Raw genomic sequence first — 57,106 nt, forward strand, 5'->3', positions numbered from 1 at the left:
GAATGGTGGCCGGCTTCAAATCGGAATGCCTGGCCGGATAACCTCGGAATCTGCATTGAACCCCCCATTCGTCGCCATACCGGCGAGGAACGCCATCGTCAGCGTCATTGCGAGCGGCATGGAAAGCGCGCCAAACAAGGCGATCAGGCAGGCCGCGATCATCATGGTGATCGTGGTCACACGCGGCAGGCCGTGCCGGCTCCCGAGCCAACCCACTATGAGCGTGCCGACGAAGCCGCCAAGGTTGAACAGCGCACCCGCATAGATCGCCCGATCCAGCGGCAGCCCGGCACGAACGGAAAGCTGCGTGATCCATGAGACGACGAAGTAAAAGGTCATGAAACCCATGAAGATCCCGAGCCAGAGGCAGAGCGTCCCGATCTTGCGACCGCCGCCGAACACTTCGCCCGCGTCATAGGTGCGCGTTGCGGCAGGCTTGGGAGGCAGGCGGTCCAGCACCTCCTCCCCCAGCCGGGCCCGGAGCCTGTTCAGCCGCGCAAGCGCATTGCGTGGCTGTTTTCGCATCAGATAGTCTTGGGATTCCGGCAGGATCAGGAAGATCACCGGGATGACGATGAGCGAGATGGTTCCCGCCCCCAACAGCATGAAGCGCCAGCCGTGCACGGGCAACAGATGCGCGCTGAGCAGACCTGTCGTCACGGCGCCCAGCGGGTAGCCGGCAATGGCCATGCTGACCACCAGCCCGCGACGTGCCGGTGGCGCGAAATCCGCAGCAATCGCTGTCACGCCCGCCAGAATGGCGCCGATGCCAATACCGATGACGAACCGGGCCGCCACAAGCTCTGACAACGTCTGTGCGAAACTGCTGATCAGCATGCAAAGGGTGATGATGCTCAACATGCCGAGGATCAGCGGCCGTCGTCCCCATTTGTCCGCCAGCGGCGCGACGAAGAGGCAGCCGATCGTCATGCCCGCGAGGCTCGCGCTGAAGACGATGCCGAGGTTTTCCGGTGTCAGGCCCCAATCCGCCGCCAATACAGGCGCGATATAGGACATGATGACGATATCCATCCCGTCCAGCGCGTTTAGCAGAAAGCTCAACGCCACCACGGCGATGCGAACGGGCGTCCAGCCGATATCGACAGCAGCCATCCCCGGGCGCGCGGCCGGCGACGAAAAGTCAGCGCTGCTCATGCCTTGAGCTCATGCGATATCGCGCGGGCCGCCAGGCCTGCGGTGCAACTCCTCCACAACACGGATTTCCTCCCTCAAGGACCGCAATATATGTTGCGATCCCTACTATACAGGTGTTGTGAAAGCAACATTGAACGCTGCGTCAATCCATACGCCCTGTTTCCTGCAAGCGGACATGCCAGGACAGCGCTTCTTCCAGCACATGCGGCGTATGACCGCTTCGCGTCAAAGCACGGGCATAATAGTCCTCGATCTGCGGGCGCCATGCGGGATGAACACAATTGGCGATGATTACGCGCGCCCGCTCCCGCGGGGCAAGACCGCGCAGATCGGCCAAGCCCTGTTCTGTCACCAGAATGTCCACGTCGTGCTCGGTATGATCGACATGGCTGACCATCGGCACAACGCAGGATATGCTGCCACCTTTCGCGACAGATTTCGTGACGAAAACCGAGAGGTAGGCGTTCCTGGCAAAGTCGCCCGAACCCCCTATGCCGTTCATCATCTGCGTCCCGGTCACATGGGTCGAGTTGACATTGCCGTAAATGTCGAACTCCAGCGCCGTGTTGATGGCGATGATCCCCAGACGCCGAACGACCTCCGGGTGGTTGGAGATTTCCTGCGGGCGAAGCAGAAGCTTCGGTTTGAACTCCGCAAAGCGCGGCAGCATCTGCGCATATTTCCGGGCGGAAAGGGTCACCGAGGAGCCGGAGGCAAAGGTCATCTTGCCGGCATCCATCAGATCGAAGGTCGAGTCCTGCAGGACCTCGGAATACATCTTCAGATCATGGAACGGCGTGTCCAGAAACCCGTGCAGCACAGCATTTGCGATAGTGCCGATCCCTGCCTGAAGCGGAGCGAGCCGCTCGTCAAGCCGCCCCTGCCGCACCTCATGCATCAGAAACTCGGTGAGGTGACCCGCAATGGCGCGCGTATCCTCATCGGGGTCGAGGATGGTGGATGAACTGTCCTGCTTCTCCGTCAGGACGATAGCCGCGATCTTTTCCGGCGGGATCGGGATATATGGCAAGCCCACGCGGCTTTCGGGCGTGACGACCGGGATGGGCATGCGGTTGGGGCGATAGCTTGGTATATAGATGTCGTGAAGCCCCTCCAGCCCGACCGGCTGGCTCAGGTTGATCTCCACAATCACTTTCGGCGCGAGAATGGCGAAGGAGGCGGAGTTCCCAACCGATGTCGTGGGCACCACCCCGCCATTCTCGGTGATGGCAACCGCTTCGATCACCGCTATGTCCACACCGGGGATCTGGCGATTTCTGAGCTGTTCGACGGTTTCGGAGAGGTGTTGATCTATGAACATCACCTCTCCCGCATTGATCTTTTTCCGCAGGAAGGGATCGGACTGGAAAGGTATGCGCCGGGAGATCGCATGAGCTTCGGCCAGGGTCTTGTCCAGATCGTTGCCAAGGCTCGCCCCCGTCATCAGCGTGATCTGCAAAGGCTCCTTGCGCGCGCGCTCGGCAAGCGCAAGCGGCACGGCCTTTGCCTCTCCAGCCCGCGTAAAACCCGACATGCCGAGCACCATGCCATCCCCGATAAGCCGCGCAGCCTCCTCAGCCGACATGATCCGATCACGAAGGCCAGCATGGCGTATCCGATCATCGAGGTTATGGGTCATGGGGCTCCTCCTGACATGGCTCATTTGAAAAGTGCTAAGTGGCGGGGGCTAGAAACTCAATCTTGAGGCAGCCATGCAAAGTTTGCATGACTACGCCGAAAAGCAAACGGCCCCGGCAGCAACCGGGGCCGAAAACAAGGTCATGCCGTCCTGTGATACGTCAGCGATAGACGCGAACCACGCTGAGCGAGAGGGCCAGTGCCCCGATAAGGCCAACCGCCGCGAAGATGAAGAACCCCCACGGATGGCCAAGGCCAAGGCCCACCAGCATACCGCCAAGGAGCGGCCCCATGATGGCGCCGAGACGACCGACGCCTGCCGAGAGACCGATGGCCGTCGCGCGGACTTCCGGGGGATGGTTCGCGGCGGTGAAGGCATATACCAGCACCTGCGCCGAAAACACGAAGCAGCCCGTGAGGAACACCGCCGGATAGAGCAACGAAAGCGGCATACGGATCGCCAGCAGCGCGAGCAGGACAGCACCGGCGAAGAACCACAGGCAGGCCGCGCGCTTCAGCCCGATCGCGTCACCGACGCGCCCCGCGACAATGAGCCCCACGATCGCCCCGACGTTCAGCAGGAGCAGGAACCACAGCCCGCGTTGCAGCCCATAGTCCGCCGCCACCATCAGAGCGGGAAGCCAGGTGTTCAGACCGTAAACCAGCAGCAGCCCCATGAAGGAGGTCACCCAGATCGCGAGGCTGTTGCGCAGAAAGCCGGGGCCGATCAGTTTGCCGGGCGAGACGCGCTCCGCCTTCGGCGGGGGTTCCGACAGGGTCAGACCATAGGCGTCGGCGATGCGCTCGGCCTCTGCCCGCCGTCCTTGCGACAGAAGGAATGCGGGGGACTCAGGCAGCCATTTCATCATGAGCGGGATGAGCACGAAACCCGGAATCGCCCCTGCCAGAAACATGGCGCGCCAGCCGAACGGCGCAAGCAGAATAAGACCAAGGATCGCCGTCGCCACCGCGCCCACGTGATACCCGGTCATCACAGTGGTGCTCGCCTTGCCCGCCTTGCCGCGGGAGAACTCCGTCACCAGTGCGATGGCCGTCGGTAGGCACCCGCCCAGACCAAAGCCCGCGAGGAAGCGGAACGCCCCGAGCTGGAATGGCGTCGCGGCGATGGCGCACCCCAGCGTCATCACCGAGAAAAATCCCACCGCCCAGAGCATCGCCTTGCGCCGGCCGATCCGGTCAGTCGCCCAGCCGATGGAAAGCGCCCCCAACGTCATGCCAACAAGGCTCGCCGTCGAGATCGCGGTAGCTTGAGCCGTACTCATCCAAGGCGCGGCGGGATCGGTCATCGTCGGGATAAGCGCACCCAGGACGACCAGATCGAACCCGTCCAGCACGACCGCTGCCCAGCAGAGTATCGCCACCATGCCCAGACCGCGCGAGGCGGTCGAATCTTTTGTCATAGTCATGTCTCCCCTCGATCCCCTGCCGCGCTCCTCAGAAACGCACGGTGGTCGGACCTGCGCCATGGCGCCGCATTCATCCGAAAGATGGAGGGTTCGGTAATGGATCACACGCTTCCGGGCAATTCTGGAACAGGAAGCGCCTGCATTTCAGGCGATAATTAAGAAGTTACCGGCATCCCGCATAACACCAAGGTAATAACTAGCTGTCGAACGGATTATTGATACCGCAACATACGGGAGGCATGAGCACGCAACCGCATCAGCCGCGAATCATCCGTTGCCGAGAATCGCGACAACATACGACTGGGTTTCCTGATATGGCGGCACGCCACCGTGCTGTTCCACCGCGCCCGGCCCGGCGTTGTACGCCGCCAGCGCCAGCCGCCAGTCCCCAAACCGCTCGAACATGCGGCGCAGGTAGCGGGCCCCCCCTTCGAGGTTCTGATGCGGGTCGTTGACGTCCACGCCCAGCAGCACCGCAGTATCCGGCATAAGCTGCGCCAGCCCCGTTGCACCCTTGTGGGAAACCGCCTGCGGATTCCAACCGGACTCACGCTGCACAAGGCGAAGGAACAGGTCCTCCGGCACATTGTGCTTGCGCGCCGCGCCGCGGGCGACCGCCAGATATTGGCCTTTGTAATTCCCCGCATACTTGGGAAGTGTAGGTGCCTTGCGATCCACGGTCTTTGGCTGAAGCCGCGTGGAGCTCTGGTATTGATCGGAGAGGCGCGTATCCAGAAGCCGGGTCTGGCTCTGGAAAAGCTGCATTCGGGATTTGGTTGACCGTGTTGCGGTCAGCCCTTCTGCCGCAACCGTACTTGCACCGCCCAGCATCACCGCAACCGCAGTGAGCGTCATGACTGTGTGACGCATATTCAGATGTCCCCCGCTCGGGTTCTTCTTATCGGTCGCAATCTTAGTAATAATCTTCGCCCTGACCAGCGGAAATCTGCAGGAGCGCAATAGTCGGTTGGCCTCCCCCCCTCGTCGCGGTTATGTGGAGCAAGCAATGAATCGGAGGCGAAATGGCGGGTTCGGTCAACAAGGTTATTCTGGTCGGCAATCTGGGCCGCGACCCGGAAGTCAGGAGCTTTCAGAACGGCGGCAAGGTCTGCAACCTGCGGATCGCCACCTCGGAGAATTGGCGCGACCGCCAGTCCGGCGAGCGCAAGGAGCGCACGGAATGGCACACCGTCGCAATCTTCTCCGAACCGCTGGTCAAGATTGCCGAGCAGTATCTCCGCAAAGGGTCCAAGGTCTATATCGAGGGCCAGCTTGAAACGCGGAAGTGGCAGGACCAGTCAGGTCAGGACCGCTACTCCACCGAGATCGTCCTGCGCCCGTTCCGCGGTGAGCTGACGCTTCTCGACGGTCGCAGCGAGGGCGGAAGTGGTGGAGGCGGCGGAAGCCAGGGCGGCGGCTACGATGGTGGCTACGACGAGGGTCCCTCGTACGGTGGTCAGGGCGGAGGGCGTTCGGGCGGTGGCTACGGCGGCGGACGGTCCAACGATCTTGACGACGAAATTCCTTTCTGAACAATTAGATATACCACCATTTTCATGTGGTATGTGAGAATTGTTGAGATTTTGAGAAGCGAATGCGGCGCATGCCTTGAGGGTCGGAGGGGATACCGCCGGCTCTCAAGGCGGCATTTCAGCCCTCCGCCACAAGCTCACCGCTCACATAAAATCCGCTATCCGCATCCGTCATAAGCACTACGAGGAAATCCGGCCCGACCGCCCTAAGCTGCGTATCCTGCACGGCACCTGTTAGGCGGCGCGTTCCCTGTCATCGTTGCTTGAAGTTTCGAAGAGGCGAAACCGCTTCCGCCATTATGGGGGCATAGACTCGGGGGCCGCGATCGCCAGCCGTGCCAAGCACCGGGGAGCCGGGGGGAGAAGGAATAGCCCGGACTGCAAGCGCACGCCGAACTCTGTCCCCTTGCGCAATCCCAACGCTCCATCACCGATGGCGGAGCAGGTCAGGCAAAACAAGGCCGGATGTGATGCCTCGCCCGACCGCAGTGCCGCGGGTCTCGCCTGACAGACGGTCCGATCACGGCCTGCATGACAGGCCACAGGAGGAGGCGCCATGATCGACAAACTCGAGATGTTCATCGCTTTGGCCAACGAGCGACACTTCGGTCGCGCAGCAGAGGCCGTGGGCGTAACGCAGCCGACGCTCTCCTCCGCCATCCGGCAGTTGGAGGATATCCTTGGCGTGCAACTGGTGCGTCGTGGTGCCCGATTCGAAGCGCTGACGCCGGAGGGGGAGCGCGTCTATGAACGGGCGCTCGTCATCGTCGGGGATGTGCGAGCCATGCGGGAGGAGATGCGCGCGGCCCGGATCGGCTTGTCAGGCGAGTTGCGGATCGGGGTCATCCCCACCGCGCTGCCCATGGTTCACCGGCTGATCGCGCCCTATAGCGAGCGTCACCCGGAGGTGACGTTCCGCATTCTCTCCCGCGCCGCAACGGAGATCATGGAGGAGATCGACCGGCTCGAACTGGATGCAGGCATCACTTATACCGGGGACAGCAAACGTCACCTCGAAATCCCGCTTTATGAAGAGGACTACTGTCTCCTCGTGGCCGCCGATGCCGAAGAGGCGGGCCGGGACAGCATAGCTGGGCGGAGGTGGGACGCCTGCCACTCTGCCTGCTGACCACCGACATGCAGAACCGCCGGATCATCGACCGTCTGCTGGACGCGGCAGGCACCCCGGCCCGCCCGATCGTCGAGTCGAATTCCACCATCGTTCTGGCGAGCCACGTTGCCACGGGTCGTTGGGCCTCCGTCATGCCGGTGCTGATTGCGGAAAGCCTTGGGACCGGGCGCGGGCTTGTCGCCATTCCCATCCGCCGGTCCCGGGCTGGCAATCCGGGGCGGATGGTGGGCCTGATCGTGGCGCGGCGGGATCCGCACAGCCCGACCGTGAACGCGCTTCTTACGGAAGCGAGAACGCTGGTTGATAGAAAACTCCTATAGCTCCACGGAAAGTCGGAATTGATCGGGCCCCCATGATGCCTAGAATGGCGCTTGAGGGAGGAGCCGATGCAAGCACTCAAGCCAGCCGCGCCCATTGCCGATCTGGAAGCCCAGATGGCCGCGATCATCGCAAATCATATTGGGCGGGAAGGCCCGTTGCTGCCGCTTCTGCATGAGGTTCAGGAAAGCTTCGGCTTTGTTCCTGATGGCGCCGTACCGCTGATCGCGGCGGCGCTCAATCTCAGCCGTGCCGAGGTTCATGGCGTTGTCAGTTTCTATCACGACTTCCGCAAGGCTCCTGCCGGGCGGCACGTCCTGCGACTGTGCCGGGCAGAAGCCTGTCAGGCGGTGGGCGCAGACGCTTTGGGCGATCATGTTCGCCGGGCGCTTGGCATCGACTGGCATGGCACGACGCCGGACGGGGCCGTGACGCTGGAGCCCGTGTTCTGCCTCGGCCTGTGCGCCTGCGGCCCGTCCGCGCAAATCGACGGGCGGCTTGTCGCGCGGGCAGATGAGGCGCTGATGGATGGCATCATCGCGGAGGCACGGGCATGAGGATTTATGTCCCGAGAGACGCTGCTGCGAAGGCGCTTGGTGCGGACAAGGTGGCTGCTGCGGTCCTCGCGGAAGCGGCGCGGCGCGGGTTGCAGGTGGACCTGATCCGTAACGGATCCCGCGGCATGATTTGGCTTGAGCCGCTGGTGGAGATTGTCACCGACCTTGGCCGCATGGCCTTCGGCCCCATGGAACCGGGCGATGTGGCCCGGCTGTTTGATGCGCCGGACAGCCATCCGAAGGCCCTTGGCCTGACGGAGGAACTGCCGTGGATGGTGCGCCAGACGCGGCTGACATTCGCGCGTGTCGGCGTCATCGACCCGCTGTCTCTCAAGGAGTACGAACTTCATCACGGGCTGAACGGGTTGAAGCGCGCCCTCTCCTTGACGCCCGCGGAGGTGGTGAAGGAGGTGACGGACTCCGGCCTTCGGGGCCGCGGCGGTGCAGGCTTTCCGACCGGCATCAAGTGGAAGACCGTTCATGACGCGCCCGGCTCCCGGAAATACATCGTCTGCAACGCCGATGAGGGGGATAGCGCCACATTCGCGGACCGGATGCTCATGGAGGGCGATCCCTTCTGTCTGATCGAAGGTATGACCATCGCGGGCATCGCCGTGGGTGCAACGCGCGGATATCTCTACACCCGCTCCGAATATCCTGACGCGATAGAGATGATGGAGTCCGCCATCCGCGTGGCGCGGGCCGAAGGTCTGCTTGGCCCGAACGTGCTGGGATCGGGTCATGCCTTCGACATGGAGGTCCGCACGGGTGCGGGCGCCTATGTCTGCGGCGAGGAAACCTCGCTCCTGAACAGTCTCGAGGGGAAGCGCGGGACGGTTCGGGCCAAGCCGCCACTCCCGGCGCTTGAGGGTTTTCTGGGCCGGCCGACCGTGGTCAACAACGTCATATCGCTCGCCTCCGTGCCTATCATCATGGATCGCGGCGCGGCGTTCTACCGGAACTTCGGCATCGGACGCTCGCATGGCACCATGCCTCTTCAGATCGCCGGTAATGTGCGGCATGGCGGGCTGTTCGAGACGGCCTTCGGCCTCACGCTGGGCGAAATCGTTGAGGATATCGGCGGAGGCACCCGCACCGGCAGGCCGGTCAAGGCCGTGCAGATCGGTGGGCCTCTCGGCGCTTATTTTCCGCGCGATCTCTTCGATACCCCATTCGGCTACGAAGAATTCACGGCGGCGGGTGGTCTCATCGGCCATGCGGGGCTGACCGTGTTCGACGACAGTGCCGACATGCTGAAACTCGCCCGCTTCGCGATGGAATTCTGCGCCATCGAGTCCTGCGGCAAATGTACCCCCTGCCGCATCGGAGCGGTTCGGGGCATGGAGACGCTGGACCGGATCGCCGCAGGAGATGCTGCGGCCATGCCGGTGCTGGCATCGCTCTGCGACACCATGAAGGCAGGCTCGCTCTGCGCGCTCGGCGGCTTCACGCCCTATCCCGTCATGTCCGCAGTCACCCATTTTCCCGATGACTTCGCACTTCAGAAGGAGGCTGCGGAATGATTGCCCTCATCGCGCGATGGCTCGGCCTCGTGGCCCCTGTTCCTGTGCGCATCCCCACCCGCAACCGCCGCATCGGAGACAGGTCATGAAGGATTTCATCATCCCCGACGATCGCGATTTCGGCACCCCCCGGTCAAAGTCGAAGACGATGGTCAGCCTGACCATCGACGGGTTCGAAGTGACGGTGCCGGAGGGCACCTCGATCATGCGGGCGGCTGCCGAAATCGGCATTACCGTGCCCAAGCTGTGCGCCTCCGACAATCTGGAGGCCTTTGGCTCGTGCCGGCTGTGTCTGGTGGAGATCGAGGGTCGGAACGGCACGCCTGCCTCCTGCACCACGCCGGTGGCACCGGGCATCAAGGTAAAGACCCAGACCGGACGCCTGAAGGACCTGCGGCGCGGGGTGATGGAGCTTTACATCTCCGACCACCCGCTGGACTGCCTGACCTGTGCTGCGAACGGAGATTGCGAGCTGCAGGACATGGCCGGTGCAGTCGGCCTGCGCGAAGTGCGCTATACCGCGCCCAAGGGCGGCATGGCCACGCATTTCGCCCGCAACACATCCGGCGAGGCCAATCCGCAGTGGCTCCCCAAGGACGAATCGAACCCGTATTTCACCTATGATCCCGCGAAATGTATCGTCTGCAACAGGTGCGTGCGCGCCTGCGAGGAGGTGCAGGGAACCTTCGCCCTGACCATCACCGGGCGCGGCTTCGACAGCCGGGTAGCGGCGGGTGCCGCAGGCGACAGCTTCCTGACTTCCGATTGCGTATCCTGCGGAGCCTGTGTGCAGGCCTGCCCGACGGCAACGTTGCAGGAGAAATCCGTCATCGAAATCGGCACGCCCGACCGCTCCATCGTGACGACCTGCGCCTATTGCGGTGTCGGCTGTCAGTTCAAGGCGGAGATGCGGGGCGACGAACTGGTCCGCATGGTGCCATGGAAGGAAGGCAAGGCGAACCACGGCCATTCCTGCGTGAAGGGCCGGTTCGCATGGGGCTACGCCACGCACCCGGACCGCGTCCTGTCACCCATGATCCGCGAAACCATCAACGACCCGTGGCGCGAAGTGTCGTGGGAGGAGGCGATGACCTTCGCGGCGGCTCGGCTGAAGGGCATCCAGCAGCGGTACGGCCGGAATTCCGTCGGCGTCATCACCTCCTCCCGCTGCACGAACGAGGAAACCTACCTCGTGCAGAAGCTGACCCGTGCCGTTTTCGGCAACAACAACACCGATACCTGCGCCCGTGTCTGCCATTCGCCCACTGGCTACGGGCTCGGCCAGACCTTTGGCACCTCTGCGGGGACGCAGGATTTCGACTCGGTCGAGGCTGCGGATGTGATGGTGGTGATCGGCGCCAATCCGGTTTCCGGCCATCCCGTGTTCGCCAGCCGGATGCGGAAGCGGCTGCGGCAGGGCGCGAAACTCATCGTGATCGACCCGCGCCGGACAGAGATGGTGGAGGGTCCGCATGTGAAGGCGGACCACCATCTCCCCCTCCGGCCCGGGACCAACGTGGCCGTCGTCACCGCCATCGCCCATGTGATCGTGACCGAAGGGCTGGTAAACGAGACTTTCGTCCGTGAGCGCTGCGACTGGGACGAATACGAGGACTATGCCGAATTCGTCTCCGACCCGCGCCACAGCCCCGAGGCGACGGAGGCGCTGACCGGCGTTCCGGCGGCAGAGCTGCGCGCGGCGGCCCGGCTCTATGCCACGGGCGGAAACGCGGCGATTTATTACGGACTGGGCGTGACGGAGCATAGCCAGGGCTCCACCACCGTCATCGGCATAGCGAACCTCGCCATGCTGACCGGAAACATCGGGCGTCAGGGCGTGGGCGTAAATCCACTCCGCGGTCAGAACAACGTTCAGGGCTCCTGCGACATGGGCTCGTTCCCGCATGAACTGCCGGGCTACCGCCATGTGAAGAACGCCGACGCGCGAGCGATCTATGAGACGGAATGGGGAGTGACCATCGACCCCGAGCCGGGCCTGCGCATCCCGAACATGCTGGACGCGGCGGTTGAGGGCGGTTTCAAGGGGCTTTACTGTCAGGGTGAGGATATCCTGCAGTCGGACCCGGACACGAAACACGTCTCGGCCGGGCTGGCGGCGATGGAATGCGTCATCGTCCACGACCTGTTCCTGAACGAGACGGCGAACTACGCGCATGTCTTCCTGCCGGGTTCCTCCTTCCTTGAAAAGGACGGCACCTTCACCAACGCTGAACGCCGGATCAACCGCGTGCGCAAGGTGATGGCACCGAAGGCGACCTATGCGGATTGGGAAGTCACCCAGATGCTGGCGAATGCCATGGGGGCGGATTGGCGCTACACCCACCCCTCCCAGATCATGGCGGAAATCGCCCGCACCACGCCGACCTTCACCGGCGTCAGCTATGACCGGCTGGACTGGATGGGGTCCGTGCAGTGGCCCTGCAACGATGAGGCCCCCGAGGGCACGCCGATCATGCATGTGGACCATTTCGTGCGCGGCAAGGGCAAGCTTATCCGCACCGAATACGTGGCAACGGATGAACGGACCGGACCGCGTTTCCCCCTGCTCCTGACCACGGGGCGGATCCTCAGCCAGTATAACGTCGGTGCACAGACCCGGCGGACGGCCAACACCGTCTGGCACGCGGAGGATGTGCTGGAGATCCATCCCCACGACGCGGAGGTGCGCGGCATACGGGAGGGAGACTGGGTCCGGCTTGCGTCCCGCGCTGGAGACACGACGCTCCGGGCGGAGCTGACGGATCGGGTAAGCCCGGGTGTGGTCTATACCACCTTTCACCACCCCGAAACTCAGGCTAACGTGATCACGACCGACTATTCCGACTGGGCCACCAACTGTCCGGAATACAAGGTGACGGCTGTGCAGGTGGCGCCCTCCAACGGGCCGAGCGCCTGGCAGGAGGAATATGCCGCTCTGGCGGAACGCTCCCGCCGCGTTCTGCCAGCGGCGGAGTGAGTGAGGGGTCATGAGCAATACGGACGAACGGCTGGTCCGCATGGCGAACCAGATCGCGCTTTTCATGGAAACCAAGCCGCCGGAAGAAGCGGCCATCGGCTTGGCTTCACATATCAACGACTATTGGGAGCCGCGCATGCGATCACGGCTTCTGACCCTTGCCAAGGAACCCGAGGGTGATGCGTTGCGCGCCCTTGTCCGGGAAGCGCTGCCGGCGATCCGCAAGCCTGCAGCCGAGCGGGTCTGAATGGTCGGCACAGGGCTGCCTGCGGTCATCCTCGCCGGGGGTCTGTCGCGGCGGATGGGGGGGGGCGACAAGGCGCTCAGACGTCTAGGGGGCGGAACACTCCTTTCACATGTGATCACACGCATGGGAGCACAGGCGTTTCCATTGGCACTGAATGCCAACGGAGACGCCAAGCGTTTCGACGTTGACCTGCCGGTTCTCGCCGACAGCATTTCCGACCATCCGGGGCCGCTTGCGGGCATACTGGCCGGGATGGAATGGGCGGTCGCCAGAGAGGCCGACTGGATCGTCACAGCGGCCTGCGACACACCCTTCCTGCCGGCCGATCTGGTTGCGCGACTTCGGGCGCGGCAGGAGGAAACCCGCGCCGCCGTGGTCCTTGCGGCCAGCGGATACGACGGCAGGCCCGTTGCCCATCCCACCTTCGGCCTGTGGTCCACCGCGCTCGCCCCTGCCCTGCACCGGGATATCACGGAGGGCACCCGCCGTATCCGTGATGTGGCAGAACGCGCCGGGATGGTGCTTGCCATGTTCGACCGCGATCCATTCTTCAACGTCAACACTCCCGAAGATCTGGATGAAGCCCGCCAACGGCTCGCGGAGTGCCCGGTATGAGGGTGTTCGGCATCACCGGCTGGAAGAACAGCGGCAAGACCGGGTTGATGGAACGGCTCGTCACGGAATTCACCCGCGTCGGCTACCGCGTCTCGACGCTGAAGCATGCCCATCACGACGCCGACGTCGATGAGCCGGGCCGGGACAGCTATCGCCACCGGGCAGCCGGGGCGGAGGAGGTGCTGCTTTCCACCTCGCAACGCTGGGCGTTGATGCATGAGCTGCGGGGTGCGGCGGAGCCGTCCCTCGCGGATCACCTTGCCCGCTTGGCGCCTGTTGACATCGTGCTGGTGGAGGGCTGGAAGCGTGATGCGCACCCCAAGATCGAATGCCACCGGGCGGAGACGGGAAACCCCCTGATCCAGCCCGGCGATTCAACGATCCGCGCCGTGGCGAGCGACAGCCTCCCTCCCGGCAGCCTTGCGGTTCCCGTGCTTGATCTGGACGACACCGCCGCCATCGCCGCCCTCATCCTCAGGGAGACGGAACCGCAAACGACACCCGCCCTATCGCCGCCCTTCCCCAGTCAGCGCAGCATCCGCCGCCTGCGGTTCGGAGACGATCAGGTCAGCGAGGGAGAGCGTGTTCTGCCCGCGGAAACGGCGGTCGCCCTGTCCTATAACGGGTCGACGCAGGCGGTGATGATGGCAACGCCGGAGGACCTGCACGACTTCGCCCTGGGCTATTCCCTGACCGAAGGCATCGCCCGTCCCGCTGAAATCGAGCGGATCGAGGCTGTCGCAACCTCCCGTGGGATCGACCTTCAGATCTGGCTGGCCCCGGGGGCCGAGGCCCGGCAGGTGGCCCGGCGGCGGCAGAGCTTCGGTCCGATGGGATGCGGTCTTTGCGGGATCGAGAGCCTTGAGGAGGTGCTGCGGGACGTGCCCCGCGTCGCGACCCCGCCGTGGACCGTGAGGGCGGAAGACATCGCCCCTGCGGTGGCGGGAATCGGGGCGCAGCAGCGGCTCCGCGCGCAGAGCGGTGCTCTCCATGCGGCCGCCTTCTGGCAACCTGCGCGGGGGATCGTCATGGTGCGGGAGGATGTTGGACGCCACAATGCACTCGACAAGCTCTGCGGGGCGTTGAAGACCGCCGATATGGATCCGGCCTCGGGGGGCGTGGTGATGACAAGCCGCCTCTCCATCGACCTCGTGCAGAAATGCGCAATGCTGGGTGCCCCCCTGCTCATTGCCGTCTCCGCCCCTACCGCAGAAGCGGTGGCACTTGCGGAGCGGTCCGGCATCACGCTCATCACCCTCGCGGGAGCGGCGGGATGGGATGTCTGGAGCCATCCGGGGCGGGTGACGGAACCTGCCTTGCCGGATCCGCTCCGATGACGATGCCCGCGTGCATCGGCCCGGTCTCCCTCTCCGTGGCGGAGGCGGCGGCAAGGGCACTCGCCCAACCCGTGACCGGAGTGGAACGGGTTCCTCTGGCTGCGGCCAAGGGCCGAGTTCTGGCGGAGCCGCTTCTCTCCCCGCTGGACCTGCCGCGTTTCGACCTTGCCGCGATGGATGGTTATGCGCTCGCCGGGGATGCGGCGGCGGGGGCCATAGTGGAGAATGCGCTGCCCATCCGAACCGGTGCCCCGCTCCCGCCCGGAACGGACCGGGTGGTTATGCTGGAAGACGTGGAGCATCGAACCCCCGGCATCCGCTGTCGCCGCCCCCCCGCGATGTGGGAGAATGTGCGCCGCGCGGGGTCCGAGCTTCGCTTGGGCGACGCCGTGTTGAGCGCGGGGATCCGCATCACACCCGCCGCAGCCCTCGCGGCGGCCATGGTCGGCGCCGACACGCTTTCCCTTCGGCGGCGGGTCCGCGTGGGGTTCTTCTGCACCGGAAACGAAATCGCACCTCCCGGCGCTTCCCTCGCTCCCGGGCAGGTCTGGAACGCAAACCGCCCCTTTCTTCTGTCCACACTTTCCCGCACGGAGGTCGATCTTCAGGATGCCGGCGATCTCCCCGACGATCCGGCTGCGATCACGGCCGCTCTCACCGATCTGGCGGGATGCGACTTGATCGTCACCACGGGCGGGTCTTCTGTCGGAGAGGCCGACTATATGGCGGAGGCTTTCCGGCGGGCGGGCGGGCGGTTCGCGGTGCGGGGTGTAGCCCTCAAGCCCGGAAAGCCGGTCATGATCGGACAGATCGGCGCAGCTCTCTGGCTCGGTCTGCCGGGGACGCCGGTTGCTGCCTTCACCTGCTGGCATCTGTTCGGCGAGCCGTTGCTGCGCACGCTGGCGAGCCTGCCGATGGTCGAGCGTCGCACCGAAACCGCCGCCTTCGCCGCCTTCCCCCGCTGCGGTCGGTCGGAGGTCGTGCTGGTGCGGCTGATGCAGGGCGTGGCACAGGCGCTCCCACTCCTGCCCACCGCGATCGCGGATGGCCTCGCGATTCTGCCCGACACGGGTTCAGAGCTGCATCCGGGCGATGCCGTCACCGTCCTGCCCGTCTAGCCGAGCCGCCGCGCCTTCAACTGCCGTGCGCCCTCTGTCTCAGCACGTGGCGGAAGCTCCGCGATCAGCAATGCTTCCCCCGCCCCGGCAGAGGCCAGGATCATCCCATCGGGCGCCACGATCACCGAGCCGCCGCCATAAGTCAGCCCTGCTTCCGTTCCCGCATAATTGGCATAGGCAATGGCCACACCCGACTCCGCCGCCCGCGCGCGCACGAGAATTTCCGGCACATGGGAGAAACCTGCTGGATTGGCGGTGGGGACGAGCAACATCTCCACACCCTGCACCGCCAAGGCCCGTGCATGTTCGGGAAATTCGATGTCATAGCAGATCAGCAGCCCGGCAGACCGATCCTCCAGCGAAAACGTCTCGTAGTCGTCTCCCGGAGCGAATGTCCGCGTCTCATCCGGCCCATAGGGCTGGATTTTGCGGTAATGCGCGCGCACCGCGCCATCCGCATCAAAGAACGTCGCCGCGTTCCACAACCGGCCTTCCGCCCGCTCGGCCCAGCCGACCACCAGCCCCGCCCCCGCTGCACGTGCCAGAGCGGAGAGCCGCGCCCGCCAACCGGCGCCATCCGCCTCGCTCACTTGCGAATGCAAGTCGAAACGGTTGTACCCCGGCAGGTAAAGCTCCGGCGCTACCAGAACATCTGCCCCAGCAAGCGCTGCGGCACGGAGTTGGGCTTCGAGACGGCGAAAGGCGGCCTCCACATCTCCGTCGGTCGGCGGCGCCTGATAGACGGCGAGTTTCATGGGCTTTCCTCCCGAGCGAAATTTTGAGCATAGTTCTGCCACGAGACAGGCGCTCTGGCCAGCAGCGGCGCGCAGGACAGCACAAGGCAAGACCGATGACCCTCCTCGACACCGACACCCAGCCGGGCGTAAGCGCCTTCGGCCCGGACTTCCCCTTCGCCTATGATGACTGGCTGGATCATTCCTCCGGCCTCGGGGCGATACCGGAGGAGCGGTATGGAACGCAGGTCGCGGTGATCGGCGCGGGGGCTGCGGGAATCGTCGCGGCCTATGAGCTGATGAAGCTCGGCCTGCGGCCTGTGGTCTACGAAGCCGCGCGCTTCGGGGGCAGGCTCAGGTCCGAGCCTTTTGAGGGTGCGGACGGCATCGTCGCGGAACTGGGCGGCATGCGGTTTCCCGTCTCGTCCCGCGGTTTTTATCATTATATCGACCTTCTGGGGCTGGAAAGCCACCCGTTCCCCAACCCCTTGACCCCGGCCGCAGGGTCCACGGTCATCGATCTGGAAGGGGAGACGCATTATGCCCGGACACTCGCCGATCTGCCCCCGCTCTACCATGAGGTCGCCGCCGCCTATCGCGACGCGCTGGAGGAGCATGCCCGCTTTTCCGACCTGCAGGCCGCCATGCGCGACCGCGACGCGGCACGGCTGAAAGAGCTTTGGGATCCGCTGGTGCGGGACTGGGACGAACGGACCTTCTACGATTTCGTCGCCTCCTCCTCCGCCTTCTCCCGCCTCGGCTTCCGGCACCGGGAGGTCTTCGGGCAGGTTGGCTTCGGCACAGGGGGCTGGGACAGCGATTTCCCGAATTCGATGCTCGAAATCCTGCGCGTCAATCTGGCCGAACTGGATGACAACCAGCGGTTCATCGTGGGCGGGGTGGAGCAGATGCCGCAGCAGCTCTGGCGTCACCCGCCGGAGCGGCTGGCACATTGGCCCCGTGGCACGACGCTCGCCTCCCTGAACGGGGGCGCGGCGCGGGGCCGCGTCATGGCGATTTCCCGATCGCCCGCGGGCGATCTTCGCATCCGGGATCGCTGGGGGCGGGAGGATGATTACCCGGCCGTGATCGTCACCTGTCAGAGCCACCTTCTCACCACTTCCATCAGCGTGGACGAGACGATCTTCGACCAGAAGCTGTGGATGGCGCTGGACCGCACGCGCTACATGCAGGCCGCCAAGACCTTTGTCATGGTGGATCGTCCGTTCTGGCGCGATATCGACCCCGACACCGGGCGAGAGCCACTGTCGATGACCCTGACCGACCGTATCACCCGCGGAACCTATCTTTTCGACAACGGCCCCGATCAGCCGGCGGTGATCTGTCTCAGCTATTCATGGATGACAGACGCGCTGAAGGTGCTGCCGCTGTCCTGCGAACGGCGGGTGGAGCTTGCGCTTGCCGCACTGAAACAGATCTATCCGACGACCGATATCGCCAGCCATATCGTCGGCCAGCCGATCTGCGTGAGCTGGGAGGCCGACGAAAACTTCCTCGGCGCGTTCAAGGGCGCGCTTCCGGGCCACTATCGCTACAATCACCGGATGTATGGACATTTCATGCAAGCCGGCCTGCCTGCCGCCCAACGCGGCATCTTCCTTGCGGGTGACGGGATAAGCTGGACGCCGGCCTGGGTCGAAGGTGCGGTGCAGACCGCCCTGAATGCTGTCTGGGGGGTCATGACGCATCTCGGAGGTCAATCTCCGGCGGATAACCCCGGCCCGGGAGATATGTATCCGCGTCTGGGGCCGCTCCGCCTTGACGACTGATCTGAGTGGGTCTTTCCGCGCGGATTAGTCTCTCTGCGACAAGCGGTTGGGGATGGAAGGAAGGGCCGCGAGCAATGTTGACCCTGATGCGAAACCAAACCCATCGGCGCGACGCACGGCGCTTGGGTGGATCCGCGCGTGGGCCCTCCAATCTGTCTGCCGCTTTTCATCGGGGCTGCGATCGGCCAAGGAAGCCTGCGACCGCTAGAGCGTCAGGCATCCGGCAAGAGCGCCGCGCAGGGCTGATGTCGAACCGCGCAGCGGCAGTGCCCCTTGCGATACGCCGTTGACAGACAGCCCAAGCGTCCCATCCCGGCCGGACAGTTGCCGCGCCAAGGTCCCTCCCGCGAGGCTGATGACATAAGCATCGGACGTTCCCCGCTGGCGGCTGGCGGGGCCGCCCAGCACGCCGTCCGCGAACGCGAAGTCGATCCGCACGGTGGTCTCGCGCGGGCGTTCCCTGAAGACCACGGCAAGCCATGGCTGATCCCCGAGGCAGAAGGCGGAAATGGAGAAGATGTTTCCCGGCCCCGGCGATATGGCGACGGGCGGCAGCCCCTGGGTTCGGCGCAATTGCCAGCCCTGAGTCGCGGCGGGGCGTGCTGCGGCGGGACGATTGACCCCCGCGAAGGATCGGCGGATCTCGCAGCTGCTGCGTTGTGGAGGGCTGCAAAGCTGCCCGTTGATCCGGCGGACGACGGTCGTACCCTCCAGCCGCCAGGCTTCGGCATGGCCCGCATCGGCAGCAAAGTACCCGCCGGGGCCGGACAGCCAGACGGTAACAGGACAGCCCGCGGTGCCACAGAAGAAACCGGCCACCCCCTCGCAGGACAGATGGGCAAGATCCGTGACATAGTCGGGACGCCCATCCCCATTCAGATCCGCCGCGACAAGATATCCCGCCTCAGCGACCGCCCGGCCGCCTGCCTTCTGACAAGCAGCCATATCCTCTGCCTGCACGCGGGCCACCTCGCGCGGGACCGTGCTGGCCACGGCGGTAAAGGGCAGGAGCAGGGCCGCGAGAAACAGGAGCACAATCTTCATTTCATTTTCCCTCGGGCCTGTGCGCAATCGGCGGGTTCGTCCGGGAAACTAGCCGCCCCGTCCCCATCGTCCAGCGAAGCATCGCCGAAACCCAGCAGCCGCGCGCCTGCAAGCCCGGCCACGCCAGCCCGCGCGATGTCGGGAGGAACGCCCGTCAGCTCCCCGTAAAGCGCCACAAGCCGTGAAATTCCGTCCCGCCACGCGGCGGCGAGCAGGGTGTCTGGCGCGTTCCGCACGTCTGCCGCAAAGGACAGGATCGGGCAGGTCCGCTCCGCAGGGCGGGGGCGGAGATAGAAGGCACGGAGCCGTTCCGTCACGTGACCCTCCCCCTCCGACGCTCCGCCTCGCCAGGCCTGTTCAGCCTCGGCAAAGGCCGCGGCGCAGGCCGCTGCGGCCAGCGCGTCCTTGCTGACAAAATGCCGGTAGAAACCGCCCTGCGTCATTCCCGCACGTTCCATGACCTCGGCAATACCCACCTCCGTCACCCCACGCGCGCGAAACAGCGCCATCGCCGCAGCGAGGATCTGCTCTCGGTTCGCGGCCATCTTGCTTCGGCTGGATCGGGTCATGTGCCACCGTCCCGGTTGACAGCTTTGCGCATTTGGCGTTCGCTCATACTCTAAACGTTGGAGGAGCCCGATGGAACCACTTTATCTGGAGGATATCACGCCGGGGTTGCAGTTCCGCAGCGGCGAGCATCGCATGGAGACTGCGGATATCCGAAGGTTTGCCGCCGATTACGATCCCCAACCCTTCCATCTTGACGAAGAAGCGGGTCGTGCCTCCTTTTTCGGCGGGCTGGCGGCGAGCGGATGGCATACCGCGGCTGTCACGATGCGGCTCCTCGTCGGCGGCGGGGCACCGCTCGCAGGGGGGATCATCGGCGCGGGCGGCGAGATACGCTGGCCGCAGGCGACCCGTCCCGGCGACGTGCTTCATGTGGAATCCGAAGTGCTTGACGTCGCACCGTCCCGGTCGCGACCGGATCTTGGAATGATCACCTTGAGAAGCCGGACGCTCAACCAGAAGGGTGAGGAGGTACAGGTGCTCACCGCCAAGCTGGTCGTGTTCCGCAAGCCCGCCGATTGAGATCTTCAGTCGTGAAAACCGGCCCTGATGCGACGAAGCATCAGGGCCACACCCAACATGATGACCGGCACCAGCCCTGCCGTCAGCAGGGATTTTGGCAGATGCCACATCTCGGCGAAGGGCAGCAGGAGATATGAGGCGAGGCTCACCGCGTAATAGCTGATGGCGGCGATGGACAGACCCTCCACGGTGTGCTGCAGGCGCAGTTGCTGATCCGAGCGGCGGTCCATGCTGGCAAGCAGGGCCTGGCTCTGCGCGGAACGGCCGACATCCACCCGCGTGCGCAGCAGGTCACCCGCCCGCTCCGCGCGATCCGCCATGGAGGTCAGCCGCCTTTCTGCCGAACGCGCCGTACGCATGGCCGGGTCATAACGACGCTGCATGAACTCCGCGAAAGTCTGGTAGCCGGGTATCCGCTCCTCGCGAAGCGCAGTCACCCGATGATGAACGATCGCCTCATAAGCGCCCGTCGCGCCGAAGCGGAAGCTTTCGCCCGCGATCAGCCCTTCCAGCTCGGACGACACGGAGAGTAGCTGCCCCAGCGTTTCCTCTGCGCTCGCCCCGCCCGTGGCAAGGCCGGAGACAATGGCGGTGAGCCGCGCGTCGATCTCCGCCATCGGGGCCGCGATCCGCTGCGCCGCCGCAAAACCCAGAAGCGAGAGGGTGGCATAGAGTTCGATCTCGCACAGGCGCTGCAGCAACCGCCCCACACGTCGCGGCCCGGTGCCATGCTCCACGAAAAGCGCAAAGCGTGTATGGCCTGCCTCATCCAGGCGGAAATCGCTGGCCGCCACGGCATGACGGTCGATCACCCGCGCGGCGGCAAGGCTCTCGGCCACAAACCAGTTCGAGAGCTTCTGGGAAAGCGCGGCCTCCGTCTCCGGCATCTCCTCCACCCGGAAGCAGGCGGAAACGAGACGCAGCCCTGGAGCCGACGCCAGCCACTCGACCGGTATCAAAGGGTCTGGGGAAAAGGGCACGGCCCCGAGCCGCGGCGTGATGACGGTATAACTGAATACCTCGGCATGGCTTTCCCACTTCAGCACCGCATCGCCGATCTGGCCGGTGAAATGGGTCGCACCGGGCGGCGGTGCGGGCAGGTCGTACCGGGCCAGCAATTCGGCAAGATGGGCCCGTTCGGCTGTCCGGTCACGCGGGCCGATGGGGCTTGCAGGCGTCAGCGCGATGTAGAATGCCTCCGCCGGCACCGGCACAGGGGGCGAGGGCCGCGCGTGCAGCTCATCGCTCAAAGTACGGCGAAGCGGATGGTCGGCCAGTTCCGGCATTGGTATGTCCCTCTCTCCTGCCCAGACACTGACGCAGCGGGCAGAAGACGGCAATCCGCCCTTTGGCCGGGTTTTACGCCGTCATGCCCCGGCGCGCACGGCGTCGATCAGCAGGCCCACATGCCGCCGCCCCGCCTCCTCCGCGGCTTCGCCATTTCCCGAGAGCACGGCCTCCCGTATCGCGCGGTAGGACGACACATGCGCCGCGCGCGGAATGGCGGTGTAGGCGCGAATGAGATGGAGTTGCAGCTTCGGCAGGCTACGCCCCAGTTCGACGCTGCCGCCCGCCCGAAGCAACGCGCGGTGGAAGCGCGTCCTGAGCCGCGCATAATCCACCCCCTCGCTGTCGGGAGCAGCATCCAGCATCGCGGCCGTCTCCTCGGCAAAAGCAAGACGGATGCCGGGATCGCTCATCCGCTCGGCCGCCAGGCGGGCGTTCAGGCCCACCAGCGCCTCCGTGACGCGGAGAAGGTCGATCATCTCCTCCTGACCGGGGCGGCGGATGGTCGCGCCCTTGTGCAGCACGATATCGACCACTCCTTCGGCGGCGAGGCGGCGAAACGCCTCCCGCACGGTGGAGCGGCTGACACCGTGGCGCGCCATCACCTGCGCCTCTACCAATCGCTGCCCCATGACAAGGTCGCCATCATAGATCGCACGGATGATGGCACGGACAAGCATGTCCGGCGCGCCCTTTGCTTCCTCGCTGGCCATGTCGTCCTCCACATCGCGCTTCCGGTCCTAACCGAGCGCGTGCGTCGTGAAAAGGCATCAGTCGATCAGGGGAACCTGCGGGGCGGCTTCGCGGGGCAGCAGGCCGGACAGGCGCGGATCGTCGAGCACCTCGACCCGCATCTCCACGGGCCGGAACCCCATCCGCTGATAGAAGGCCAGAGCGGAGGGATGGTCGAAATGGCAGGTGTGCAGCCACACCTTGCTCACCGGGCGCGACCAGGCGGCGGTGAGCGCCGCGCGCATCATCGGCTTGCCAAGACCGCGGCCGGTTTCCCCCTCCACCAGTCCGAAGAAGGCCAGTTCGCAAACACCCGGCGTGCGGAAGTTCAGCTCCACCAGCCCGATCGGCACACCGTCCCGCAGCAGGTGGAACAGCTCCACCTCCGGGTGGGAGAGCGTGGCTGCCAGCGTTTCGTCCGGCATCTTCAGCCGGGACACCCACAGCAGGTTCTCCCCGATCGCCCGGAACAGCGTGCGGTACTCGGCAGGAGCGGGCGGGGCGATCTTCTGGAACGTGACGCCCTGCGGCCAGTCCGGCGACGCGACGGGAGGAGGGGACGTCATCTCCAGCCAGGTCACCACTGTCGCCAGCTTGCCTTTCGGCACGGGGGTATAGCCATCCTCGAGTGTGCCGGTCATCACCTGCTCCGCTGCTCTCCATCACGCGGCCGGAGTGAGCCGGGGCGCCAGCGTTGTCAAGCGGAGGCGCCGCCTGTGTCATGCGCATTGCCTGCCCGTCACGCCGGGTCTAGGGTCGGCGTGACCTGATGGAGATCGAGATGCCCCTTCCCCCAGAGGCCGGCAGTCTTTTCACCCTGACGACCGGCCCTGTCACCTGCTACCCGGAGGTGCTTTCGGCTCTCGCCCGGCCCGTGCTTTCCGATGCCGACCCGGCCTTTCGTGCCCTTTACACTGCGACGCTGGAGAAACTGCGCCGCGCGCTGCCTGCCCCGACGGCCGTGATCCTGCAAGGTGAACCCGTGCTTGGGCTGGAAGCCGCGGCGCTGTCGCTGGTCGCCCCGGGAGACGCGGTGCTGAACCTAGCATCGGGCGTTTACGGGGCGGGTTACAGCCAGTGGCTATCGCGCAACGCCGGGGTGGTGAGAGAAGTCCGCACGGCCTTCGACGCCGTGATCGACCCGGAGACCGTCCGGCAGACCCTTCTCCGCCATCCCGAAACCGCCGTCGTCGCCGTCTGCCATCACGACACCCCTTCCGGGACGGTGAACCCGTTGCCAGAGATCGGCGCGGTGGTGCGGGAGCATGGCGCACTCCTTGTGGTGGATGCGGTGTCGTCCTGCGGCGGAATGGAAGTGGACATGGCAGGCTGGGGGATCGACCTGCTGGTTACCGGCTCGAACAAATGTCTGGGGTGTCCACCGGGGCTCACGTTGCTGGGTGTATCCCCGCGGGCATGGGAGAAGATGCGGGCCAATCCGGCGAGCCCTCGCGGATCCTTCCTCTCGATTCTCGACTGGGAGGGTATGGAGGACCCGGCGCGCGCCTTCCCGTTCTCTCCCTCGGTCGCGGAAGTTCACGGCCTCGCCGCGGGGCTGAACCGCTACCTTGCCGAAGGGCCCCGGGCGGTGTGGGCGCGTCATGCGCTCACCGGCGCTGCCATGCGGGCGGGGGTAAAGGCGATGGGCCTTGCCCTGTGGCCCGCACGGGAGGAAACCGCCGCCGCGACCTGCACCGCCATCCGCCTGCCGGACGGCGTGGAGGAAACGGCGCTGCGGAGCGCGATGCGGCAGCACTATGGGGTCGTCATCTCCGCCGGGCGCGCGGATACCTGGAACCGGCTTGTCCGGGTCGGCCATATGGGTCCGACGGCAGAGCCGATTTACGTACCGCTTGCCCTCACCGCACTCGCGGGGGCGCTCGGCCGGGTCACGGGGCGGAAGTGGGATCTGGGCAGCGCCGTGACCGCCGCACTCGATGTCATCGACAGCGCCACTTGACGCGGGGCCAAGGACGGGTCACCCCCTCCCTGTGCTGACGCTCGACAACATCATCTCAGACCGCGGCTCCCGCTACGCCGTCTCCGGCGCGCCCTGTCACTCGGCGGCGGAGGCGACCGCTTTGCTCACCGAGTTGAAGCGCCACCGGAAATTCGCCAAGGCCACCCACAACACATGGGGGCTTCTGACGGCGGAGGGCCCGCTCAAGAACGATGACGGCGAAAGCGGGGCGGGCATGGTCATCCTGCGGATGCTGGAGCGGGCAGAGCTCCGCGATCATCTGATCGTCGTGACGCGGTGGTATGGCGGCAAGCACCTGGGCGGTGACCGGTTCCGGCATGTTCAGGAGGCGGTGAGGCTTTACCTCGCCGCCCTCTCCGGCTGACATGGTGGGAAGTCAGCTCTCGACCGGCCCCTGCCCCCTGACGGCATTCACCAGCGCCTCCACCGTATATGGCTTGGCCAGCACGCTTTCCGCCGCACCCGGCGCCACGGCCGCTGCGTCTCCTGTGGCGAAGACCACCCTGATGGTCTTCTGAAGCTCAGCCGCCTGCCGCGCCAACGCCGCCCCGGACAGCCCTGGCAGGTGATAGTCGCTCACCAGCACATCGAACGATTGGGAGGAGAGGAGCCGCAACGCGGCTTCCGCGCTCCCCGCTTCTTCAACGGTCATGCCTTCTTCCCGCAGGATTTCCGCCGTGTCCATGCGGATCAACGGGTCGTCCTCCACGAGAAGCACCCGGAGAGCGGAGCGTACCGTTGCATGGGTGTCGGCCCTGCCGCTGCGCCCTCCACCCGCCTGCTGATCGCGGTTGGCAAGCACATGGCGGAGTTTCCGGGCCAAAGCCTCGCGGGTGTAGGGCTTGGAAAGCAGCTCCACGCCCGCGTCGAGCCGCCCCCCATGCACGATGGAGTTCTCCGTATAGCCGGAGGTGAACAGCACTGCGACGCCCGGTATGCGCTCCCGCGCCTTGCGGGCGAGATCGGGGCTTTTCAGCGGTCCCGGCATGACGACATCGGTAAAGATGAGGTCGATGGGCACACCACTTTCGACGACATTCAGCGCGGCAGAGGCGTCTGGCGCCTTCAGCACGCGATAGCCGAGGTCTTTCAGCATATCCACGACGATGGCGCGCACCTCGTCATCATCCTCGACCACCAGCACGGTCTCATGACCGCCGACGATCTGGCCCTCATCGCGCAGGACCGCGATATCCTCCGCCTCCAGCGAACGCGGCAGATAGAGCTTGATCGTGGTGCCATGCCCCTGCTCCGAATAGAGCTTCACATGGCCGCCGGACTGCTTGACGAATCCATAGACCATGGAAAGGCCAAGGCCGGAGCCCTTCCCCTCCCCCTTGGTCGTGAAGAACGGCTCGAACACCTTCTCCGCGATCTCGGGCGGAATGCCGCAGCCGGTGTCCGAGACGGCGATCATCACGTATTGACCCGGGGTCACTTCGTCATGCTGCCGGGCATAATCGTCATCCAGATGTGCGTTGGCCACCTCGATCGTCAGCCGCCCGCTTCCCTCCATCGCGTCCCGCGCGTTGATGGCAAGGTTGAGGAGAGCATTCTCCACCTGCGCCTGATCGATGAACGTGTTCCACAGCCCGCCGCCAAGGATCGTTTCCACCTCCACCCCTTCGCCAAGGGCACGACGGAGCAGCTCGTCCATTCCACTGATGAACCTGCCGACATTGACCACTTTCGGCTCCAGCGCCTGCCTCCGCCCGAAGGCAAGAAGCTGGGCGGCAAGCTTCGCCCCCCGCTGCAGCCCGGCCATGGCGCTTGCCACACGCGTTTCCGCGCGCGGAATGCCGCCGACATCGCGGGCAAGCAGCTGCAGATTGCCGGAAACCACCTGCAACAGGTTGTTGAAATCATGCGCGACCCCGCCGGTGAGCTTGCCCAGCGACTCCATTTTCTGCGCATGGGCGAGCTTCTTTTCCGCATCGCGCCGTTCGGAGATCTCGCTGATGACGCGTGCTTCCAACGCTTCGTTCAGCAGGCGAAGATCGGCCTCGGCGCGCTCGCGCTGACGGACCTCGGCGGCAAGCGTCTCGGCCTGCTCGCGCAATGCAGCCTCGGCAGCCCGCTGATGGGTGATGTCGGTATGGACGCCCACCCATTCGCGAATCTGCCCGTCCGAACCGATGACCGGCACAGCGCGGACCGCGAAGGTCCGCCAGACGTCATCGTGACGGCGGACGCGGTGCTCGTATTCGAACACACCCCTTGTCGCCACGGCCCGTTGCCATGCCGCGATGCTCGGCTCCACATCGTCGGGATGCAGCGCGTTGGCCCAGCCATAGCCCTGATACTCACCCTCGGACTGACCGGTCAGGCTGGCCCAGCCGGGTTGCTCCCCGACCATCCGCCCATCGGCGCTGTTGGTCCACAGCACTCCATGAATCGCATCGATGGCGCGCCTGAAGCGGTGGTTGGAATAGGTCAGCTCTTCCTGCCGGGCAACACGATCCGTTTCGTCAAAGGCGAGAATCATGATCCCCATGATCTCACCCGTCGTGGCATCCCGCTGAGGCAGATACCTCACGGCAAAGTAATGCAGTTCCCCCTTGAGATCGCGCAGGTGGAAATAGTCCTGCACGTCTTCGCCCTGCAAGGCTCTCCGCAGTCCGGGTTCCCGGTCCTCCATCAGCGCGGGCCCGATCATTTCGGGGATGGTCCGGCCGATCATCGCCGCCGGGTCATGGCCCAGAAGCTGTCGGTAGTAGTCGTTGGCGAAGCGGTAGGTCAGATCGGTATCCACGAGCGCGACAAGCGCAGGCATGGCATTGGTCAGCGAGGCGAGCTCCGCCTCGCGCCGCGCAAGCGCGGTTTCCGCGTTAATGCGGGCGGTATTTTCCACCACCTTGCACAATGCGCCCCTGATCTCGCCGCCGAAGTCCCGCACCGGCGCATAGAAAAGGTCGAACACATGCTCCGTCTCATGCTCTCCATCCCGCAGCCGAAGACGCTGGTTCCGGTAGGCGGGCGTCTCTCCCGCAAAGACCCGACGCAGAATGTCACCGTTCCAGTCGGCAACCTCCGGCAACACGGAGAGAGCAGAGCGCCCCATCGCCACAGGATGCCGCGAGCCGAGCAGCGGCGCATAGCTGTCGTTATAGAAAAGAGCGCCGGCCGTCCCCCACATCAGCGCCGTCGGGACGGGTGTCTCCAGCATGTTCGCCACAGTCATGCGCATCGCGGCGCCCCAGTCCGACACCGGACCCGCCAGCTCCATCGAGAAAGCCCCCCGGCGCAATATCTCACCGCAGGCGCCGCCGCCGAGAGGCCAGCCGGAATTCTCGCCCGCCTGCCGCATGGCTTCATTGGCTGCCGACAGTGTTGCACCGAGCCGCGCCTCGTCCTCGATCATCAGGAGATCAGACAGGAACGCTTCGATTTCACTGCGGAGGTGCGGGTTCTGGGTCTTGGGTTCCTGCATGCCGGAAAGAAGCTCCACGGAGGATCGCTGCCCGTGAGGGATATGGCATGGAGGGGGCAGATGGCAATGCCGACAATTCCTCTCTCTCCTCTGCCGTTGCGGCGCAACCATTACACCGCTAGCCTCCGCAGTGCATCATGCACGGGAGGGGCCTTATGCCGTTGATCGATCTTGAGAATGTAAAAACAGTAGCGGTGATCGGCGGCGGCACGATCGGCGCGTCCTGGTCCGCATGGTTTCTGGCCCAGGGTTTCACAGTTCGGTGCAGCGACCCCTCGCCCGCCGCGCGGGAGGCAGCACCCGGACTGGTGGCCGCCTGCTGGCCCCAGCTTGCGGCACTTGGCGCGAGCGGCAGTGCGCAGGAGGCTCTGGCCCGCTTCTCCATCTGGGAGAGCCATATTCAGGCCGTCGAGGGGGCCGACTACGTTCAGGAGAACGCGCCGGAGCGGTTGGAGCTGAAACAGAAACTGCTGTCCGAAATCGACGCCGCGCTGCCGGTCGATCGGGTCATCGGCTCCTCCACTTCGGGCCTGAAGGCGAGCGACATGCAGACCGGCATGGCGCATCCTCAACGGCTGGTCGTCGCGCATCCGTTCAACCCCCCGCATCTCATTCCACTGGTGGAGATCGTCGGAGGGCAGCAAACCTCCGAGGAGGCGGCGGATTGGGCGGTCGCCTTCTTCAATGCGCATGGCAAGCGCGCGATCCGCGTCCGCAAGGAGGTGCCGGGGCATATCGCCAACCGCCTACAGGCCGCGCTCTGGAAAGAGGCCGCCTATCTCGTGCAATCCGGTGTGGCGAGCGTTGAGGATGTGGACCTCGCGATCAGCGAGGGGCCGGGCCTCCGATGGGCAATCATGGGGCCGCATCTGACCTTTCATCTTGGCGGCGGCACGGGCGGCATGGCCCATTTCTACGACCACCTCGTGCCCGCGATGCAGACATGGTGGGCCGATCTGGGCACGCCGGTGATGGATGCCGCGCTCCGTGAGCAGCTTGTCGAAGGCGTGCAGGAGGAAGTGGGCGACCGCAGCATCGCCGATCTTGCGGCAGAGCGGGACCGGAAACTCATCGACATCCTCAACGTTCTCTCCCCGGATCCGCAAAGTTGAAGGACCGGCACCTGAAGAGCAGCACTTGAAGAACTGTCCAAAGACCCATCTTCCGGGAGAGGGGGAAGCACTGCATGAGCGATTTCATTTTCGGCCGGGAAGAGCGCGATGCCCGTCACGGGCGGTTCACCGCCAGTCTGGCAGACCATGATGGCGTGGCGGAGATCACCTATACCCGCCGGGGCAATGGGGTGATCTCGGCCGATCATACCGGCGCGCCAGACAGCCTCCGCGGGACCGGCGCGGCGGCGGCCCTCGTGGCACATATGGTTGACGATGCGCGGGCAAGCGGCACCCGGATCATCCCGCTCTGCCCCTATGTCCGTGCGCAATATGAGAAACATCCCGAATGGTCCGATGTCATGTCCGTGGCGCCGGGCGAAATGCCGCAAATCTGAGGTGCGACCATGCCGAAACTCGATCCCGAACCGATCCGCGACCCGAAGGCCGACAGCCTTCTGACGCCGGAGAACTGTGTGCTCGTCATCATCGATTACCAACCCGAGCAGGTGCGGACCGTGAAATCCGCCCCGCAGGAGGTAGTGATGATGAACGTCGTCGCGGCGGCGAAGCTGGCAAGGGCATTTGACGTTCCCGTCATCCTTTCGACCGTAGCGGTGGATATGGGCGTGAACGAGGGGACGGCGCAGGAAATCCTCGATGTCCTGCCGGGAGTGCCGGAGATTGATCGAACGGGCGTGAACGCGTGGGAGGACGCGGACTTCCGTGCCGCGGTGGAGGCGACGGGCCGAAAGAAGGTCGTGATCGCAGCCCTCTGGACTGAGGTCTGTCTTGCCTTCCCCACCCTCGACATGCTCAGGGAGGGATACGAGGTCTATCCGGTGGTCGATGCGGTCGGCGGGATTTCCCCCGTTTCGCATGAAAGCGCCCTTCGCAGGATCGAAGCTGCGGGTGCTCAGCCGACCACTGCCATCGCTTTCGGCTGCGAACTCATGCGGAACTGGGCACGGCCCAATTCGGATGAGCTGCGCAAGGTGATGCGCTGGTATTTCCCGAAGAAGCGAGAGCTTGACGCCGCGCGATGACTGTGGCCCCACAGGCTTACAGGGGACGCGTCTCCTTCACATAGACCTCGAAGAAGTCCGAGAACGTCGCGACCCGCACCGGCAACCGCTCATAGGGCGGGTAATAGAGAGTAAGCCAGACCGGGGGAGGCCGCCAATCCGGGAGGACCGGTCTCAACCGGCCCTCGGCCAGCGCCTGGGCGACAATGAAGCGGGGGAGGAGCGCGATCCCCTCTCCGCTCAACGCAAGATCGGCCAGCAGATCACCGTTGTTCGCGCTGAATATGCCCTTTGCGCGGTGGCTCCTGCGACGGGCGCCCGAAGACAAATCCCAGATTGGTTCGCGGGCATCCTCGGCATATCCAAGGCAGTCATGCTCCGTTAAGTCTTCCGGTTCCTGTGGCGTGCCCCGCGCGGCGAGATAACGGGGGGAGGCCACCAACAGCCGGGGGACATCGCAGAGCTTGCGCCAGACGGTGGATTTATCCGCCGGTGGCCCAGAGATGCGGATGGCGAGATCGAAATCCTCTCCGACAATATCGATGAAACGATCCGACAGAACGACGGAGACATGCGTGCCGCCGTGACGCGCTGCAAACTGTGACAGCACGGCAGGCAATACCCGCTGACCGAGCGACATCGGCGCGGCGATGCGCAACGTTCCGGCAGTCACCCCATGCTGGGAACGTGTCTCCTCCGTCGCGACTTCGATCTGCCTGACGAGTGGCGCCACGCGCTCAAGATAGCCTGCTCCCGCCGATGTCAGCGACACCTGCCGGGTCGTCCTCAGCAAAAGCTGGACGCCCAGCCGATCTTCCAGCGCGGCAATCGTCCGGGTGACGGAGGCGGGTGTGGTGCCAAGCAACCGCGCCGCGCCGGCAAAGCTCCGCGCCTCGGCTACGGTCAGGAAGGTGCGGAGGGATTCGAGTTCGCCCATATCTTCATTATTACGTCATACGCAATAATCAATGCAATATTATGAACGTTCTCTTATGGGGTGATCCGCCCCATCTTGTTCCCAAGACAGCAGGAGGTGCTCCATCGGCCCTCCGTTCTCGGAAAGGGATCGACCATGCTGAAACAGATCAAAGGGCTTCACCACGTCACCTCCATGGCCGCGGATGCCCAGCAAAACAACGATTTCTTCACCAAGACACTCGGCCTGCGTCGGGTGAAGAAAACGGTGAACTTCGACGCGCCCGATGTCTATCACCTCTACTATGGTGACGAAGTGGGCACGCCCGGTTCGGTTATGACCTATTTTCCCTTCCCCCATATCGTGCGCGGTCGTCCCGGCACGGGAGAAGTGGGCGAAACGGTCTTCTCCGTGCCCAAAGGATCGCTCCCCTACTGGAAGGAGCGGCTGTCGGGTTACAATATCGGCGGCATGAAGGAGGAAGAGGTCTTCGGTGAGAAACGCCTGCGCTTCCAGGGGCCTGATGGCGACGGATTCGTTCTGGTCGAAGTGGCAGACGACAGTCGCGCCCCTTGGGCGGGGGGCCCGGTCGCCGCGGATGAGGGCGTTCACGGCTTCCACAGCGTTTCCATGCGGCTCCGCGACGGAGGGGCGACGGGCGAGCTGCTCCGTTTCATGGGCTATGAGGAAATAGACCGGCAGGGCGACATCACGCGCTTTGGCGTGAAGGACGGCAACGGCGCCGATTTCATCGACCTTGAAGTGCTGCCCGGCGCACCGTCCGCCCGTCAGGGTGCCGGTTCCGTACACCACGTGGCCTTCGCCGTGCCGGACCGTGCCGCGCAGCTTGAGGTGCGCAAGGCGTTGATGGACACGGGCTATCACGTGACGCCGGTGATCGACCGGGACTACTTCTGGGCGATCTACTTCCGTACCCCGGGCGGCGTGCTGTTCGAGGTGGCGACCAACGAGCCGGGTTTTGACCGGGACGAGGATACCGCGCATCTCGGCGAAGCCCTGAAACTGCCGACGCAGCACGCACATCTCCGCCCGCAGATCGAGCGGCTCCTGACGCCTATCACGGATTGAGCCATCCCGTTTCCCGGCGCGCCGCAGGCCACAGGGCGGCGGCGCGCTCCACACGAAAGGAGCATTCCATGCCCCTCGACAGCTATCACCATATCGCCCGCGCTCCCGCCCCCGGCCAGCCGCTGGTGCTTGCCCTGCACGGCACCGGCGGGGACGAGCATCAGTTCGCCGAGCTGGTGGAGCAGATTCTGCCCGGCGCGGGCCTTGTCTCGCCCCGTGGCGATGTGTCCGAGCACGGGGCCGCGCGCTTCTTCCGCCGCACGGGAGAGGGCGTCTATGACATGGCCGACCTGGACCGGGCGACGGAAAAGATGGCGGCCTTCATCCGCCACCATCGCACAGCGCATCCAAATGCGGCGGTCTATGCCTTGGGCTATTCCAACGGGGCGAACATTCTTGCCTCCGTCTTGTTCCGGGCCCCGGAACTGCTGGACCGCACGGTACTCATGCATCCGTTGATCCCCTGGACACCCGAACCGAACGCCGGGCTCGCCGGACGCGAGGTACTGATCACCGCGGGCAGACGCGATCCGATCTGCCCCCTTGCCCAAACCGAACAGCTCGCCGGCTGGCTCAGGGGTCAAGGTGCGGATGTGGACCTTCAGTTGCATGATGGCGGCCACGAAGTGCGTCAGGAAGAAATATCGCGGCTAGCCGCGTTCCTGCGCTCCTGATCGGGACAGTCAGCAGGAAGGGGTCCGCCACAGCGGACCCTTTTGCCATGCGCCATGGCTTGCCTCCCGCGTGTAAAGCGCCTAACGCCCTCCGGAATAAAGTTGCGAGAGGGGGGAGACCTGATGAAAGCAATTGAACGTTTGTCCACCTTTGTGGGTAAGACATTCGCCCTCTGGGTGATCCTGTTTGCGGTGCTCGGCTTCCTGCTTCCCGATGTGTTCCGCCTTGTGACGCCGTGGATCGTCACGCTGCTCGCCATTATCATGTTCGGGATGGGGTTGACGATCTCGGCCGACGATTTTCGCGAAGTTGTCCGCCGCCCCTATGATGTCGGCGTAGGCGTGATCGGGCAGTTCCTCATCATGCCGCTGCTTGCGGTGCTGCTTACCAAGATCATCCCCATGCCGCCCGAGGTCGCGGCGGGTGTGATTCTCGTGGGGTGCTGCCCGGGCGGCACGTCCAGCAACGTGATGACCTATCTTTCCAAGGGCGATGTGGCGCTGTCGGTGGCCTGCACGAGCGTGACCACCCTGCTTGCGCCCGTAGTCACCCCTTTCCTCGTGTGGATGCTGGCAAGCGAATTCCTTCCCGTGGACGGCTGGGCGATGTTCTTGTCGATCGTGAAGGTCGTGCTGGTCCCCCTCGCCCTCGGCTTCGCGGCGCAGAAGATCATGCCCGGGCTCGTGCGCAAGGCCGTCCCCGCCCTGCCGCTTGTGAGCGTGATGGGCATCGTGCTCATCGTCGCGGCGGTCGTCGCGGCCTCCCGCGGCTCCATCCTCCAATCGGGCCTGATGATCTTTGCGGTCGTCGTCCTGCACAACGGGCTTGGCTACCTCATCGGCTTCTTCGCCGCCAAGGCGGCGGGTCTGTCGCTGGCCAAGCGCAAGGCGATCGCGATCGAAGTCGGGATGCAGAACTCCGGTCTTGGTGCTGCTCTGGCGACCGCCTACTTCTCGCCCCTCGCAGCCGTGCCGAGCGCGATCTTCAGCGTCTGGCACAATATCTCGGGCGCGCTGCTGGCGAATTATTTCGCCGGCAGAACCGACGAAGAAACCACCGCCAAAGCACGAAATGCCTGATCGGAGAACAGCGCCCCTCGCCGGGGGGCGCTTCTTCTGCTATCTTCCTATCCCTCATGCCGACCGATCCCTCGCTCCCCCGGCCTGCCACGCGCGGCCCAAGCCCTGCCAAGACCCAGCGGACCCAGACCGCAATTCTTGATGCAGCCATGGCGGAGTTTCTGGAATACGGCGTCGCGGGCGCACGTATGGACAGAATCGCGCGTCGCGCGGGAATGGCCAAGGGCACGCCCTACCGCTATTACCCCACGAAGGAGGCCCTGTTCGAGGGTGTTGTCGAGCGCGCGATGGACGAGCGGAACGCGCTCCGCGATACTCCGGTATTTCTGCCCGGAGAGACGCTGGGGCAACATTTTCGCCGTGTGATGCTGCCGGTTGCGGAACAGCTCGAGGCTTCCGGTCGCGCCTCGCTTGCGCGGCTGGTGGTCGCCGAAGGCGGCGCGTCGCGCTTTCTGGCCGAAACCTACTTTCGCAGCATCTACGAGCCCACCAACGCCTATATTTCCGCCGCGATCCGCATGGGCATTGCCCGTGGCGAAGTTTGTGACCCCCGGCTCGCGGAAAATCCCCAGCTGCTCGTCGCGCCTCTCTGGGTGGCGATGGTCGAAGGCGGGGTGCTGAATCCGGGCGGGGAAATCTCGGCGGTCCATCTGCTGGAGCTGCAGATCTCCCTGTTCTTTTCCTGACGCGGGCGGATCACGTTCAAGACGCGGGGTTGTGATAACCGCGACAACCTCATAAATGACCCATCAGTCATTTATGTTTGACGGAAGTCTCACCGCAGTCTCCCGATTGCGGTTCGAGCATTCGGAGGGTTGTCCCCGTGACACCGACAACAGAACGCCGCCATCGCGGCGCGGCGAGGGTCTTTGCGACCCTTTTCGTGCTGATCGGACTGGCCTACGTCTGGGGGGGCGCGCAGCTCGCGCTTCTGGGCGGATCACTCTATTTCCTTATCACCGGCCTTGCCGTGATCGTGTCCGGTATCCTTGTCTGGCGCGGCAACGCCTGGGCCGGATGGCTCTATGCCGTTATGCTCGCCTGGACCTATGTCTGGGCTGTCGGCGAGGTGGGGGTCGATTTCTGGACATTGCTGCCCCGCTTGTCAGGACCGTTCCTGTTCGGGCTGTTCTTCCTGACCCCTTGGTATCGCCGCGGCCTGATCTCGGGTCCGCGCCCCGCACTCCTGGGCCGCGCCGTAGTGGCTGGCTTTGCCCTCGCCCTGCTGGGTCTTTTCGGTTGGGGCTTCGCGCAAGGCGATATCCATGAGATCGCCGCGACGCGGCCCCTGCCGGAGGTAAAGGCCAACTATGTCCCGGACACACCCGAGGGCGAATGGCACCATTATGGAAACGACCAGCATGGCACGCGTTTTTCGCCTCTGGAGCAGATCACCCCGGAAAACGTCCGGGATCTGCAAGTCGCCTGGACCTATCGCACCGGAGATTACCCACCACCCGAAGGACCGGTGCGGCGTCTGCAGGCCACTCCGCTGAAGATCGGACGCTCGCTCTATCTCTGCACGGCGCGGAACGACATCGTCTCGCTCGACGAGGAAACCGGGCAGGAAAACTGGCGCTTCAACAGCCATACCGACCTGACGGGTGTGACCGGCTCGGCCGCCTGTCGGGGTGTGGCCTATTATCAGGCGCCCGAAAGCGAGGTTCCGGCCGGGGCCGCATGCGCGGCGCGCATCATTGGCGGAACGGTGGACGCGCGCCTTCTGGCGATCGATGCGGCGACCGGCGAGCCTTGTGCGGACTTCGGCCAGAACGGCCAGGTCGATCTCAAACAGGGTCTCGGCCATGTCATCCCCGGTTACTCCTATGTTTCCTCCGCCCCGCAGGTCGTGCGCGGACGGGTGGTGATCGGCGGCTGGATCTCTGACGGCCAGATGACGGATGAACCTTCGGGCGTGATCCGCGCCTTCGACGCGGTTACCGGCGCGTTCGACTGGGCATTCGACATGGGCCGCCCGGAAGACCACTCCATGCCCGCGGAGGGGGAGGAGTTCACGCGCGGCACGCCGAACTCATGGGCGCCGATCTCAGCCGATGATGAGCTGGGGCTGGTCTATATGCCGACCGGCAACGCGACGCCGGACTATTGGGGCGGCCACCGCCGCGACTTCGACAACCGCTACTCCGGCTCGATCCTCGCTCTCGACGCGGAAACCGGAGCGCTTCGCTGGCATTTCCAGACCATTCACTACGATGTCTGGGACATGGATGTCGGCTCTCAGCCAAGCCTCGTCGATCTTCAGATCGGAGGGGAAACCGTTCCAGCTCTTGTGCAGCTCACCAAGCGCGGGCAGAATTTCGTTCTCGACCGCCGCACAGGCGAGCCGATCTACGCGGTTCAGGAGCGCCCGGTTCCGCAAGGCGGCGCAGAGGCCGAGCGGATTTCCCCGACCCAGCCCTTCTCCGTTGAGATGCCGGAGTTTTCGGGCATCGATCCGAAAAAACCCCTCGGTGTTGACGAAACGGACATGTGGGGAGCGACACCCTTCGATCTGATGTGGTGCCGCATCCGCTTCCGCGAGGCCCGCTGGGACGGGCCGCTCACCCCTCCGGGCGAGGATCCCGTGTTCTTCTTCCCCGGCTCGCTCGGCGGTAACAACTGGGGTTCGGGCTCCTTCGACCCGGAGCGCAAGATCCTTGTCGCGAACTGGAACCGGGTGCCCATGTACCTGCGGCTGATGCCCCGGCCGGAAGCGGATGCGGCGGGTCTCAGGGCTGCCGATGGCCGTCCAGGTGTCAGCGTGGGCGGAGCGGTCCCGCAGGAGGGCACGCCCTATGCCGCGGACCTGAAACCCTTCATGTCGCCCTTGGGGGCCCCTTGCCTCGCACCGCCATACGGCCTTGTGACAGCGGTTGACCTCACGACGAAAGAGGTGCTCTGGCAGCGCCGCTCGGGCACGGCCGAGGACAGCGGTGTAACCATTGCGGGCAGCACCATCCGCTCGCGCCTGCCGATCAGCCTGGGCGTTCCGGGGCTTGGGGGATCCATCACCACGAAGTCGGGGCTCGTGTTCATCGCGGCCTCGGGGGAGCAGTCGCTCCGCGCGATGGACCTCGAGACGGGTGATATCCTGTGGAAAGGACGCCTGCCGGCGGGCGGTAATGCGACCCCGATGACCTATCTCTCGGAGGAGAGCGGGCGGCAGTTCGTGGTCATCGCGGCGGGGGGGCATAACCTCATGCAGACGCAACCGGGCGACTACCTCGTCGCCTATGCCCTGCCGAAGCAGTAACACGCTGCGACCGACGAAGCCGGCCCGGATCGCTTCGGGCCGGCTTTCTCATGGCGTCAGCGCCGGTTGCGGCCGTCGTCCAGCGTCTCGCGACCGTCCTCGAGTATCTCGAACCACATTGCATTCAGCACGGCAAAGGTAACGGCCAGCGGCAGGCCGAGTATCCAGGCGAAGTACCACATATTCCGATCCTTTCAGTAAGCGTGGCTGTCGCCGGTCACATCCTCTTTCTCCACCTTGCCCCAGAGCAGCTTGTAGGCCCAGGCGGTGTAGAGGGCGATGATCGGCAGGAAGACCACCGTGACCACCAGCATGATGAACAGCGTCAGGTGGCTTGAGGATGAATCCCATACGGTTATGCTCGCCCCCGGCATTTCGGAGGAGGGCAGGATGAACGGGAACATGGAAAGCCCGACGGAGGAGATCACTCCGAAGATCGAAAGCTTGCTCAGCAGAAGCACCCCGACCTCCCGCTTCGCCGCGATCATGCCCAGAACGCCGAGCGCGCCCACGACGCCCGCTACAGGGGCGATCAGCATCCACGGATGGGCGGCGTAGTTGGTGAACCAGGCGCCCGCATAGACCTCCACCGTCTTGGCCAGCGGGTTGGAAGGCCCGTTCTCGGGGAAGGTGCTCGTGACCACATAGCCGTCGATGAAGGCCCAGAGCAGCAGCCCGCCAAGGGCGTAGAGCAGCAGCGTCGCTATCGCCGCCCATGTGCCGAACCGCCGTGCCCGCGCCTGCACCGGCCCCGTAGTCTTCACGATGAGCCACGCTGCGCCGTGCATGGCGAGCATCGCGACTGACAGCACGCCGCAGAGCAGCGCATAGGGGTTCAGCAGGCCGATGAACCAGCCGTCGTAATAGATGCGCATGTCCGGGCCGAACCGGAAGGGCACCCCTTGAAGCACGTTGCCCACCGCTACGCCGAAGATGAGCGCAGGCACGAAACCCCCGATGAACAACGCCCAGTCCCAGTTGTAGCGCCAGGTCAGACTCTCCCGCTTCGAACGATATTTGAAGCCGACGGGCCTTAGGATGAGCGCGAACAGGATCGCAAACATCGCGAGGTAGAAGCCCGAGAACGAGACCGCGTAGAGCGGCGGCCAGGCAGCGAAGATCGCGCCGCCGCCCAGGATCAGCCACACCTGGTTACCCTCCCAGACCGGCCCGACCGTGTTGATGACGATGCGCCGCTCGACATCGTTCTGACCCGCGAAGGGCAGGAGCATCCCCACGCCCAGGTCGAACCCGTCCGAAAGCGCAAAGCCGATCAGAAGGACGCCCAGAAGAACCCACCAGATGAGGCGGAGCGCGTCGTAGCTTAGCAAATCATGCAGGATCATGGCATCACTCCGCTGGCGTCACGATGGGTTTCGGGATGAGCGGCGCCTCCGGCTCGTAATCCGGCTGCGGGCCCTTGCGGATGGCGGCCAGCATGAGTTTGACCTCGATCACGATCAGCGTGGCATAGATCAGAGTGAACCCGATGACCGTCATCAACACCGTTCCGGCCGACAGGTCGGAGACGCTGAGGAATACCGGCAATACCCCTTCGACTGCCCAGGGCTGACGGCCGTATTCGGCCAGGATCCAGCCGCATTCCGCCGCAATCCAAGGCAAAACCATCGCCCAGACCGCCACTTTCAGCAACCAGGGGTGCCGATCTAGCGATCGCCTCGTGCTCATCACGAAGAAGGTGCCCATCAGCAGGATGTTGAAGAACCCGACAGCCACCATGATCCTGAAGACCCAGAACAGCACCGGCACGTTGGGCACCGTGCTCCAGGCCGCGCGGTCGATCTCATCCTCCGTCGCCAGCCGCGGATCGTCGATATACTGCTTGAGCAGCAGCGCATATCCGAGATCGTCCTCCCTCTCGGCGAAGGAAACACGCGCCGCACCGGAAGCGGCCGCGTCAGGCTCTGCCCGGATGGTCTGGAGCGCGTCATAGGCGATCATGCCCGACCGGATCCGCTCCTTCGCATGTTCGACAAGATCGAGGATCCCCGGAATTTCGGTGGTGAGCGAGCGCGTGCCGATCAGCCCCATGACCCACGGGATACGGATCGCGTAACGGTTCTCCCTTGCCTCCATGTCGGGGATGGCGAACAGGGTGAAGGGAGCGGGCGCAGGTTCCGTTTCCCACATGCCTTCCAGCGCCGCCATCTTCATCTTCTGATGCTCGGAGGTGAGATAGCCCGACTCGTCGCCGAGCACCACGACCGACAGCGCAGCCGCAAGCCCGAAGGAGGCCGCGATGGTGATCGACCGTTTGGCGACGGCGACGTGCCAGCCGCGCAGCAGATACCAGGCCGACACTCCCAGCACGAAGACCGACGCCACGACATAGCCCGCAGAAACGGTATGCACGAACCGCGCCTGCGCGACGGGGTTCATCAGCACCTCGAAGAAGCTGCCGACCTCCATCCGCATCGTATCGGGGTTGAAATGCGCCCCCACCGGGTTCTGCATCCAGCCATTGGCGATAAGGATCCAAAGGGCCGAGAAGTTGGAGCCGATCGCGACGCAATAGGTTGCGATGAGGTGGCCCACCTTCGACATCTTGTCCCAGCCGAAGAAGAACAGACCGACAAAGGTCGCCTCCAGAAAGAACGCCATCAGCCCCTCGATGGCCAATGGCGCGCCGAAGATGTCGCCGACGTAATGGCTGTAATAACTCCAGTTCATGCCGAACTGGAATTCCATCACGATGCCGGTCGCCACGCCGAGCGCGAAGTTGATGCCGAAGAGCGTGCCCCAGAACTTGGTCATCTGGCGCCAGATCACTCGGCCCGTCATGACATAGACGGTCTCCATGGCGGCAAGCATGACGGACAGGCCAAGCGTGAGCGGCACGAACAGGAAGTGGTAGAGCGCCGTCAGGGCGAATTGCAGGCGCGAGAGGGTAACGACGTCAAAAAAATCCATGGCTGGCCTTTCCGGGCGAGCTCTTGCTCCGTTCCAAGGCGTCCGCGGCGCGCGGGCGTCGGTCTGGCAGGGGCGCGGCCGTCCTAATCGGGACGCAGCGCCGAAAGGGCGGCGGTATAGCCCGCCTCCCCTGGCCGATGGATGCGGGCGATCCGGCCCTCCTCCATCGCGATCAGCAGGTCGGCGCCGTCCGCCTCCCGCTGCACATGGGTCACGATCACCATTGTGTGACCGGACCGGTGCAATTCAAGCCGCTGGGCGATATCCCGTGCCGTTGTTGCATCTATGCCCTCCGTCGGCTCGTCGAGCAGCCAGAGCGGCGCGGGCCGGAGAAACAGCCGTGCGAGGGCCAGCCGGCGGGCCTCTCCGCCAGACAGGCCGATACCCCCCTCGCCCAGCGGAAAGGCAAGGCGAGCGGTGAAGCGGTGGAGCCCTGCGTCCTCCAGCCCGCGGACCAGCGCCGCGTCATCGGCGCAGGGGGCAGCAAGGCGGAGGTTATCGGCGAGGCTGTCCTGAAAAAGCTCGTTCCGCTGGGTCAGCAAGGTAGACGGCAGGGCGGCCACCTCTCCCCGCCTCGCCCGGATCTCCCCCGCGAGCAGCAGAAGAAGCGTCGATTTACCCGCCCCTGACGGGCCGATGACGGCGGCCTTCTCCCCCCTCCGCAGGGTCAGTGTGATGTCATGCAGCGTTTCCCCGCGCGTGACGGGACCAGCGGCAACATGCCGCAACACCACGGCCTGCCCATCAGGCGGGAGGGGAAGCGGCGCAGGCGAAGGCAGCATCCCCAACCGGGGGCCAAGCCGCCGCGCCGCCACCCGCGCGCGGGAAGCCTCAGCGCCCACCCGCCGCAACGCGGCCAGCGGATCACCTGCCGCCACGGCCAGCAGAATGCAGAAAGCCGCCACCGGCACACCGATACGGTTTTCCGCCACCATCCCTGCAACGGCGAGTGTCACAGCCGCGATCAGCACGGCGCTGAGGGCGGTCGCGCCAACGCCGGCAGCGACCTCGACGCGATTGGCACGGTCGTCCGCGCGCCCCAGTGCGTCATCCAAAACGGCAATACGTTCGCATTCTGCCGCAAGACGGCCGGTCATCGCGTAATCCGCCTGATTTCGCACAAGCGTGATCACATGGCCGCGCAAACCCTCCAGCCATCGGCTGCGCGCATATATCGCGGATGACCCCGCCCGGAGCGAGAGCAGCGGAATGATCGCCACCGCCGCCATGAGCACGATGAAGGCGCCAACACCCAGCACCGGCGAGACCAGCGACAATGCCAGCCCGACCGCCAGCCCCGCCAAGCCCGCCGCCGCCAGCGGGACGGCAACCCGCAGATAAAGGGAATCCAGCGCTTCGCTGTCGGCGCTGATCCGAAAAAGCAGGCGCGAGGGGCGGGTGGCAAGCGCGCCTGCAGCCTCGGCAGGGCTCCACCCCCGGAACAGGCGCACCCGCAGCTCCGCCAGCGCGCCCAGCGTCGCGCCGTGGGTCACCAGCCGCTCACCATAGCGGGCCACGGTGCGGAGAACGGCGAGCAGACGAATTCCCGCGGCAGGCATCAGGACACCGAAGCTCAGCGCCGTTGCCGTCGACAACCCCGCGAGCGCCGTCGCGGTGATGAACCATCCCGAAAGACCCAGCAGCGCGACACCCGCCAGAGCCGTAACCGCGGCAAGCCCTGCGCCGAGCAGAAGCCGCCGTTCCCGCCCTGCGGCAAGCGCGCGAACCACCGGGGCAAAGTCCTTGCGCATACGGGTCATGCCGCAGCCTCACTGCTTGCGGGAGCCATCGCGATGGTGCGGTCCAGCCGCGCGACAAGCCGGGGATCATGGGTGGCGACGATGAGCGTGCGGCCGCGGGCAAGCCTCAGTAATCCCTCCGTCACTGCATCCGCGGTCGCTCTGTCCAGATGGGCGGTTGGTTCGTCCGCGAGGATCAGGCCCGCAGGCGATGCGGCGGCGCGCGCCAGCGCCAGGCGCATCACCTCCCCGCCGGAGAGCCCTGCGCCGTCCTCACCAAGCGGCGTGCCACCGCGCAACGCGGCGAGGCGCGACAGCCCGGCCAATGACAGCGCCGCGGCGACGTCCTCATCGGAGATCTCCCGGCCTGCCCGCACATTCTCGGCGAGCGACAGCGGAAGAAGGTGCGGCTCCTGCCCCAGCCATGCCATCCCCGCGCGCAACGTCGCGGCGCCCTCCCCCGCCATGGGCACCCCGCCCAGGAGCACCCGGCCGGAGGCAAGCGGCACGAGACCCGCGATCAGGCCGATGGCAGTGGACTTGCCGGACCCGCTTGGCCCGGTCAGGGCGACGTGCTCACCCGCCGCCACGCTGAAGCTTACCGGGCGGCTGTCCTCCCGGGCGGGCTGTGCTGCTTCCAGCAGTACCGAGGGCGGTTTCACCTCCTCCCCCGACCGGATGGGCCGGGACAGAGCACCGGCGAACGTCATCCCGGAGTGGACAAGCCCGTCCAGCTTGTCGAGCGCCGCCTCCCCTGCCGCCCGATCGTGCCACACCGCCGCCAGGTCCCGCATCGGTTCGAAGAACGCGGGCGCAAGCAGCAGAATGAACATCCCTTCCGGCAGCGAAAGCCGTGCCCCCCAAGCCCCGAAGGGCAACGCTCCCAACAGGTGAAAGCCCACATAGACCGCCACCATCGCCACCCCGAGAGCCGAAAAAAGCTCCAGCACCGCGGAGGAAAGAAACGCGATCCGCAGCACTGCCATGGTCCGGTCCCGAAGATCGCCCGCCATCGCGGCCAGCCGGGCCTCCGCCCCACCCACGGCGCCCAACCCCCGGATCGTCGCCATGCCGCGCAGCCTGTCGAGCAGGAAACCGTTGAACGTGCCGACTGCGCCCAGTTGTGCCTCGCTCGCCGCCTTTGCCCGCCAGCCGATCAGCGCCATGAACAGCGGGATGACCGGGAGCGCGATGAGCAGCGCCAGCGCCGCCAGCCACGACAGCGGAAAGATCACCAGAAAGATCGCCACCGGCACCACCGTCGCCCGGAACCGCGCGGGGCGGAAGCGGCTTAGGTAGGGCACGATCAGTTCGGCCTGCTCGGCCAGCGCACTTGCCGCGAGCCCGGAGGAGGGGCGCGCCGCATCGAACGGGGCATGGCCGGCCAGCAAGGTGACCACCCGCGACCGGAGCCCGGACAGTTCCGCCCTGGCCGCGCGAAAGGCCAGCCGCTCCGACAGCGCCTGAACACCCGCCTGGACAAGGCGGAGAACCACAAAGCCCGCAACCGGCAGGAGAACGTCGCCGGAACCGGCCGCCATCCGCCCGATGCACACCGCAAGCAGCGCCGCCTGCGGCAACCACAGAAGTGACGCCAGCGTGGAGAGCGCCGAGGCCGCAGTGATCCTGTTCTTGTTCGGCAGAGTTTCCGTCATGGCGGACCGCCTCGTATGGACGTGTGTGATCTTCACACTAACCTTGAGGCGGAGGAAGGACTTATTCCGCCGACATAATGCCGCAGGCGGCGGAGAGGCTACTTTCAAAGTGGATTGCACTCGCCCGCAGCGGGTGAGAAGATGACTGGACCCAGCGGAAGCGAGGCGAAAATGATTGGGCGCGTGCTCGGTGGACTTGCGGCGATCGCTGTGGTGGGCGCGATCGGCTTCGGTATCTACGCCTGGCATCCAGCCATCGCGCCGGTGGCAAGGCCCGCGCCGGACAGCTTCGACCCGGCACTGGTTGAAAAAGGCCGAATTCTCGCTGCGGCCGGCTATTGCGCGACCTGCCACACCGCCTCCCGCGATGCGGCGCCCTATGCGGGCAACTACGCGATGAAGACGGATTTCGGCACGATCTACTCCAGCAACATCACGCCGGAGCCGGAGACCGGGATCGGCACATGGTCTGAAGCGGCCTTCGCCCGCGCCATGCGCCAAGGTATCGGGCAAAAGGGGGAGCATCTCTTTCCCGCCTTTCCCTACGACCATTTCTCCCGCATCACGGATGCTGATATCTCGGCGCTCTATGCCTATATCATGAGCAGTGTGCCGCCGGTGAAGGCCGTGAAGCAGACGAATGAGCTGCCCTTCCCGCTCGACCTGCGGTTCCTTCAGGCTGGCTGGAAGCTCCTCTTTGCGGATCTGCATCCCTTTGTGCCCGACCCCGGAAAACCCGTAGAATGGAACCGTGGCGCCTATCTGGCGGAAGGCATCGCCCATTGCGGCGCCTGCCACACGCCGCGCAACAGTCTTGGCGCGGAGCAGAAGGCCGCGCAGTATGAGGGCGCGCCCATCGACAACTGGTATGCACCGCCCCTGACCGCGCGGAACCCCGCGGGCGTTCCCTGGCGCGCGGCGGACTTTCACGACTACCTCGCAACCGGGGCGACCACCTATCACGGCGCGGCTGCGGGGCCGATGGCGCCCGTGGTGCATGCGGGGATCCGTGAGCTCCCCGACAGCGACCTCTGGGCCATCGGCATCTATCTGGGCGATATCGTCGGCGCCCCTCCCGCGGATGAAGGGCAGAGCCCCGCCGTTCTCGCCGCGTTGCAGGCAGAGGCGCCGCAGGCGGACTACCGGCTTCAGGAAGGGCAGCGTCTCTATGCGACGGCCTGCGCCTCCTGTCACTACAACAGCGGGGAGATCGTGAAGGGGCGGCCCGATCTGGGCATCAACTCCTCCACGCGGCTCTCCGATCCGGCCAACCTGATCCACGTGATCCTTGACGGGCTGCGCGCCGATCAGGGAATGACGGGCATCGTCATGCCCGCCTTCGGCCATGCGCTTGATGACGGTCAGGTGGCCGCCATCGCCGCCTATCTGCGCGCGACCCGCACGACGGAACGTCCTTGGCCCGATCTGGAAAAGGCCGTGGCGCGTATCCGTGCGGAGCCGCCGCTTGCACATTGAACGGGTCAGGAGGTGACCAGATGACCAAGTTCACCCTGAACGGACAGCCGGTGACAGTGGATGCCGAGGATGACACCCCGCTCCTCTGGGTGATCCGTGACATCGCCGGGCTTACCGGGACGAAGTTCGGCTGCGGGATCGGCATGTGCGGGGCCTGTACCGTGCATGTCGGCGGGCGCGCGACGCGATCCTGCATCACGCCGCTTTCGTCGGTGGAAGGCACGGAGATCACGACGATCGAGGGTTTGCACCCCGACGGCACCCATCCCGTGCAGAAGGCATGGCGGACAATCCGCGTGCCCCAGTGCGGCTACTGCCAGCCCGGCCAGATCATGCAGGCAGCGGCCTTTCTGAAAGACATCCCCGACCCGACCGATGCCGACATAGACGCGGTGATGACGGGCAATCTGTGCCGCTGCATGACCTATGTCCGCATCCGCAAGGCCATCCGCGCGGCTGCGGCCGAACTCCGGGAGACGACCAATGGGTAACCTTCGTCTTCCGCCGCGGGGAGAGGGCATCCGTGGCCTGACCCGGCGCGGTTTCCTCATCACCATGACAGCCGCGGGCGTCACTTTCGGCTATGCCCGCCACGCATTCGCCGCGATGGACCCGGCCCAGCCGGATGGGGTGCCGGTGCCGCCCGTGGGCGCCGTCTTCGAGCCGACGATCTGGTACACGATCGACAGTCAGGGAAAGGTGGAGGTCAACATCATCCGGGCGGAGATGGGCCAGCATGTCGGCACCGCCATCGCCCGGATCCTCGCGGACGAACTGGACGTTCCGTGGGCGGATGTGCGCATCACCCATGTGGACAGCGCCGCGAAATGGGGCATGATGGTGACGGGCGGAAGCTGGTCCGTCGCACAGAGCTGGGGAATATACCGGCAGGCGGGCGCCGCCGGGCGCACCGCCCTGACCGAAGCCGCCGCCGCCCGCTGGAACGTATCTCCGGCAGATTGCGTGGCGCGGGAGGGGCGCGTGACCTCCGGCGCTAATTCCCTTTCCTACGGGGAACTGATCTCGGACGGCATCACGCGCGCTTTCACGGAGGATGAGCTGAAGGCGCTGCCGCTGAAGCCCGTCGGCGATCTGCGGCTTGTCGGTCAGGATGTCGAGGCGCTGGACATTCCGAACAAGATCACCGGCAAGACGATCTTCGGCATCGACGCGAAGATCGACGGCGCGGTCTGGGCTGCACCCATCCTGCCGCCGACGCGCGTCGGCTCCAAGGTCAAGGCCGTTGACGACAGCGCCGCAAAGGCGGTGAAGGGCTATCAGCAGACCATCACGCTCGACGATGCCTCCGGGACCGTTCCGGGATGGGTCATGGTCATCGCCTCAAGCCACCTTGCCGCGCAAAGGGCGGCGGCACAGGTCAAGGTCACCTGGGACGCGGGGCCGACCGCCAAGGTGACGGAGGGCGATATTCTCGACCACGCGCGCAAGCTCATCGCGGACGGGAAAACCGGTGCGATCCTCGACACGGGTGACAGCGACACGGCCCCCGCCTTTGCCGCTGGGGCGGACAAACTGGAGGCGGAATATACCACGGCGACCGTGCTTCACTTCCAGCTGGAGCCCCTGAATGCCGCCGCCTTCCGCAACGCCGACGGCATCTGGGAGATCCATACCGGCAACCAGTGGCAGTCGTTGATCCTGCCAAGCCTCGCCGCCGCGCTCGGCGAGCCGGCGGACCGGATCGTGATGCGCACCTACATGCTGGGCGGCGGATTCGGACGGCGGCTGAACGGCGACTATGCCGTTCCGGTCGCGCTCGCCTCCAAGGCGCTGAACGGCAAACCGGTCAAGATGATCATGACGCGCGAACAGGACGTGCTGTTCGACAGCCCCCGCTCCGCCTCCGTGCAGCGTGTGGCCATGGCCTTCGACACGCAGGGGCAGGTCACCGCGATGGAGCATGACGCGGCCGCCGGCTGGCCGACACAGGTGATGGCACCCCCTGCCTTGCCCAAGGCCGCGAATGGGGAACCCTACGATCCCTTTGCGATTTCCGGCGCCGACCATTGGTACAGCGTGGGCAAGCAGAAGGTCCGCGCGATTTCCAACGATCTTGCCAATGCCACCTTCCGGCCTGGCTGGCTCCGGTCTGTCGGGCCGGGCTGGACGATCTGGGCGGTGGAGAGTTTCATGGATGAGGCGGCCCACAAGCTCGGCCGTGATCCGCTTGAGTTCCGCCTGTCGCTGCTCCGGCCGGAGGGAAGGAACGCGGGGAGCGCGCCGCTTGCGGTGGGCGGTGCCTCGCGGCAGGCAGCCGCGCTCCGCCGTGCGGCAGAGATGATCGGCTGGGGCAGCGAAATGCCGGCCGATACCGGCATCGGCCTTGCGACCAGCTTCGGGCAGGAGCGTGACATGCCGACATGGGTGGGCTGCGGCGCGCGTGTGCACGTGGACCGCAAAACCGGCTATGTCAGGGTAGAGAAGCTCGCAATCGCCACGGATGCCGGCATCATCGTAGACCCGGATGGCGCGATGGCCCAGACGGAGGGCGCAACTCTTTGGGGTCTGTCCATGGCGCTCTATGAGGGGACGGAGTTCGAGGGCGGAAATGTGCGCGATCACAACCTCGATACCTATACACCGCTCAGGATGATCGACACGCCGGAGATCGACATCGCCTTCCTGCCCAGTACGGAAGCCCCCGTGGGGCTGGGAGAGCCGGCAACCACGGTCGTGGCTCCGGCCATCGGCAATGCGATCTTCAACGCGGTCGGTATCCGAATGCGGCACCTGCCCATCATGCCGGACGCCATTCTGGCCGCTCTCGGCCAGACGGCACAGAAAACCTAATCGAGACGGAAGGCGGCGGCGACGCCGCTTTCCGCATTGGGCGCGATCCACAGATCGAACCAGCCCGGATCGGCGGTGGGCTGCATGTCCGGCCCGAGATAGGCCAGTTCACCCACCCCCAGATCAAAGCTCACCTCAACCGCGCCGCCTGCGGGTACGGTGACATTCCTGAAGGCCTTCAGCAGTCGCCGTGGTTGCACCACCTGGGCGGCCCTGTCGCGCAGGTAAAGCTGGGCCACCTCCTCCGCATCCCGGGCCCCGTCATTGACCAGCCGCGCCGTGGCCGTAAGCCGACCGCCTGCCATCAGCCGCTCCGCCGACAACCGGGGCGGCTCATAGCGGACCGACCCGTAGGTCAGACCATGTCCGAAGGGATAGAGCGCGCCATCGGGCAGGTTGCGATAATGCGCGGTATAGGCCTGATCCGCTGCCTGCGCGGGCCGGCCCGTGGACAGGCGCGCGTAGTAGAAGGGCTGCTGCCCCGTCCTGAGCGGAAAGCTCACCGGCAGGCGACCGGACGGGGCGGCCGAGCCGAACAGCAGGTCAGCCACGGCATTCCCCTCCTCCTGCCCCAGAAACCATGTGACCATGATGGCATCGGCCTCTGCCACACTGCCGGTCAGGGCCAGGGCGCGCCCGGTTTTGAGCAGGACCACAACGGGCCGACCGGCCTGCATGACGGCCTCGACCAGCGCAGCCTGCTGCGGCGGCAGGTCGATTTCGGTGCGGGAATGACCCTCGGCGGACATCCACTGGCTTTCCCCCACCGCCAGCAGGACGACATCCGCGGCGCCTGCCGCAGCAACCGCCGCGTCGATGCCGCCCGGCAGGTCGCTCTCGATCCCGGAGCCGGGGACCACGGTCAGCCGGCCGGGATCGGCGATGGCTGCGCGAATACCGGCCTCCAGCGTGACCGCATGCTCCCGCTCACCGAAGATCGACCACGGGCCGAGCACGTTGTCCGCATCTGTGCCGAAAGGGCCGATCAGCGCGAGCCGAAGATCGGGGCGAAGCGGCAGCAGCCCCCCCTCGTTCCTGAGCAGAACGACAGAGCGGCGCGCCGCCTCCCGCGCCAGCGCGACATGGGCGGGCGCGCGGACCACCCGCGCCTCCCGTTCCGAATCCATCCCCCGCCACGGATCGTCGAACAGTCCGAGCGCCTCCTTCACCCGCAGGACGCGGCGCACCGCATCATCCAGCCGGGCCATCGGCACCACGCCTTCCGCCACCAGCTCCGGCAGGTAACGCTGGTAGAGGCGGCTGTTCATCGACATGTCCACTCCCGCCAGAAAGGCCAGACGCACCGCATCGCGCGCGTCCTCTGCAAAACCATGCGAGACAAGCTCCGCATCGGCGGTGTAATCGGACACGACATAGCCGCGGAAACCCCATTCCCGCCGCAGCACCTGTTGCAGCAGCCAAGGGTCGGCAGTGGCTGGGATCCCGTTGACCGTATTGAACCCGCACATCACGGAGCACGCGCCCGCGTCGAACGCAGCCCGGAAGGGCGGCAGATACACCTCTCTCAGCACCCGCTCCGACAGCTCCGCCCCCGCATAATCCAGCCCGCCTTCCGCCGCGCCATAGGCCGCGAAGTGCTTCGGCGTGGCGACGAGGGAGGAGGCGTCCCGCAGATCGTCTCCCTGAAACCCGCGCACCCGGGCTGCAGCGAAAAGGCGACCGAGAAGGACGTCCTCTCCCGCCCCCTCCACCACGCGGCCCCAGCGTTGATCCCGCGCGATATCCACCATCGGGGCATAGGTCTGATGGATGCCGGAAGCGCCCGCTTCCGTTGCGGCGGCGCGGGCCGTGCGGGCGGCGAGATCGGGATCCCAGCTGGCCGTCTCCGCCAGCGGCACGGGAAAAATCGTCCGCAACCCGTGAATGACATCGGCGGCCAGCAGCAGCGGTATGCCCAGCCGGCTTTCCTGCACGGCCAGACGCTGGGCATACCGCGCCTGCGCCGCGCCGATTCCGTTGAAAAGCGCGCCGATCCGGCCCTCACGGATCTCCTGCGCCACGGCCTGCTGGCCGGGATCGAAGGCGTCGGGATTGACGTTTCCCGGCCGCCAGCGGAACGGGTCGTTGACGAGCGTCAGTTGCCCCGCCTTTTCCTCCAGGGTCATACGGTCCAGCAGTGTCTCGATCCGCTGCGCCTCGCCCCGTGCGGGAACAACCGAAAGCAGCACCGGCATCGCGGCCCCAGCCAGAAGAAGATCACGCCGGCTCATTCGGAGGCTCATGGTTTCGCTGTTCAGGGAGGTCCGTCGCGATTTAGACCTCACGCGCGCCGCTTGGCAAGCCTCGCCCCATGCTCGCCCCATGCTCGCCATGGGCCACGTCCATATGGGCCACGTCCCTGCTCTGCGGCGCTGACGCACGGCTGCACCCGCCACGTCGCACCTTGCCGAGAGGCAAAAATGCCGCATGTTGTCGCAGGGTGGATTGCCTCTCGCCGTCGTCAGGCTTAACCCGCCCCCAATATCTCCATAGCGGAAAAGCCGATGAGCGATACCACAGTCGCAGCTCCCTCCGATCTGCCCCCGGCGGCGCTGCTGCCGCATTCGCGCAAGATGACGATCTTTGCTCTCCTGATGCTCACGATCTTCATGGCGATGCTTGACGTGCAAGTGGTTTCCACGGCGCTGCCCGCGATCGTCAGTGACCTGCACGGGGCAGAGCGGATCGGCTGGATCACCGCCGCCTACATGCTTGCCCAATGTGCCACCATGCCGATCTACGGCAAGCTCGGCGACATGTTCGGCAGGAAGCCCGTGCTGTTGTTTGCCGTTGTGCTGTTCCTCGTCGGCTCCTTCGCCTGCGGCCTCGCGCCGGACATAAACTGGCTGATCGCGGCCCGCGTTCTCCAAGGGCTTGGCGGCGGTGGCGTCATGGTCAGCGTCTTTTCGGTGAACGCCGACCTTTTCGAGCCGCGGGAACGGGCGAAGTATCAAAGCTTCACCAGCCTCGTGCTCATGTGCGCGGCTTCCATCGGCCCGGCGCTTGGCGGAACGCTCACGCAGATATGGGGCTGGCGCAGCATCTTCCTCATCAACCTTCCGATCGGCGCGGTGGTGATGCTGGGTCTTACCATCCTGCTGCCGCGGCGGCGCAAATACATGCGACGCAAGATCGACGTGGCGGGGGCGGTGACGCTGACAATCGCCATCATCAGCATCGTCATGCTCGCGGACGTGCAGCAGGTGTTCGAGGGACACGCGGCCCTCGGCGCGGCGGGGCTTGCAACGCTTGCGATCGTGAGCATCCTGCTTTGGGTGCGGTTCGAGCGGCGGGCGGCGGAACCGATCATCCCGCTGTCTCTCTTTCAGAGCCGCAGCTTCCCGCTTCTCCTCCTCATCGGGGCGGCGAACGGGGCCATCGCCATCGGTCTCGTGAATTATCACGCGATCTATCTTCAGCTTTCGACAGGTCTCGCCCCCGCGAAAGCGGGCCTGTTCTTCATCGCGATCACCTGCGGCATGGCCATAGGCTCGCTCATCGCGGGGCAGGTCATCTCCCGGACGGGACGGCTGCGGGAACTGTTGTTGATCGGCATGGGCTTTGCCTCGCTCGGGCTGTGCGTATTGGCCTATCTCCCGGCGGGGCAAACTTCCTATGGGGTGGTGGGCGCCGTCATGATGGCAATCGGCTTTTCCAATGGGCTCGTCCAGCAGTCGCCGGTGATCGGCGTTCAGGCAGAGGCGCCGCGCAAGGATGTAGGCGCCGCGACAGGGGCCGTTACGCTCGTCCGCATCGCCGGGGCGGCCGTCGCGGTTTCCATCTACGGCGCGATCGTGTCGGCCCATCTGGAGAGCGCCGGTTCCCCCGGGCTGGAAGGCCTGCGGGCCGAGGTCGCGGGTGGAGGTCCGGGGGCGCTCGCGGCGGAGGCGCTCGTCTCGACGACCTATCACACGCTTTACCTCACCTCTGCCACCATTGCTCTCGCAGGGCTGATCCTTGCGATCCTGCTGCCCCGGAAGCGGCTGGCGGGTTAGCAGGGCAGGTCAGTCCTCGTAGATCATCTTCCGGGTCATGCCGCCGTCAAGCACCAGAACCTGACCGGTCATGAACCCGGCAGAAGCAAGATATAGGACCGCCTCCGCTACATCCGCAGGCGTTCCCACCCGCCCCGCCGGATGCTGGGCATGGTCGCGCGGGCCAAGGCCGGCACCTTCCGCGATCCATCCAGGTGCAATCGCATTCACCCGGATACGCGGGCCAAGGCTCACGGCAAGCGCGTGGGTCAGCGCGATCAACGCGCCCTTGGACGCGGCATAAGGTTCGGTCTCCGGCTCCGACATGACGGCGCGGGTGGACGCCATGTTGACGATGGACCCGCCCGCCCGAAGCCGGGGAATGGCCGCCCGCGTGACAAGAAAGGCTCCGGTCAGATGGCTGTCCACCACCCGCCGCCATTCGGCAAGCGACATCTCCGCCAGAGGCCCGCCATAGGGTTTCGCGATCCCGGCGTTGTTCACCAGCAGGTCGATCTCGTCCCAGCCCAGCATTTCGAAAGCCGCTGCGACGGAACCCTCGTCCGTCACGTCGCAGATCACCTGCTGCGCCGCGCCCGCCCCCTCCCGAAGGTCGAGTGAGGCGACATCCCACCCTGCCGAGGCCAGAGCCTCGCAGAGTCCCGTGCCGATGAGGCCGGCACCCCCTGTCACGATCGCGCGTTTCATGGGCGGGAGATAGCGCTTCCTCCCGCCGCTGCCAGCTCAGATCAGCCGCACCAGCCGCAGCGCATCATGGATGGCCGCGTGAACATTCCGCGCGGCCACAGCATCGCCGATCCGGTAAAGCCGGTAACTCCCGGAGGCGTTCGCGACGATCCTCTGCGGCGCACCCGTGACAAGCGCCGCGTAATCCACGGCACCCCCGTTCAGCGACCCCGGCTTCAGCGCGAAGTAGATGTCATCAAGGGGTCGTGTGCCATGGTTGACGACAACCTGATCCACCCGCCGCTCCTGCACCGCGTCGCCATAATCGCTGCCCAGCCGCGCGATAAGGCCGTTCCCGTCACGCGACACCTCCTGAACGCGCCAGGTCACGGTCATGACCGCGCCTGCCTTCTGCAGGGACCGCACGTAGGGGACGAGGTTCATGCTCATCACCTCCGGGGCGACGTTCCGGTCGGGGAACACGATCTCCACCTGCCCGCCGTTTCTGGCGATCATGTCTGCGGCCTGCAATCCGGCATGGTCGCCCGCATCGTCGTAGATCAGCACGTTCCGTCCCGGTGCCGCGTCGCCCGACAGGATATCCCAGGCAGAGACGGTCAGGTCATCGCCCCTGGCAAGGACGGGGCCGTCCGGCATTCCCCCGGTCGCCACGACCACCACATCGGGCCGGGTTTCCGCCACGGTCTCCGCTTCGGCATAGGTGTTGAAACGGAAGCTGACACCCCGCCGCTCGCATTCCGCCATACGCCATCCGATGACGGAGAGCATCTCCCGCCGCCGCTCGCTGCGCGCGGCAAGGCGGAGCTGCCCGCCGGGTTGGGCGGCTGCTTCCAGCACGGTCACCGCATGACCCCGCTCCGCCGCCACCCGCGCCGCTTCCAGACCCCCGGGGCCTGCGCCGACCACGGTCACGCGCAGCGGGTGCTCCGACGGCGCGATGCGATGCGGAAGCTCGATCTCGCGCCCGGAGGAGGGGTTGTGCAGGCAGAGCGCCATGCCACCCTGATAGATGCGGTCGAGGCAATAGTTCGCCCCGACACAGGGACGGATGCGTTCCTCCTCCCCCGCCAGCAGTTTGGCCACCAGATGCGGGTCGGCCAGATGGGCCCGCGTCATCCCGACCATGTCGAGCGCGCCGCTCGCCACCGCGTGCCGCGCCGTGGCAAGGTCCGGTATCCGCGCGGCGTGAAACACCGGAAGCCCGGTCGCCGCCCGGATACGGGCCGCGAAATCCAGATGCGGCGCCGCGGGCATGCCCTGTATGGGAATGACATCGGTCAGGCCCGGATCGGTGTCGATATGCCCCCGGATGACGTTGAGGAAATCGACCATGCCGGAGGCCGTCAGCCGCTCCGCGATCCGAAGGCCCATCTCGCCGTCGATCCCGCCGGGCAGCCGCTCGTCAAAAGTCGCCCGCAGCCCCACGATGAACTCCGGGCCGCAGCGCCTTCGGATCTCCGACAGCACATCGAAGGTCAGCCGGAGGCGGTTGTCCAGATCGCCGCCATAAGGCGCCTCCAGCGTATTCGTCAGCGGCGACCAGAACTGGTCGAGCAGGTGGCCGTAGCATTCGAGTTCGATCCCGTCGAGACCCGCCGCCTGCATCCGCTCCGCCGCGTCGGCATAATCTCCGATGATCCGCGCGATGTCCCACTCCTCGACACGCTTCGGAAATGCCCGGTGCGCCGCCTCCCGCTCCCCGCCGGAGGAGACGACGGGCAGCCAGTCCCCCTGGTCCCACCGTGTCCGGCGCCCCAGATGGGTGAGCTGGATCATCACCGCGGCCCCTGCCTCATGGCATTCATCGGCCAGCTCGCGCATCCACGGCACGACCTCATCCTTCCAGGCGAGAATGTTGTTGAACGCAGGCGGGCTGTCGCGTGAAACGGAGGCCGATCCGGCGGTCATCGTCAGGGCCACACCCGCCCGCGCCCGCTCGCCGTGATAGGCGCGATAACGCGCCTTCGGCATGCCGTCCTCGGCATAGGCGGGTTCGTGGCTGGTGATGAGGATGCGGTTGCGAAGCGTGAGATGCTTCAACTGGTAAGGCTGGAGGAGCGGATCGTTGGACATCATGACCTCTGGCTATCGGCCACAGGCTTCTCCCAAATCCCCTCGCAGGCAAGCACTGAACTGCCGTTGGCGCGCATGTGATTGCCCGTGGGCAGCAGGGTGTTGCCCCGCCGCGCCGGCCCGCCCTTTCAGTAGGCGATGGTGAAGCGGGCGCGGCTGTGGTGCGGAGTATCCACCTCATCCAGCAGGGCGACAGCGAAATCCTCATAGGAAATCCTGCTTTCCCCCGCCGCATCGACCAGCAACTGATCCCCGCCAAGGCGGAACGTCCCGGTCCGCTCCCCGGGGCCAAACATCGCGGCGGGAGAGAGGAAGCTCCAGTCCACATCCGTCACGCCCCGCAACGTGTCGAGGAAATCGGCACCCGGCAGCGCCTCGGACTTGTAGGCATCCGGGAATTCCGGCGTATCGACCAACCGCTTTCCGGGAGCGACCTCCAGCGACCCTGCCCCTCCCACGACCAGCAGCCGCGGAATGCCCGCCTCCCGCACGAGGGCCAGCACCTGATCCGCCGTCACATCGGCAAACCGTGCGGCGCTGATGAGCAAGTCGGTGCCGGCAAGGGATTTCGCCAGCGCATCCGTCTGCGCCGTCACATCGCCCTGCACGAAAGTCACACCCTGGGGAAGCGCTTTCGCCGGCGCCTTGCGGCCGATGACGGTGACCGAATGGCCGCGCCGCAGCGCTTCCGCCACCAGCCCTTGTCCGACATTCCCCGTGCCGCCCAGAATAGCAATCTGCGCCATGATCCGTCTCCATATGGTAACAAAACGTAACCTGCATATTGACGCAAACGGGAGACAGGCTCAAGAAGGGCCAACAACGTTGCAAGGTAACCTTGGAGACCCCCGATGACGCTCCACCGATCCACAGCCATCTATGCACCTGACTGTCCCGTCCGGGACGTTCTCGACAGGTTGGGCGATCGGTGGAGCACGCTGATCCTTCAGCATCTGGCCGAAAGACCCCTCCGGTTTTCGGAACTGCTCCGCGCGATCGACGATGTCTCCAAGCGCATGCTTTCCCGCACCCTGCGCGCGCTCGAGGAAGACGGGCTGATTACCCGCACCGTCTATCCGCTGAAGCCGCCCGCAGTGGAATATGCGCTCACCCCCTTGGGAGAGAGCTTTCTGCCGCATATTGAGGGATTGGTCCGCTGGGCCGGGGAACACCATACTGCCATCCGCGCGGCCCGCGCGGCCTTCCAGCAGGCGCGGGAGGAAACGCTGGTCTGATCAGAGGGCTGGCCTGATCCAAAGGGCCGGTATGATCAGAAAGGGTTGTCCAGCCGCACGCCCGTCGGCAGAAAATCCGCGACATTGCCTGTCACCACCACCGCATCGCGAGCCAGTGCGCTCGCGGCGATCATCAGATCGGCCCCGTCATGGCCGATCTCCGCCGAAAGCCGCCCCCAGATCAGCGCATCCTCCGCACCGAAGGGCAGGATCCGGTCGGAGAACAGCAGGACCGTGCGCTCCACCCAGTCGCGAAGGTCGGCGGCAAAGGCGGGGTTCCGCGCCTCCTGCCGACGGATGCCGCGCTCGATCTCCCCCAGCGTGATGACGGAGAGGAACAGCTCCTCCTCCGGTCGGGCCGCCAGCCAACGCGCGACCTGCGGGGCCCTGTCCGGTCGTCGCACGGCGGAGATGACATTGGTATCGAGGAGATACATCAGAAGTCCACGTCGCGCGGCCTGACCTTCGGGCGTGAGACATCCTCCAGCCCGGGAAAATCCAGCAAATGCGACACGAAACTCCGCCGTCCCGCCTGCGCATCACGGACCAGACGCTGATATTCAGAAGCGGAAAGGACGACGACCGCGGGCTTCCCGCGACGGCTCACCTCCTGAGGGCGCCCGGAAAGCGCGGCGTCCACCACAGCGCTGAACCGGTTCTTTGCATCCTGTAGCGTCCACATGACACACCTGTCTAGCTATCTGGCTAGATAGATAGGACAAATGGTGCGCAAAGTCAAAGCCCGTGCGTGCTTTGAGCCGGGGCATCGAGCCCCGCCCCAAAGCGCTGCCGCGGACAAGACAGACGGGATCAGCCAAAGACCTTCGTCAGCGCCACGTCTATCGCGTCGGTGATCCGATCGATATCATCGGGCGTGGCGATCAGCGCGGGGCTGAGACAGAGCGTATTGTTCAGCCCCGGCAGCGACCGGTTCGTCACCCCGATGATGACACCCTGCGCATTGGCCTCCGCCACGACCCGCTGGGCCAGCTTTTCGTCCACCGGCTCCTTCGTCTTCCGGTCGGCGACCAGTTCCGCGCCCTGGAACAAGCCCTTGCCACGCACGTCCCCCACGACGGCATGCTTCTCCTTCAGCGCCTCCAGGTTGGCCATCAGCCGGCCCCCCATGGCAAGCGTGTTGTCCAGAAGCTGTTCGTCTTCGATGATCCGCATGTTCTCAAGCGCGGCAGCGGGGCCGGAGGCGCAGCCGCCGAAGGTGGAGATGTCGCGGAAATAGGACAGGGGATCGGCGGGATCGTCCTTGAACAGATCGAACACCGCCTCCGTCGTCACGGTGCAGGAGATGGCGGCATAGCCGGACGCGACACCCTTGGCCATCGTCACGAAGTCGGGCTCCACCCCGTAGTTCTGATAGCCGAACCACGTGCCCGTCCGGCCAAGACCGCAGACCACCTCGTCGATATGCAGCAGCACGTCATACTTACGGCAGATTTCCTGCACGCGCTCCCAATAGCCCTCCGGCGCCACGATCACCCCGCCCCCCGCGGTGATCGGCTCCAGGCAGAGCAGGCCCACCGTGTCCGGCCCTTCGCGCAGGATCACTTCCTCGATGGCATCGGCGGCCCGCTGGCCGTAGTTCTCGACATCCCATTGCTTGCGGTATTCAAGGCAATGCGGCACCTGCACGAACCCCTCCGGGAAGGGGCCGTAGAGCGCCGCGCGCTCCGGCTG

Annotated in this window: 49 protein-coding genes and 1 pseudogene (1 of these 50 cut by a window edge); 26 read left to right on the forward strand and 24 right to left on the reverse strand. The window is 65.5% G+C overall.

Going from position 1 to position 57,106, the window contains the following annotated elements; translation table 11 throughout:
• Window positions 1–15 precede the first annotated feature (15 nt).
• The 4 genes from RT513_RS08960 to RT513_RS08975 all read right to left on the reverse strand — a co-directional run bounded on the left by RT513_RS08960 (window position 16) and on the right by RT513_RS08975 (window position 5,090).
• Window positions 16–1,113, reverse strand: a complete 1,098-nt coding sequence (locus RT513_RS08960; protein ID WP_313533927.1) for an MFS transporter — start codon at window positions 1,111–1,113, stop codon at window positions 16–18.
• Window positions 1,114–1,297: 184 nt separating this feature from the next.
• Window positions 1,298–2,794: an acetyl-CoA hydrolase/transferase family protein gene (locus tag RT513_RS08965; protein WP_290691404.1), complete on the reverse strand. Its 1,497-nt coding sequence runs from the start codon at window positions 2,792–2,794 to the stop codon at window positions 1,298–1,300.
• 160 nt (window positions 2,795–2,954) lie between these two features.
• Window positions 2,955–4,214, reverse strand: a complete 1,260-nt coding sequence (locus RT513_RS08970; RefSeq protein ID WP_290691407.1) for an MFS transporter — start codon at window positions 4,212–4,214, stop codon at window positions 2,955–2,957.
• Between the two features lie 273 nt (window positions 4,215–4,487).
• Complete coding sequence (locus tag RT513_RS08975) at window positions 4,488–5,090, reverse strand: lytic transglycosylase domain-containing protein (protein ID WP_373447779.1); 603 nt, start codon at window positions 5,088–5,090, stop codon at window positions 4,488–4,490.
• A gap of 152 nt (window positions 5,091–5,242) precedes the next feature.
• Here RT513_RS08975 and ssb point away from each other — a divergent pair, with 152 nt between their 5' ends.
• From ssb to RT513_RS09020, 9 genes and pseudogenes are all read left to right on the forward strand, one after another.
• Window positions 5,243–5,752 (forward strand): single-stranded DNA-binding protein, encoded by a 510-nt coding sequence (gene ssb, locus RT513_RS08980; protein WP_290691410.1) that lies wholly within the window; start codon window positions 5,243–5,245, stop codon window positions 5,750–5,752.
• A 556-nt stretch (window positions 5,753–6,308) separates the two neighbouring features.
• Window positions 6,309–7,204, forward strand: a pseudogene (locus RT513_RS08985) (LysR family transcriptional regulator).
• Between the two features lie 66 nt (window positions 7,205–7,270).
• Window positions 7,271–7,759 (forward strand): formate dehydrogenase subunit gamma, encoded by a 489-nt coding sequence (locus RT513_RS08990; protein WP_290691413.1) that lies wholly within the window; start codon window positions 7,271–7,273, stop codon window positions 7,757–7,759.
• Window positions 7,756–9,282 carry an NADH-quinone oxidoreductase subunit NuoF gene (locus RT513_RS08995; RefSeq protein WP_290691417.1) on the forward strand — a complete coding sequence of 509 codons (1,527 nt, stop codon included), beginning with the start codon at window positions 7,756–7,758 and terminating at the stop codon, window positions 9,280–9,282. The genes RT513_RS08990 and RT513_RS08995 overlap by 4 nt, the downstream gene beginning before the upstream one ends.
• Before the next feature lie 85 nt (window positions 9,283–9,367).
• Entirely contained in the window at window positions 9,368–12,259 is a 2,892-nt protein-coding gene (gene fdhF / locus RT513_RS09000) for a formate dehydrogenase subunit alpha (protein WP_290691420.1), read from the forward strand.
• A gap of 40 nt (window positions 12,260–12,299) precedes the next feature.
• A complete protein-coding gene (locus tag RT513_RS09005; RefSeq protein WP_218821869.1) occupies window positions 12,300–12,506 on the forward strand; it encodes a formate dehydrogenase subunit delta in 207 nt (68 codons plus the stop codon).
• Window positions 12,507–13,121, forward strand: coding sequence for a molybdenum cofactor guanylyltransferase MobA (mobA, locus tag RT513_RS09010; RefSeq protein ID WP_290691425.1), 615 nt, complete (start codon window positions 12,507–12,509; stop codon window positions 13,119–13,121).
• Window positions 13,118–14,458, forward strand: coding sequence for a formate dehydrogenase accessory sulfurtransferase FdhD (fdhD, locus tag RT513_RS09015; RefSeq protein WP_313533928.1), 1,341 nt, complete (start codon window positions 13,118–13,120; stop codon window positions 14,456–14,458). The genes mobA and fdhD overlap by 4 nt, the downstream gene beginning before the upstream one ends.
• Entirely contained in the window at window positions 14,455–15,576 is a 1,122-nt protein-coding gene (locus tag RT513_RS09020) for a molybdopterin molybdotransferase MoeA (RefSeq protein ID WP_290691429.1), read from the forward strand. The genes fdhD and RT513_RS09020 overlap by 4 nt, the downstream gene beginning before the upstream one ends.
• On the opposite strand, the gene RT513_RS09025 is transcribed toward RT513_RS09020, so the two are convergent.
• Complete coding sequence (locus RT513_RS09025) at window positions 15,573–16,331, reverse strand: carbon-nitrogen hydrolase family protein (RefSeq protein WP_290691431.1); 759 nt, start codon at window positions 16,329–16,331, stop codon at window positions 15,573–15,575. The two genes, RT513_RS09020 and RT513_RS09025, sit on opposite strands and share 4 nt — an antisense overlap.
• Window positions 16,332–16,426: 95 nt before the next feature.
• Between RT513_RS09025 and RT513_RS09030 the strand changes: the two genes are divergently transcribed.
• Window positions 16,427–18,100, forward strand: a complete 1,674-nt coding sequence (locus tag RT513_RS09030; RefSeq protein WP_290691433.1) for a flavin monoamine oxidase family protein — start codon at window positions 16,427–16,429, stop codon at window positions 18,098–18,100.
• Window positions 18,101–18,304: 204 nt separating this feature from the next.
• Here the strand turns inward: RT513_RS09030 and RT513_RS09035 are convergent, their stop codons facing one another.
• A complete protein-coding gene (locus RT513_RS09035) occupies window positions 18,305–19,144 on the reverse strand; it encodes a hypothetical protein (RefSeq protein WP_290691436.1) in 840 nt (279 codons plus the stop codon).
• Complete coding sequence (locus RT513_RS09040) at window positions 19,141–19,689, reverse strand: TetR/AcrR family transcriptional regulator (RefSeq protein ID WP_290691438.1); 549 nt, start codon at window positions 19,687–19,689, stop codon at window positions 19,141–19,143. The genes RT513_RS09035 and RT513_RS09040 overlap by 4 nt, the downstream gene beginning before the upstream one ends.
• Before the next feature lie 94 nt (window positions 19,690–19,783).
• Between RT513_RS09040 and RT513_RS09045 the strand changes: the two genes are divergently transcribed.
• The gene (locus tag RT513_RS09045; RefSeq protein WP_290691441.1) at window positions 19,784–20,233 is read left to right on the forward strand and encodes a MaoC family dehydratase; all 450 of its coding nucleotides are present in this window, start codon (window positions 19,784–19,786) and stop codon (window positions 20,231–20,233) included.
• Between the two features lie 5 nt (window positions 20,234–20,238).
• Here RT513_RS09045 and RT513_RS09050 read toward each other — a convergent pair whose 3' ends face one another.
• The 3 genes from RT513_RS09050 to RT513_RS09060 all read right to left on the reverse strand — a co-directional run bounded on the left by RT513_RS09050 (window position 20,239) and on the right by RT513_RS09060 (window position 22,893).
• Entirely contained in the window at window positions 20,239–21,519 is a 1,281-nt protein-coding gene (locus tag RT513_RS09050; protein WP_290691444.1) for a DUF3422 family protein, read from the reverse strand.
• Window positions 21,520–21,600: 81 nt separating this feature from the next.
• Window positions 21,601–22,233, reverse strand: a complete 633-nt coding sequence (locus tag RT513_RS09055; RefSeq protein ID WP_088213993.1) for a GntR family transcriptional regulator — start codon at window positions 22,231–22,233, stop codon at window positions 21,601–21,603.
• A 57-nt stretch (window positions 22,234–22,290) separates the two neighbouring features.
• Window positions 22,291–22,893: a GNAT family N-acetyltransferase gene (locus RT513_RS09060; RefSeq protein ID WP_290691447.1), complete on the reverse strand. Its 603-nt coding sequence runs from the start codon at window positions 22,891–22,893 to the stop codon at window positions 22,291–22,293.
• 140 nt (window positions 22,894–23,033) lie between these two features.
• Between RT513_RS09060 and RT513_RS09065 the strand changes: the two genes are divergently transcribed.
• Window positions 23,034–24,212, forward strand: coding sequence for an alanine--glyoxylate aminotransferase family protein (locus RT513_RS09065; protein WP_290691450.1), 1,179 nt, complete (start codon window positions 23,034–23,036; stop codon window positions 24,210–24,212).
• Between the two features lie 31 nt (window positions 24,213–24,243).
• Window positions 24,244–24,597, forward strand: coding sequence for a YigZ family protein (locus tag RT513_RS09070; protein ID WP_290691453.1), 354 nt, complete (start codon window positions 24,244–24,246; stop codon window positions 24,595–24,597).
• Window positions 24,598–24,609: 12 nt separating this feature from the next.
• On the opposite strand, the gene RT513_RS09075 is transcribed toward RT513_RS09070, so the two are convergent.
• Entirely contained in the window at window positions 24,610–27,663 is a 3,054-nt protein-coding gene (locus RT513_RS09075) for a response regulator (protein WP_290691456.1), read from the reverse strand.
• Window positions 27,664–27,818: 155 nt separating this feature from the next.
• On the opposite strand from RT513_RS09075, the gene RT513_RS09080 reads away from it, so the two are divergent.
• The 3 genes from RT513_RS09080 (at window position 27,819) to RT513_RS09090 (ending at window position 29,821) form a co-directional block, all read left to right on the forward strand.
• Complete coding sequence (locus RT513_RS09080; protein WP_290691459.1) at window positions 27,819–28,775, forward strand: 3-hydroxyacyl-CoA dehydrogenase NAD-binding domain-containing protein; 957 nt, start codon at window positions 27,819–27,821, stop codon at window positions 28,773–28,775.
• Between the two features lie 74 nt (window positions 28,776–28,849).
• Window positions 28,850–29,173: a GNAT family N-acetyltransferase gene (locus RT513_RS09085; RefSeq protein ID WP_290691461.1), complete on the forward strand. Its 324-nt coding sequence runs from the start codon at window positions 28,850–28,852 to the stop codon at window positions 29,171–29,173.
• A 9-nt stretch (window positions 29,174–29,182) separates the two neighbouring features.
• Window positions 29,183–29,821 (forward strand): hydrolase, encoded by a 639-nt coding sequence (locus RT513_RS09090; RefSeq protein WP_290691463.1) that lies wholly within the window; start codon window positions 29,183–29,185, stop codon window positions 29,819–29,821.
• 16 nt (window positions 29,822–29,837) lie between these two features.
• Here the strand turns inward: RT513_RS09090 and RT513_RS09095 are convergent, their stop codons facing one another.
• Window positions 29,838–30,737: a LysR family transcriptional regulator gene (locus RT513_RS09095; RefSeq protein ID WP_290691465.1), complete on the reverse strand. Its 900-nt coding sequence runs from the start codon at window positions 30,735–30,737 to the stop codon at window positions 29,838–29,840.
• A 135-nt stretch (window positions 30,738–30,872) separates the two neighbouring features.
• On the opposite strand from RT513_RS09095, the gene RT513_RS09100 reads away from it, so the two are divergent.
• The 5 genes from RT513_RS09100 (at window position 30,873) to RT513_RS09120 (ending at window position 36,812) form a co-directional block, all read left to right on the forward strand.
• Window positions 30,873–31,805, forward strand: coding sequence for a ring-cleaving dioxygenase (locus RT513_RS09100; protein WP_290691467.1), 933 nt, complete (start codon window positions 30,873–30,875; stop codon window positions 31,803–31,805).
• 68 nt (window positions 31,806–31,873) lie between these two features.
• Complete coding sequence (locus RT513_RS09105; RefSeq protein WP_290691468.1) at window positions 31,874–32,479, forward strand: alpha/beta hydrolase; 606 nt, start codon at window positions 31,874–31,876, stop codon at window positions 32,477–32,479.
• Between the two features lie 123 nt (window positions 32,480–32,602).
• A complete protein-coding gene (locus tag RT513_RS09110; RefSeq protein ID WP_088213982.1) occupies window positions 32,603–33,559 on the forward strand; it encodes a bile acid:sodium symporter family protein in 957 nt (318 codons plus the stop codon).
• Window positions 33,560–33,615: 56 nt separating this feature from the next.
• Window positions 33,616–34,245, forward strand: coding sequence for a TetR/AcrR family transcriptional regulator (locus RT513_RS09115; RefSeq protein ID WP_290691471.1), 630 nt, complete (start codon window positions 33,616–33,618; stop codon window positions 34,243–34,245).
• 137 nt (window positions 34,246–34,382) lie between these two features.
• Window positions 34,383–36,812: a membrane-bound PQQ-dependent dehydrogenase, glucose/quinate/shikimate family gene (locus RT513_RS09120; protein WP_290691474.1), complete on the forward strand. Its 2,430-nt coding sequence runs from the start codon at window positions 34,383–34,385 to the stop codon at window positions 36,810–36,812.
• Window positions 36,813–36,868: 56 nt separating this feature from the next.
• Here RT513_RS09120 and cydX read toward each other — a convergent pair whose 3' ends face one another.
• The 5 genes from cydX to cydD form a co-directional block, all read right to left on the reverse strand.
• Window positions 36,869–36,994 (reverse strand): cytochrome bd-I oxidase subunit CydX, encoded by a 126-nt coding sequence (gene cydX, locus RT513_RS09125; protein ID WP_088213979.1) that lies wholly within the window; start codon window positions 36,992–36,994, stop codon window positions 36,869–36,871.
• 12 nt (window positions 36,995–37,006) lie between these two features.
• The gene (gene cydB / locus RT513_RS09130; protein ID WP_088213978.1) at window positions 37,007–38,158 is read right to left on the reverse strand and encodes a cytochrome d ubiquinol oxidase subunit II; all 1,152 of its coding nucleotides are present in this window, start codon (window positions 38,156–38,158) and stop codon (window positions 37,007–37,009) included.
• A 4-nt stretch (window positions 38,159–38,162) separates the two neighbouring features.
• Window positions 38,163–39,743 (reverse strand): cytochrome ubiquinol oxidase subunit I, encoded by a 1,581-nt coding sequence (locus RT513_RS09135; RefSeq protein WP_290691478.1) that lies wholly within the window; start codon window positions 39,741–39,743, stop codon window positions 38,163–38,165.
• Window positions 39,744–39,826: 83 nt separating this feature from the next.
• Window positions 39,827–41,503 (reverse strand): amino acid ABC transporter ATP-binding/permease protein, encoded by a 1,677-nt coding sequence (locus RT513_RS09140; protein ID WP_290691480.1) that lies wholly within the window; start codon window positions 41,501–41,503, stop codon window positions 39,827–39,829.
• The gene (gene cydD, locus RT513_RS09145) at window positions 41,500–43,137 is read right to left on the reverse strand and encodes a thiol reductant ABC exporter subunit CydD (protein WP_290691482.1); all 1,638 of its coding nucleotides are present in this window, start codon (window positions 43,135–43,137) and stop codon (window positions 41,500–41,502) included. Before cydD ends, RT513_RS09140 begins: the two co-directional genes overlap by 4 nt.
• Window positions 43,138–43,320: 183 nt before the next feature.
• Here cydD and RT513_RS09150 point away from each other — a divergent pair, with 183 nt between their 5' ends.
• The 3 genes from RT513_RS09150 to RT513_RS09160 are packed head-to-tail and all read left to right on the forward strand — an operon-like array spanning window position 43,321 to window position 47,424.
• Window positions 43,321–44,613: a c-type cytochrome gene (locus tag RT513_RS09150; RefSeq protein WP_313533930.1), complete on the forward strand. Its 1,293-nt coding sequence runs from the start codon at window positions 43,321–43,323 to the stop codon at window positions 44,611–44,613.
• 20 nt (window positions 44,614–44,633) lie between these two features.
• Window positions 44,634–45,104, forward strand: coding sequence for a (2Fe-2S)-binding protein (locus RT513_RS09155; RefSeq protein ID WP_290691487.1), 471 nt, complete (start codon window positions 44,634–44,636; stop codon window positions 45,102–45,104).
• Entirely contained in the window at window positions 45,097–47,424 is a 2,328-nt protein-coding gene (locus RT513_RS09160) for a xanthine dehydrogenase family protein molybdopterin-binding subunit (protein WP_290691490.1), read from the forward strand. The genes RT513_RS09155 and RT513_RS09160 overlap by 8 nt, the downstream gene beginning before the upstream one ends.
• Here the strand turns inward: RT513_RS09160 and RT513_RS09165 are convergent.
• Window positions 47,421–49,655 (reverse strand): glycoside hydrolase family 3 N-terminal domain-containing protein, encoded by a 2,235-nt coding sequence (locus RT513_RS09165; protein ID WP_290691492.1) that lies wholly within the window; start codon window positions 49,653–49,655, stop codon window positions 47,421–47,423. The two genes, RT513_RS09160 and RT513_RS09165, sit on opposite strands and share 4 nt — an antisense overlap.
• A gap of 273 nt (window positions 49,656–49,928) precedes the next feature.
• Here RT513_RS09165 and RT513_RS09170 point away from each other — a divergent pair, with 273 nt between their 5' ends.
• Window positions 49,929–51,419 (forward strand): MDR family MFS transporter, encoded by a 1,491-nt coding sequence (locus RT513_RS09170; protein ID WP_290691494.1) that lies wholly within the window; start codon window positions 49,929–49,931, stop codon window positions 51,417–51,419.
• A gap of 9 nt (window positions 51,420–51,428) precedes the next feature.
• On the opposite strand, the gene RT513_RS09175 is transcribed toward RT513_RS09170, so the two are convergent.
• From RT513_RS09175 to RT513_RS09185, 3 genes are all read right to left on the reverse strand, one after another.
• Complete coding sequence (locus tag RT513_RS09175) at window positions 51,429–52,106, reverse strand: SDR family oxidoreductase (protein ID WP_290691495.1); 678 nt, start codon at window positions 52,104–52,106, stop codon at window positions 51,429–51,431.
• Between the two features lie 36 nt (window positions 52,107–52,142).
• A complete protein-coding gene (locus RT513_RS09180) occupies window positions 52,143–54,179 on the reverse strand; it encodes an NADH:flavin oxidoreductase (RefSeq protein ID WP_290691497.1) in 2,037 nt (678 codons plus the stop codon).
• Between the two features lie 128 nt (window positions 54,180–54,307).
• Complete coding sequence (locus RT513_RS09185) at window positions 54,308–54,925, reverse strand: NAD(P)-dependent oxidoreductase (RefSeq protein ID WP_290691499.1); 618 nt, start codon at window positions 54,923–54,925, stop codon at window positions 54,308–54,310.
• Window positions 54,926–55,030: 105 nt separating this feature from the next.
• Between RT513_RS09185 and RT513_RS09190 the strand changes: the two genes are divergently transcribed.
• A complete protein-coding gene (locus RT513_RS09190) occupies window positions 55,031–55,414 on the forward strand; it encodes a helix-turn-helix domain-containing protein (protein WP_290691501.1) in 384 nt (127 codons plus the stop codon).
• Between the two features lie 35 nt (window positions 55,415–55,449).
• Here the strand turns inward: RT513_RS09190 and RT513_RS09195 are convergent, their stop codons facing one another.
• From RT513_RS09195 to RT513_RS09205, 3 genes are all read right to left on the reverse strand, one after another.
• Complete coding sequence (locus RT513_RS09195; protein WP_088213966.1) at window positions 55,450–55,851, reverse strand: type II toxin-antitoxin system VapC family toxin; 402 nt, start codon at window positions 55,849–55,851, stop codon at window positions 55,450–55,452.
• Entirely contained in the window at window positions 55,851–56,096 is a 246-nt protein-coding gene (locus tag RT513_RS09200; protein ID WP_088213965.1) for a type II toxin-antitoxin system Phd/YefM family antitoxin, read from the reverse strand. Before RT513_RS09200 ends, RT513_RS09195 begins: the two co-directional genes overlap by 1 nt.
• A gap of 128 nt (window positions 56,097–56,224) precedes the next feature.
• Window positions 56,225–57,106 carry the 3' portion of an aspartate aminotransferase family protein gene (locus tag RT513_RS09205; protein ID WP_290691504.1) on the reverse strand. Its footprint extends 498 nt past the window's final position, so the window shows 882 of its 1,380 coding nt (coding positions 499–1,380); its start codon lies beyond the right edge, outside the window; it ends in the stop codon at window positions 56,225–56,227.

The sequence above is a fragment of the Haematobacter sp. genome, assembly GCF_032102465.1.
Classification (GTDB): domain Bacteria; phylum Pseudomonadota; class Alphaproteobacteria; order Rhodobacterales; family Rhodobacteraceae; genus Haematobacter.

Bases quoted from the DNA above. Each gene is read 5' to 3' on its own strand.
- RT513_RS08960 (WP_313533927.1), bottom strand. From the start codon at position 1,113: ATGGCTGCTGTCGATATCGGCTGGACGCCCGTTCGCATCGCCGTGGTG.
- RT513_RS08965 (WP_290691404.1), bottom strand. From the start codon at position 2,794: ATGACCCATAACCTCGATGATCGGATACGCCATGCTGGCCTTCGTGAT.
- RT513_RS08970 (WP_290691407.1), bottom strand. From the start codon at position 4,214: ATGACAAAAGATTCGACCGCCTCGCGCGGTCTGGGCATGGTGGCGATA.
- RT513_RS08975 (WP_373447779.1), bottom strand. From the start codon at position 5,090: ATGCGTCACACAGTCATGACGCTCACTGCGGTTGCGGTGATGCTGGGC.
- ssb (WP_290691410.1), top strand. From the start codon at position 5,243: ATGGCGGGTTCGGTCAACAAGGTTATTCTGGTCGGCAATCTGGGCCGC.
- RT513_RS08990 (WP_290691413.1), top strand. From the start codon at position 7,271: ATGCAAGCACTCAAGCCAGCCGCGCCCATTGCCGATCTGGAAGCCCAG.
- RT513_RS08995 (WP_290691417.1), top strand. From the start codon at position 7,756: ATGAGGATTTATGTCCCGAGAGACGCTGCTGCGAAGGCGCTTGGTGCG.
- fdhF (WP_290691420.1), top strand. From the start codon at position 9,368: ATGAAGGATTTCATCATCCCCGACGATCGCGATTTCGGCACCCCCCGG.
- RT513_RS09005 (WP_218821869.1), top strand. From the start codon at position 12,300: ATGGCGAACCAGATCGCGCTTTTCATGGAAACCAAGCCGCCGGAAGAA.
- mobA (WP_290691425.1), top strand. From the start codon at position 12,507: ATGGTCGGCACAGGGCTGCCTGCGGTCATCCTCGCCGGGGGTCTGTCG.
- fdhD (WP_313533928.1), top strand. From the start codon at position 13,118: ATGAGGGTGTTCGGCATCACCGGCTGGAAGAACAGCGGCAAGACCGGG.
- RT513_RS09020 (WP_290691429.1), top strand. From the start codon at position 14,455: ATGACGATGCCCGCGTGCATCGGCCCGGTCTCCCTCTCCGTGGCGGAG.
- RT513_RS09025 (WP_290691431.1), bottom strand. From the start codon at position 16,331: ATGAAACTCGCCGTCTATCAGGCGCCGCCGACCGACGGAGATGTGGAG.
- RT513_RS09030 (WP_290691433.1), top strand. From the start codon at position 16,427: ATGACCCTCCTCGACACCGACACCCAGCCGGGCGTAAGCGCCTTCGGC.
- RT513_RS09035 (WP_290691436.1), bottom strand. From the start codon at position 19,144: ATGAAGATTGTGCTCCTGTTTCTCGCGGCCCTGCTCCTGCCCTTTACC.
- RT513_RS09040 (WP_290691438.1), bottom strand. From the start codon at position 19,689: ATGGCCGCGAACCGAGAGCAGATCCTCGCTGCGGCGATGGCGCTGTTT.
- RT513_RS09045 (WP_290691441.1), top strand. From the start codon at position 19,784: ATGGAACCACTTTATCTGGAGGATATCACGCCGGGGTTGCAGTTCCGC.
- RT513_RS09050 (WP_290691444.1), bottom strand. From the start codon at position 21,519: ATGCCGGAACTGGCCGACCATCCGCTTCGCCGTACTTTGAGCGATGAG.
- RT513_RS09055 (WP_088213993.1), bottom strand. From the start codon at position 22,233: ATGGCCAGCGAGGAAGCAAAGGGCGCGCCGGACATGCTTGTCCGTGCC.
- RT513_RS09060 (WP_290691447.1), bottom strand. From the start codon at position 22,893: ATGACCGGCACACTCGAGGATGGCTATACCCCCGTGCCGAAAGGCAAG.
- RT513_RS09065 (WP_290691450.1), top strand. From the start codon at position 23,034: ATGCCCCTTCCCCCAGAGGCCGGCAGTCTTTTCACCCTGACGACCGGC.
- RT513_RS09075 (WP_290691456.1), bottom strand. From the start codon at position 27,663: ATGCAGGAACCCAAGACCCAGAACCCGCACCTCCGCAGTGAAATCGAA.
- RT513_RS09080 (WP_290691459.1), top strand. From the start codon at position 27,819: ATGCCGTTGATCGATCTTGAGAATGTAAAAACAGTAGCGGTGATCGGC.
- RT513_RS09085 (WP_290691461.1), top strand. From the start codon at position 28,850: ATGAGCGATTTCATTTTCGGCCGGGAAGAGCGCGATGCCCGTCACGGG.
- RT513_RS09090 (WP_290691463.1), top strand. From the start codon at position 29,183: ATGCCGAAACTCGATCCCGAACCGATCCGCGACCCGAAGGCCGACAGC.
- RT513_RS09095 (WP_290691465.1), bottom strand. From the start codon at position 30,737: ATGGGCGAACTCGAATCCCTCCGCACCTTCCTGACCGTAGCCGAGGCG.
- RT513_RS09100 (WP_290691467.1), top strand. From the start codon at position 30,873: ATGCTGAAACAGATCAAAGGGCTTCACCACGTCACCTCCATGGCCGCG.
- RT513_RS09105 (WP_290691468.1), top strand. From the start codon at position 31,874: ATGCCCCTCGACAGCTATCACCATATCGCCCGCGCTCCCGCCCCCGGC.
- RT513_RS09110 (WP_088213982.1), top strand. From the start codon at position 32,603: ATGAAAGCAATTGAACGTTTGTCCACCTTTGTGGGTAAGACATTCGCC.
- RT513_RS09115 (WP_290691471.1), top strand. From the start codon at position 33,616: ATGCCGACCGATCCCTCGCTCCCCCGGCCTGCCACGCGCGGCCCAAGC.
- cydX (WP_088213979.1), bottom strand. From the start codon at position 36,994: ATGTGGTACTTCGCCTGGATACTCGGCCTGCCGCTGGCCGTTACCTTT.
- cydB (WP_088213978.1), bottom strand. From the start codon at position 38,158: ATGATCCTGCATGATTTGCTAAGCTACGACGCGCTCCGCCTCATCTGG.
- RT513_RS09135 (WP_290691478.1), bottom strand. From the start codon at position 39,743: ATGGATTTTTTTGACGTCGTTACCCTCTCGCGCCTGCAATTCGCCCTG.
- RT513_RS09140 (WP_290691480.1), bottom strand. From the start codon at position 41,503: ATGACCCGTATGCGCAAGGACTTTGCCCCGGTGGTTCGCGCGCTTGCC.
- cydD (WP_290691482.1), bottom strand. From the start codon at position 43,137: ATGACGGAAACTCTGCCGAACAAGAACAGGATCACTGCGGCCTCGGCG.
- RT513_RS09155 (WP_290691487.1), top strand. From the start codon at position 44,634: ATGACCAAGTTCACCCTGAACGGACAGCCGGTGACAGTGGATGCCGAG.
- RT513_RS09160 (WP_290691490.1), top strand. From the start codon at position 45,097: ATGGGTAACCTTCGTCTTCCGCCGCGGGGAGAGGGCATCCGTGGCCTG.
- RT513_RS09165 (WP_290691492.1), bottom strand. From the start codon at position 49,655: ATGAGCCGGCGTGATCTTCTTCTGGCTGGGGCCGCGATGCCGGTGCTG.
- RT513_RS09170 (WP_290691494.1), top strand. From the start codon at position 49,929: ATGAGCGATACCACAGTCGCAGCTCCCTCCGATCTGCCCCCGGCGGCG.
- RT513_RS09175 (WP_290691495.1), bottom strand. From the start codon at position 52,106: ATGAAACGCGCGATCGTGACAGGGGGTGCCGGCCTCATCGGCACGGGA.
- RT513_RS09180 (WP_290691497.1), bottom strand. From the start codon at position 54,179: ATGTCCAACGATCCGCTCCTCCAGCCTTACCAGTTGAAGCATCTCACG.
- RT513_RS09185 (WP_290691499.1), bottom strand. From the start codon at position 54,925: ATGGCGCAGATTGCTATTCTGGGCGGCACGGGGAATGTCGGACAAGGG.
- RT513_RS09190 (WP_290691501.1), top strand. From the start codon at position 55,031: ATGACGCTCCACCGATCCACAGCCATCTATGCACCTGACTGTCCCGTC.
- RT513_RS09195 (WP_088213966.1), bottom strand. From the start codon at position 55,851: ATGTATCTCCTCGATACCAATGTCATCTCCGCCGTGCGACGACCGGAC.
- RT513_RS09200 (WP_088213965.1), bottom strand. From the start codon at position 56,096: ATGTGGACGCTACAGGATGCAAAGAACCGGTTCAGCGCTGTGGTGGAC.